This window comes from Pectinatus haikarae, assembly GCF_015732185.1.
Classification (GTDB): Bacteria; Bacillota; Negativicutes; order Selenomonadales; family Selenomonadaceae; genus Pectinatus; species Pectinatus haikarae.
In genome coordinates this window covers 230,687-288,357 of the sequence record NZ_WIQM01000008.1, presented here as the reverse complement: position 1 = coordinate 288,357, position 57,671 = coordinate 230,687, and the positions used below count along the sequence as shown (strand labels likewise).

Here is a 57,671-nt window from a genome sequence, read left to right as displayed (position 1 = left end):
ATCTACAACATTGCTTATTCGTTTCATCATATGCAAGATTATGTATATAAGCGCAATCTGCCTTCCAACAGACTAACATCTGCAAAAGCCCAGACCGTCACTTTACTGAAAACCGTCAATATACGGCATATTGTAACATAAAGACATATAATTTTCAAGTTTGCCATAAATATTTATTTAATATTCAGGATATAAATTCTCCCTGAAATGGACCTTAATTTTTTTGCACGTAATTACGATATATATTATGTATGATTAGCAATATTTTCATACAGTATGTTATTATATAGGAAGAAGGCAGGCTGCCGCCTTCTGTTCCATACGACAGCCTGTATACACACCAGCCGCACGGATGCGGATTTTCTGCTCTATATAGCAGCTTTGTCCTAATGCCACCATATCAAACAGCTGTGAAAATAGAGATGCACGCATATTTATAACAACTATTTTTATTGAAAGGAGAATGGCAATGAGCAGTATAAGCTCTCTGGACAGTCTGTCCGCTCTTTTGAATTCGTATACCACGCAAAAAGCATCATCATCCACTGCCTCAGCCTCATCGACCGCAGGTACTTCAGGCACCTCCTCAGCCGGCGGAAATGAAAGCACTCAGGATGACGAAACCGTAACTACTACGGAAAAATTAGCTGATGGTTCTATGCTCATAATAGTAACTCAGGGTGACAAGGTCATTTCTGAAACTAAAGTAAGTATCCAGAATTCAACGGCAAACAGCAAAAACAACAGTTCAGCCCCGACCAATCAGCTTGACAGATTCAACGATTCCTCTGCCAGCAGCAGTGCTTTAACAGGCAGTCTTTTTAGTTCCAGCATTTGATTGAAAAACAGGCATCTGCAATTTTCACATGCAGATGTCTGTTTTTTATCATATTCATATTTTGAACAAACTTTTCGTAAACAATTCTATTTTTTCTTTCATCTACATAATATGCCAGATAATTTACCATAGAAAGAAAATACAAATATATATTGATAAAATATATATTTATGTCATATACTAATATACAGGGATATAGCCTGCATAAAAATCCCCTCGAAAAATAATACATATATCGCTATATCCGCACAGAAGAAATATTGAATAAAGCATGCCGTTCGGGTTATGCTGTTTTCCCGGATATCTTTTATATCAGTATTTCCGCTAAATTTACGACAGCAAAATGTATTTTATATAGCTGATTAAAAAGGAGAGATATCATGAGTAATATTGATATGAAATGTGTAAACGCCATCCGTGTATTGTCTGCAGATGCCGTTCAAAAAGCTAATTCTGGTCATCCTGGTCTTCCGCTGGGGTCTGCTGCTATGGCTTATGAACTCTGGGCAAAACATATGAATCACAATGCTAAAAATCCAAAATGGTCCAACCGTGACCGTTTTATTCTCTCAGGGGGGCATGGCTCCGCACTTTTATACTCACTTTTACATCTGTTTTCTTATGGTTTGACTATTGAAGATTTGAAAAATTTCCGTCAGGATAATTCCCTTACACCGGGCCACCCTGAATACGGACATACAACCGGCGTTGAAGCCACTACCGGTCCGCTGGGAGCAGGTATGTCAATGGCAGTCGGCATGGCTATGGCAGAAGCTCATTTAGCTGCCACATTCAATAAACCGAAATTTCCTATAGTCGATCATTATACATTTGCCCTCGGCGGCGACGGCTGCATGATGGAAGGCATTTCTTCCGAAGCCTTTTCCCTTGCGGGCACGCTCGGTCTTGACAAGCTTATAATTTTATATGACAGCAACAAAATTTCCATTGAAGGCAGCACGGATATCGCTTTCACGGAAAATGTACAAAAACGCATGGAAGCTTTCGGTTTCCAGATCATCACCGTCGAAGACGGCAACGATCTGGCTGCTATAGGCGCCGCCATAGAAGCCGCCAAGGCAGATAAAGAACACCCGTCCTTCATTACCGTCAAAACACAAATCGGCTACGGCTGTCCTGCCAAACAAGGCAAAGCCAGTGCGCATGGCGAACCATTGGGTGAAGACAATGTAAAGGCTTTAAAAGAAAATCTGGGCTGGCCTTCTCAGGAAGCTTTTTCTGTCCCTGATGATGTTTATGAACATTATCGTGAATTATCTGCAAAAGGTGAAACTGCTGAGGAAAAATGGCAGAAACTTTTCAATGAATACACAGAAAATTTCCCTCAGGAAAAGCTTTTATGGGACAAATTTCATAAAGATGCTGACAGCGATGCTCTTCTTCATGATGAAGCTTTTTGGGCATATGAAAATAAGCCGCAGGCAACCAGAAACCTTTCCGGTATAATGATTAACCGCATTAAAGAAATCCTGCCGCAGCTCATCGGCGGCAGCGCGGATCTGGCGCCTTCCAATAAAACACATATGAATGGTGAAGCCAGCTTCAGCAAGGCAGATTACAGCGGCCGCAATCTCCATTTCGGCGTAAGAGAACTTGCCATGGCAGGTATAGAGAATGGTCTTGCTCTGCATGGTGGTCTGCGTCCATACGTAGGCACATTCTTTGTCTTCAGTGACTACATGAAACCGATGATGCGTCTGGCTGCCTTAATGAAACTGCCGACAACCTATGTTCTCACACACGACAGTATCGGCGTGGGCGAAGACGGTCCCACACATGAACCGGTGGAACAGCTTGCTATGCTCAGAGCCATGCCCAATATCAATATATTCCGCCCAGCCGACGCCACGGAAACCGCTGCCGGCTGGTATCTTGCCATCACCAGTAAATCAACGCCTACGGCACTCGTTCTGACTCGCCAAAATCTGCCGCAGCTTGCCGGCAGCAGCAAAGATGCTCTCAAAGGTGCTTACGTTGTTGCCCCGTCCACTAAAGAAGTGCCGGACGGGATCTTTATCGCCAGCGGATCAGAAGTTTCTCTGGCTGTGGAGGCTCAGGAAATGCTGGCAGCCGAAAATATTGATGTACGTGTTGTAAGCATGCCATGTATGGATCTTTTTGAACAGCAAAGCGATGAATATAAAGAAAGTATCCTGCCCAAAAATATTTGTGCGCGTGTGGCCGTCGAAGCCGCTGTCGATTTTGGCTGGGGACGTTATACAGGACTCAGCGGCACCACTGTTACTATGAAGGGTTTCGGTGCTTCTGCACCGGCAAATAAATTATTTGTCAAATTCGGTTTTACAAAGGAAAATGTAGCCGCTGCCATGAAAAAAGTATTAAAAAATCACTGATCATTTTCAAGGGTATGATATAACCATCATACCCTTGAATTTCAACCGAAAGCAGCACCGTGCATTATGAATGCACGGTGCTGCTTTTTATGGGTTGCTGCACACTTTTACCGACAATTCAATCTGCCTTTACATTTCACAGCAATGCATGTATTATAAGCTAAGTTGAATTTCCGCAAAAGGAGCTGCTTTGATATCATGATCAGCTATATCACCGTCATTACGCTTTATGCCCTGTTTCTCATCAGTATAGGCGCTTTTATGTCACGGCGGGTAAAAACTGCCGATGATTTTTTCGTCGGTGGACGAAAGCTCGGACCGCTGCTCCTGTTTATAACCTTAATTGCCCCCAATATTGGAGCCGGCTCCACTGTCGGCGTCGCCGGGCTCAGCTTCAAGGCAGGGCTTTCTGCCGTATGGTGGATCACCGCTTCTGCTGTCGGGACCTTCATATTGGCTTTTATAATAGGTCCGCACATATGGTCTTTGGCTAAAAAACATAATTTTTACACCTTGGGCGATTACTTTGAATACAGATACAATAAAAATTTCCGCGGTCTTATCTCATCTTTTATGCTTATCGGCACGGTCGCTATTTTTGCGGGACAGCTCATGGGCATAGCCTGGATACTTTCCGTTATTGCTGATATAGATAAAAACAGCGGCATCCTAATAGGCGCTGTTGTAATAGTTCTTTATTTTTGCACAGGCGGTCTGCTCTCGGCAGCGTATGTAAATATTGTAGAAGTGTGCGTCAAGCTGCTGGGTTTTTTTATTGCTGTTCCCTTCGTACTGAATTTTGCGGGAGGTCTGGATGGTCTGTATGCAAAAGCTGCCGCCCATCTTAGCAATTCAGCTGCTGCAACAGCTGACTATTTTAGTCTGGGCGGATTGGGAAGCAATACCATAATCGTTTTTTTTCTGATGCTTACCCCTTCATTCTTTTTGTCACCCGCACTGATAGGAAAAATATACGCGGCAAAAGATAAGAAAACTGTTTATTTAAGCACTTTTTTTTGCGGACTGGCAATGCTTGCTTTTGCTATCGTCCCCGTATTTCTTGGCATGGCTGCCTATGCGCTGTTCCCTGACCTGCCGCAGAGCGACTTGGCACTGCCTTATATAATGAAGGAGTGTATGCCCTTCTGGGCATCGGCCGTCGCTCTTGCTGCTATCTTCTCGGCAGAAATCAGCGCCGCAGATGCCGTACTATATATGATCACCGGATCTTTCAGCAAGGATTTATATAAATCCTTCATAAATCCCTCTGCCACAGATAAAAAACTTTTGCAGATGAGCCGCCTCGCCGCGGCGGCAGCAGGCCTGATCGGTATTTTTCTTGCCGGTATACTGCCCAATGTCATTTCTGCGCTGTCCATATTCTACTCTTTGATGTCAGTATCTCTCACTGCACCGCTGCTTTTTGGTCTGTTCTGCAAAAAAGCTTCTACTGCTGCCGCCTTCTTCTCCGCCGGCAGTGGTGTATTGATGACTATTGTCCTGCAATTCTACAACAGCGGAAAAGGATTCGGCATATTCAATGCCCAGTCCGCTTCGATCATTTTCAGTATACTCATTATGCTGCTTTTTATAAAATTTTTCCCAAAAAAGCAATTATAAAATGCACCATAATATTTATTTTTTTACTACATGCTTATTATTCAATATGCTATGTTTGTAACCATAAGATAAATATATTGCAAAACCAATTACACACCATACTATAAAACGTATCCATGTTTCAACCGGTAAATTATACATAAGATAACCGCAGGAAAGCACTGCTAAAGGACCGACAAGCCATACAGCGGGACATTTGAATGTTCTTGGCAGATCCGGTCTTCTTACACGCAGAACCATCACACCTGCAGCCGCAACAAAGAACGCAGATAATGTTCCTATGTTGGCCATTTCGGCAATCACTCCTATAGGCGCAAAACCTGCTATTGCGGAAACTACCACACAGCCTGCACCCGTAACGAGATAAGGGGTTTTATAGCGCGGGTGGATCTTGCATATGCCCGCCGGGATCATACCGTCTCTGCTCATGGCAAAAAAGATGCGTGCCTGCCCGTAAAGCAAGACCAGCAGTACGGTCGTGATACCGCATATAGCTCCGACACCTACCAGAGCAGACCCCATATTATAACCTATATAGCGCAGGGCATATGCTACAGGTTCCGGATTATTGAGTGACGAATAGGGAACCACACCTGTGAGGACCGCTGCAACGACCACATACAATATAGTGCACAATACCAAAGAGCCTATCATCCCTATAGGCAGATCACGGGCGGGATTTTTACATTCTTCCGCCGTGGTGGCGACCGCATCAAATCCAATATATGCAAAAAAAACTATAGCTGCGCCGCCCGCTACACCAGAAAAACCGAACGGCATAAAGGGCTGCCAATTAGTAACATCCACCTGTGGTCCCGCAAGAAACAAAAAAATAAATACGGCAATAAGCTTTATGCCCACCAAAATACGATTCAGCGTGGTGCTTTCCTTCGTTCCTCTGATTAAAAAGAAAGACAATAGCAACGTTATCAGTATAGCCGGTATATTTATAATACCGCCGTCTGCCGGAACATGCGTAAATGCAAAAGGCAGCTGAACACCGGCAGAATTGAAAAGCCCCGTGACATAGCCGGACCAGCCTGCCGCCACAGCACTTGAGGTGACAGTATATTCAAGCACAAGATTCCAGCCTACAATGAAAGCTATCAATTCACCGAGTGCCGCATAAGAATATGTGTATGCGCTGCCCGATGCCGGCACAATAGAAGCAAATTCGGCATAAGCGAGCCCTGCTATTCCGCAGGCAAATCCCGAAATAATAAAAGATAACACAACAGCAGGACCCGCATATTTTGCCGCAGCGACCCCGGTCAAAACAAAAATGCCCGTTCCTATGACCCCGCCTATCCCCAGCAAAACGAGATCCACCGCCGTAAGATTTTTAGCCATTCCCGACGCGAGAGCCTGTGCTCTCATTTGTTCAATGTCTTTTGTACGAAAAAATTTCATGGTACGTTCTCCTTATCTATTTCTGCGATTATATGTATAATTCCGCCTGTTATCTGCAAATAATGCAGCTCTTATTGTCGGAGAAAGTCTGCCTTCTGCGCAAAAGCTAAGGCCAGCGCCTAAAAGCGCTGGCCGATATAGCAGCTGAACGCACGCCTTACTTTACTCGGTGCCTATGCGCCCGCAGCTTTACAAATGTTTTAATGATAAAGTCAATTTGTATTATAGTTTATTTCTATAGAGTATGCAATATTAAAAAAATCTCTCTGTAATGACTTTTATGAAGTCCGCTTTTTTTGATATTCACATATATTTCAACGGTAAAAATATTATTCTCTGCTTGACAATAAAAGCTGTATCGGGTATCATAAGTTCCATAAGTTTTCACAAAGGAATACGGCAAAAGCGCTTTGAACAGACCTCTGTCACAGGTCTCTTCGGAGCGCTTTTTTTCTTTTTTTGTGGATGCTGGCTGTATTTATAATAAGGGCAATGATGCCCGCAAACAGGCTTATTATCCCTGTTTGCGGGTTTTTTTATGTCAAAAAGGAGAATGGTTTATGGAAATTAGCACAAAAGCAGCACTGCATGAAAAGAATGCAGAAACAGAAAATCTGTCCCGCGTTTTAAAACCTATCCATTTATGGGCTCTGGCAGTCGGTCTGGTTATTTCCGGCAATTACTTCGGCTGGAGCTACGGATTTGCGGAAGGCGGCGTAATGGGCCTTGCATTGGCACTCATTCCAGTAACAATTTTTTATGTAACATTCATATTGTCCTATTCTGAACTTGCCACGGCAATTCCTCATGCCGGAGGTCCCTCGGCATATGCACGCCGGGCACTCGGTAAATTTGGGGGATATTTGAACGGCATCAGCTGTCTTATAGAATTTGTCTTCGCTCCTCCGGCCATCGCGCTTGCAGTCGGCGGATATGTCCACTCCATTATTCCGGGTATCAACGTAATGGCCGCCACAGTGGTTGCTTTCTTATTTTTTATCTTCATCAATTATCTGGGAATGAAAGTTTCGGCAACTTTCGAGCTTACAGTGACTATTATCGCTCTTGTCGGCCTGGTCATTTATTGGATACTCGCTTTGCCGTATTTTGATCTTTCCCGTGTTATGGCTCAACCGTATTTTCCTAACGGAGCTCAAGGCGTAATGGCTGCCGTACCTTTTGCCATTTGGTTTTACCTGGCTATAGAAGGCGGCGCTATGAGCGCGGAAGAAATGGTTGACCCGCAGCATGATATCTCCAAAGGATTCTTAACAGGAATGGCAACGCTTCTTGTAATGGCCTTTCTTACTCTATTCATCACCGCAGGCATTACCGATACCAAACTGGTCGATAACGTCGATTTTCCTTTGCCGTTGGCTTTAAGTGCCGTTTTCGGTGAGGGTTCCTGGCCTGTTATTCTCATGAGCTGCATCGGTCTTTTTGGTCTTGTTGCCTCTCTGCATGGCATTATAATCGGCTATTCACGCCAGACTTATGCAATGGCCCGCACCGGTTATCTGCCAAAGTTTCTGGCAAAGCTTGACGATAAGCATCACACTCCCGTATGGGCACTTATTCTTCCCGGCATCGTCTGCCTGATTACAGCGCTTACCGGTCTTACAAATGTAGTTATTACAATAGCGGCCTTCGGTTCCGTTGTCATGTATATCATAAGTCTTGTCAGCCTGTTCGTGCTTCGTTCCAAAGAACCGGATCTAAAGCGTCCCTTTAGGGTTTCCTATCCAGTCATTCCCGTTATAAGCATGCTCATGGCAATTTTTTGCCTGATCAGTCTCTTTGTAGCTTCAAGTGATGTGATCCCCTATGTACTTGGTGTCTACGCAGTAGCGATCCTTTATTATTTCGTCTGGGGCAACAAACATATTCGTCCTTTTGAAGAAGAATTCGGTGTATTGGATGAGCTGGACAAATAATTTTCAGGGACTGCAGTCATCTGCAGTCCTTTTGGAATTTTAACTGAAGGTGACAATTCATGCAGGAATCATTGCTGAGCGTTGGCGTAGATCTCGGAACAACAACAACACAGATCATTTTCAGCCGCATCTATCTGGAAGACAAAGCTGTCACAGCCGTACCGGAAGTAAAAATCAGCAGAAAAGAAATAATTTATAAAAGCACCGTTTATTTCACACCTGTCCTATCCGATAACAGGATAGACCTGCCCGCACTAAAAAATCTTGTCGAAAAAGAATATTTAAAAGCGGGGATCAAAAAAAATGATTTGCAAACGGGTGCTGTTATTATCACCGGAGAAACTGCCCGCAAAGAAAATGCCTCGGCTGTTCTTCAATCTTTGTCTGATTTTGCCGGTGATTTTGTTGTTGCGACCGCCGGCCCTGATCTTGAATCTCTGTTGGCGGGCCTTGGTGCCGGAGCGGGAGAAAAATCAAAAAATCACGGTGAAGCCGTACTCAATTTTGATATCGGCGGCGGTACCACAAACGCGGCTCTTTTTATCGACGGAGAAGCCTCATCTACATTCGCGCTGGATATCGGCGGGCGGCTGCTCCGCCTACAAAAAGACGGCACAATAAATTATGTATCAGCAAAAATCAAGGACCTGCTGGTGGAACTTGGTCTGGAAGATAAAATACACCCCGGGGAAAAAGCGGATTTTGCTGATCTTCATCTTTTAACCAGAACATTTGCCAAAATACTATACAGGATCATCAAACAGCTGACACTGACACCTGCAGCAAAAAAGCTTTTTATCGGTCATGAATGCGGTCCGTTTGAACTGCCGCTGGCAATGATCTCCGGCGGAGTGGCCGAATATGTATACAGGGATTTTACGCCGCGCAATATAGAAGATGTTGCATTATTCGGCGATATAGGCCCTCTTTTGGGTTCGTCCGTCCGGGATTATTTTTCCGCTCACGGTATGCAGCTGCAGAAACCCAAGGAAAAAATCAGAGCTACCGTTATCGGAGCCGGCACTCATTCACTTTGCCTAAGCGGCAGCACCATATCGGCGGACGAATCGGTCCTGCCCATAAAAAATCTGCCCGTCATGCAGCTTTCCCTGGAACAATCAACAGCCGATATAGAAAAAAGCGGGAAAATATTGCAGCAGAAGCTCCGGCTTTTCCCTGATGATCTGCCGGCATTAGCCCTTGCCGGGACGGCAGCTCCTTCATATTCAGACGTAAAAACTTTAGCGCGAATGATAGCGGAAAATATACCTGTACAGTTAAATCAGCCTCTTGTCATTCTTCTGGAGGCCGATTTTGCAAAAGCACTGGGCCTTACACTCAAACGCTATCTTGCCGATACGCAGATAATATGTCTTGACCGCATCAAAGCGCACGACGGTGATTATATAGATATTGGCCGCAGTATTGGCAGTGCGGTGCCGGTAGTTGTGAAAACTCTAATTTTCACGGCATAGTTTAAATACACAGATATAAAGGTGAAAAAATGAAATTAAAAACACGTTTATTTGACCAGACATATTCCTTTCGTGATGTAAAGGATGTATTGGCAAAAGCAAATGAAGAAAAGTCCGGTGATATTTTAGCCGGAGTTGCCGCCCAAAGCACGGTAGAACGAGTTGCGGCAAAAGCTGTGCTGGCCGATATGACACTTGAAGACCTGCGCAACAATCCTGTCGTCCCCTATGAAACTGACGATGTAACAAGAGCCGATCAGGATGCCGTTGACGAAAAAGCTTTCGCGAAAATAAAAAGCCTTACGGCAGGCTCCTTCCGGGAATTTTTACTTTCAGCGGCACCTGAAGAAATAGCTGCTGTGCGCGGCGGTCTGACATCAGAAATAGTAGCTGCGGCAGCCAAGCTTATGAGCAATATGGATCTTGTCACGGCAGCCCATAAATTGCCCGTAACCGCTACCTGCAATACAACGATAGGACTGCCCGGCACCTTATCCTCCCGGCTGCAGCCCAATCATGCCACGGACGATATAAACGGAATCATGGCTTCTGTCATGGAGGGTGTCAGTTACGGCGTCGGTGATGCCGTTATAGGCCTCAATCCGGCCGTTGATTCCATAGAAAGCGTTTCGTCAATATTAAAAAATTTTAAATCCTTTATGGACCATTGGCAGCTGCCCACGCAAAACTGCGTTCTTGCCCATGTAACAACGCAAATGAAGGTCCTGGAACAAACGGATGCGCCGATGGATCTGATGTTCCAAAGCCTGGCTGGTTCAGAACTTGCCAGCAGAGCCTTCGGTATAGATGTAAGCCTGATGGATGAAGCTTATGCCATGATGAAAGAAAAGAAAAGTTCCCGCGGCAAAAATTTTATGTATTTCGAAACCGGGCAAGGTTCCGAATTGTCTTCAGACGGCAATCACGGTGCCGATCAATTGACAATGGAAGCACGCTGCTATGCCTTTGCCAAGCGGTACCATCCTTTTTTGGTAAATACTGTGGTGGGCTTCATCGGTCCAGAATATTTATACGACGGCAGACAAATGATCAGAGCCGGCCTTGAAGATCATTTCATGGGCAAACTCACCGGCATCCCCATGGGTGTCGATGTCTGTTACACGAATCATATGAAAGCAGATCAAAATGATTTGGAAAACCTTGCCATGATGCTGACACTTGCGGACTGCAACTACATTATGGGAATTCCTGCGGGTGATGACGTCATGCTCATGTATCAGACAACAAGCTATCATGACGTAGCCGCACTGCGCGACTTGAGCAGTAAAACACCGATAGCTGCCTTTGCGGCGCGCATGCAGGAGCTTGGTATTATGCAAAACGGACAGCTCACTGCCCAAGCCGGCGATCCTTCAATGTTTCAGGGATGGGAGAAATAAAATGGATGATATGGTAAAAGATATTTCAACACAGGAAATCAAAGATACCGTCTTGATAGATACACCGCAAAATCCGGCTTTCTGCCGGCAGCTGAAGAAAACTACCAATGCCCGTATCTGCATCGGCAGGGCAGGCAGCCGCTTTAAAACGGAAACACTGCTTAAATTCCGCGCCGATCACGCTATTGCCATGGATGCCGTATGGTCTGATGTAGACGAAGGACTTATTGACCGTCTGGGTTTTTTCAAAGTACAGACACAGGTCAATAATAAAGAAGAATATATCCGCCGTCCTGATCTGGGAAGGATTTTTTCTAAGGAAACAACAGAACAGATAAAGGCAAACTGCATCATGTCACCTGATGTACAGCTCATAGTCGCCGACGGTTTAAGCGGATATGCCATTGATGCCAATCTTGAAGATATTTTTGGTATTCTGACAGACGGTCTGACCGCAAAAGGATACAAAGTCGGCACGCCGATTTTTGTAAAATACAGCAGAGTCGCCACAATGGACAAAATCAGTGAAGCCTTAAATGCAAAGGTCACCATCCAGCTTATAGGCGAACGTCCGGGACTGGCCACCGGTGAAAGTATGAGCTGCTACATGGCATATGAATCAAGCTCAAAAAAACCGGAATCCCAAAGAACAGTGGTATCAAATATATACCGCAAAGGCATTCCTCCGGTTGAAGCAGGTGCTCAAATAATACACCTCACAGATGTACTCATGCGTGAGAAAAAAAGCGGCACAGAATTGAAACTTTGATACAGGAGGAGAACTAATCATGAACAGCAGCACAGAAGCAAAGAAAAAATTAGCTGAAATGGCAATACCGTCCGGCAGTCTCGGTCTGCTCGGCAGGCAGGCGGTAAAACTTTTTACTGCCTGGCAGTCTACGCCTGAACAGCTCCGTCCTCTGCATCTGATCTTTGCAGCCGACAATGGTATCATTGAAGAAGGCGTGGTAAGACAGTCACAGGATATCACTTATCGGCAGGCGCAGAACATGGCAGCGGGCAAAGCGGTGATAAGTGTTTTTTGTCAGACAAATAACATTCCCTACCAAGTAATAGACGTAGGCATAAATAATGATTTATCTGTAGGAATCAACAGAAAAACTGCCAAAGGAACCAAAAATTTTCTGAAAGAGCCTGCCATGACACGAGAAGAATATCAGCAGGCCTTTGCTTCCGGACAGGAAATGGTCAGCCGGGCAAAAGACTGCAATCTCATTTCCCTCGGTGAAATGGGCATCGGCAACACCACGACATCATCTGCCGTTCTTCATGGCTTGACTCAGATAGCCCCGGAATTTATCGTCGGCTGCGGAGCAAATGCTCAATATCCTGAAGTTATCAAAAGAAAACGGGAAGTCGTGGCAGCAGCCGGAAATATTTACGGCAGGCTTTTCACTGATCCGGCAGAAATAATCCGCTGTGTGGGCGGTTTTGATATTGCGGCTATGTGTGGCGCAATGCTCGCCTGTAAACAGAAAAACATACCTTTCGTTCTGGACGGATTTATCACAGCGGCAGCTTTTGCTTGTGCAGTACGCATGGACCCGAGTATTTCTGACTACGGATTTGCCTCACACATGTCAAGAGAGCCGGGTATGGCTTATGCTTTACATCTGGGCGGTATAGAAGAAGCAGAGGTTCCCATCAGAGCGGATCTTGCCCTCGGTGAAGGCAGCGGTGCCGTTTTGGCAGTAACTATGCTGCGTTCTGTGATCGCAGCTATCTGCCAGGTCCCCAAAATGTCCGAATTGACTGAGCCGCAGGACCTTTCCCATATCTCCAGGGAGGCATGACCTCCATCTTCGCTGCATAATCTTCATTTATCTTATCATCTTATCCAGAAATACAGAGAACATATATGGACTGTCATTATTTTCTATAGTGGCAGTCCATTTTTCTATTGACATGGAGTAAACTTCAAGTGCTAAAATAAATCAGTAGTGTTCATACTAATATATTATTGGAATATTGCTCTATTTCATCGGAATGCTGATCAAACGAATTGTCCGCTGCAAAAAGTATCCATGCTCTCCAATTCTTTTATCAGCTATTCTTCACAGCCATAATAAATGGCAATCAGACAATATAAGCGGAGGAATGATTATGAATGCAAAAAAACTTGGGTTTGGCTTTATGCGCCTGCCTTTGAAAGATCAAAACGAACCGGCCAGCTTCGATATGCCGCAAATAGAAAAAATGGTCGATATTTTTCTGTCCAAGGGTTTTACTTATTTTGACACCGCATGGATGTATCATGCCTTTCAAAGTGAGACTGCACTCCGTGAAGCTCTCGTCAAGCGCCACCCGCGCAGCAGTTTCACGCTGGCTACAAAACTGCCGACAATGATGCTGAAATCACCTGATGATCAGAAGCGTATCTTTGATGAGCAGCTGCAAAAGTGCGGTGTTGATTATTTTGATTATTATCTGCTGCACAATCTTGGTGTTGAAAATTATAAAACAGCTCAGAATTTTAATAGTTTTGATTTTATATCCGAAAAGAAAAGCAGCGGCAAAGTAAAAAATATAGGCTTTTCCTTCCATGACAGAGCTGTCCTTCTGGATGAAATTCTGACAGCTCATCCCGAGGTTGATTTTGTGCAGCTGCAAATAAATTATCTTGACTGGGAAAATGAAAGTATACAGTCACGGAAATGCTATGAAACAGCCAGAAAACACAATAAACCTATTGTCATCATGGAACCTGTAAAAGGCGGTATGCTGGCAAATATTCCGGAAAAAGCAGCAGCTTTATTTAAAGAATATCAGCCTGATATGTCTGCGCCCTCCTGGGCCGTCCGTTACGCCGCAAGCCAGGAAGGCGTTATGATGGTGCTTTCAGGTATGTCCAGTCTGGCTCAGCTGACAGATAATACAAACTATATGCAGGATTTTCAACCATTATCCAAGGAAGAATATACCATAATAGACAAGGCAGTCAGTATCATAAATGAATCCATAGCCATCCCCTGTACAGCCTGCCAGTATTGTGTAAAGGGATGTCCTAAAAACATTGCCATACCAAATTATTTTTCTTTGTACAATACAAAAAAACAACACTCCATGATGCCTCAGAAACCGGCAATGAGTATTGAAAATGTTTATTATAATAATTATGCAAAAACTTTTGGCAAGGCTTCCGACTGCATCAACTGCGGACAATGTGAAAAAATGTGCCCGCAGCATATTCAAATAATTGACTGGCTCAAAGAAGTCACTGATTTATTTGAAACACCGCAGACTGTCTGACAATTCTTCGAATACAGCAAACTCCAGCCACTCATCGGCTGGAGTTTTATATTTCAGATCAGCTGTTCATTTCCAAAAATTTCCCGTAATGCTCCAATATCATATGTGCGGTTTCTTCTATGGCACTATTCGACACATCTATTACCTGACACTTCAGCCGTCTCATAACAGCCTTTGCGTACTCCATTTCTTCCGCAATACAGGTCAGTTTTGCATAGCTGGCATCCGGCATAAGACCTATTGCCCTCAATCTTTCCATACGTATTTCATTAAGTTTCACAGGATCGGCAATAAGTCCTATTATTTTCTGTGCAGGAGTATCCAGCAATTCTTCCGGCGGTGCTATCCCCGGAATAAGCGGCACATTTGCCACCTTGAGTCCTTTATGTGCCAGATACATACTTAAGGGCGTTTTTGAAGTCCGTGACACACCTATCAGGACAACATCTGCTTTCAGCAAACCGGCAGGACTTTTACCGTCGTCATATTTCACGGCAAATTCAATAGCCTCAATCCGTTTGAAATAATCCCGATTCAGCATATGCGTCAGCCCCGGCTGATTTTTGGGCTGCATACCGGAAAGTTTCTGTACAGTCGCCAGCATCGGTCCCAGAATATCGACAAATACAACATTATATTCATCCGCCAATCTATTGAAAGCCTTCCGCAGATCAGGAGAAATCAAAGTATGGCAGACAAAGGCATTCCGTTTCGCCACTTCCCGCAAAGCACTTTCCAGCACGCCGGTCGAGTCCACATACGGAATGCGGATAATTTCGAAATTCCCTGAATCAAACTGGCTGGCAGTGGCCCTGACGACTGCTTCAGCCGTCTCTCCCAGAGATTCAGTTATTATATAAATAACCGGCAATTTCACTATGATGAATACCCCCTTTTGCCCTTAGCCAGATCCACTATCAATCGTGTCAAATTTGTTTTAGTAAGGCGTCCGACAATCTCATATGAGCGCTTTCCCTTTGGCAGGACCTTCACCACCGGTAAGGCATCTATCTCATTATCGATGATTTTTTGCGCCGCAGCCGCTACAGATTCATCCGGCTCGGTGACAATCAGCTTTGCCAGCGGCGTCATGACCATCTGCACCGGAATTTTTGCCAGATCGCCGCCCGATGACAGCGAGGCTTTAAGCAAATCCTTGCGGGATACCACCCCCGCCAGCAAGCCCTGTCCTTCAACCACAAACACGCTGCCTACATCTTCAAGAAACAGCGACACCACCGCATCATAAGCTGTCGACTCCTTTGGCAGCACCGCCGGTACAGATTGAATATCACGCACCCGGACAGAATCGAGGTCTTCTGTAAAAAATGACAGCAGGCTTTTGCCTGTATAAAAATACCCTACTTTGGAACGAGAACCCAATAATCCGCTCATGACCAGAACAGCCAGATCCGCTCGCAGAGCCGCCCGTGTGACATGCATCCGCTCTGCGATTTGTCCGCCCGTGACAGGACCGCCCTTCTGAACTATGTCGACAATTGCCTGCTGTCTTTCCGTCAGTGAAATAATTATCGCCCCCCTCAAACAGCATCTGCCTTGTTTCAAAAATTTCTCTCATATTATAATAGCATATTTAAGTCAATGGTTAAACCGCTGCCAACGCTTCATTTCATCCTGCCCAAACCAAGAGCGTTGTTCAAGATGATACGCTGCTCTATCTGTGCAACATTTTTTTTAGTGCAGCCGACCATATCCGGATTCACAGAAATAGAATCTATGCCGTTTTCAACCAAAAATTGCGTAAAATCAGCATATACACTGGGAGCCTGCCCGCATATCGATACTGTTTTTCCATCCTTATGCGCAGCCTCTATTAAATGCCGCACGGCCCTTTTCACCGCCGTATTTCTCTCATCAAATAAATGTGATATGGCATCATTGTCGCGATCGCATCCTAAAATGAGCATAGTAAGATCATTTGACCCGATCGAATATCCGTCGACAAATTGATTAAATTGGTCAGCCAGAATAATATTAGCCGGAATTTCTGCCATTAACCATACTTTAAAATCCGCGCTGCGCCGCAGTCCTCCATCCTTCATTATTTCTGTTACCCTGCGCGCTTCTTCCACCGAACGGCAAAAAGGTATCATCACATGCAGATTCTTTAAACCATATTCTTCGCGTACTTTTCTTATGGCCTTTATTTCCAGCCTGAATGCTTCTATATATTTAGGATCGTAGTAGCGTGAAGCTCCGCGCCAGCCCAACAATGCACTCGGTTCATGCGGTTCATACTTATCACCGCCTTTAAGCGCTCTGTATTCGCTGGATTTGAAATCACTGAACCGCAGTGTGACCGGACGCGGTGACATTGCCGCACATACTTTGCCAATACCCTCGGCTAGCTTGTCCACAGCTTCCTGTGCTCTGCCCTCGTCTATCATATGGAGCGGATGTTCATGTATATATGTTGTCCAAATAAATTCTTCGCGCATGAGGCCCACACCGTCACATGGCAGCGTCCCATATTTTTCCGCCAGCGCCGGATCCCCCAGATTCATGTAAATTTTTGTTCCCGTCACGGGGAAATTTTCCTGTCCATGGTTTGCCATTTCCTGCTTTTTTTCTTTTTCGTCTGCCGCAGCTGCCAGATTGCCCGCATATACCACTCCATGGGAAGCATCCACAGTGATCGTCATACCGTCTCTTATGACCGCGGTTCCCGCGCTTCCACAGCTTTTGGTTCCGACAATACACGGTATGCCCAGTTCTCTGCTCACAATAGAAGCATGACAGGTCATCCCTCCCGCATCCGTCACGATACCCTTCGCTTTTTTCATTACCGGCACCCAGTCCGGCGCCGTCATTTCTGTCACCAAAATTTCATCTATCTGAAAATCATCTATTTTTTCCGGATCATTTATCACTCTGGCTTTCCCCGCTACCATACCGGGACTTGCCGGCATTCCCTTCACCAGAACTTTTCCGGTTTCAGCAATCTTTACATTATTCTGCTTTATTTCCTTTTTGTTTGACCATACAGTTTCCGGACGCGCCTGCAATATCCATATCTTGTCATTTCTTTCATCTATGCCCCATTCTATATCCATGTAACAGCCGTAATGTTTTTCTATAGCCAATGCGTACTCTGCCAATTCGCGCAGCTGCTCCCGTGTCAAAACAGCCGTGTTTATCATATTCTCGGGAACTGCTTTTTCTTCGCATCCGCCTGTCTGCAGCCGGACAAATTTTACTTTTTTTTCATTGATTTTCCTGCCGTCCACAATCAATGTATTTTTATTTATCAGATAACTGTCCGGCGTGACAATCCCCTGCACTATGTACTCACCGAGTCCCCATGCCCCCTCGATCATTATATGTGTATCATCCCCTGTGATTACATTTACGGTGAACATCACCCCTGCGGCTTTGGAAAATACCATCATTTGAACAACAGCGCTCAGTGCCATATCAAGATGGTCAAAACCCTGTTTTGTACGATAATAAACGGCACGATCCGTATATGCAGATGCATAACATTCCTTTACTTTGCCGATCACATCTTCTGCGCCCTTTATATTCAGGTATGTTTCCTGCTGCCCGGCAAAGCTCGCATCCGGGAGATCTTCAGCCGTGGCACTGGACCGCACCGCCACATATGGAGAATGTTCCCTCATCTTTTTTCCCAGTTCATCATAGGACTTCCGTATAGCTTCCGATAATTTTCCCGGCATTTCAGCTTCAATGATTTCTCTGCGAATCTGTGCACTGACTCGTCGGAGCGTAAGACTGTTTTCCACATCCGTCAATTCTGTCAGTAATTCAGCTATTCTATTATTCAAGCCGCTTTTTTCCATGAAATATCTGTAAGCATCTGCCGTAGTTACAAAACCATATGGTACCGGAACTGCAGTCTTGGCTGTAAGTTCCCCCAATGATGCTGACTTCCCGCCGACAAGATCTGTATCCTGTCTGCCTATCTTTTCAAACCAGAGAATTAAATTTTTTTCCTTTTCCATCATTATCCCTCCATTTAGCATATGCTAATTAAATAAATATTTTTATATAGTATATACTAAATAGTAAAATAATAAAAGCTTTTTATTATTTTACTTCTGAAACTCAAAAAAACTGCCCCCGGCAATTGGCTTAAAAACCAATTGCCGGGGGCAGTTATACCATTAATATTCATTTCTCCAAAATATCATTTCTCAGGAATAAACCACAGACCATTATTGTTTTTATTAATATATTCCTTAAATTCATCGGAATGATAGGCCGCAACAATATCCTTGGCCCACTGAGCATCTTTATTTTTTTCATTGACTACCAGCTGCAAAAGCAAATGGTGTAAAATATCTTCTTTCAAAAGTGCCGTCGAAGGATCTATTTTCGCATTATATACGATTGAGCCGGTTATTACAATATAAGAAAAATCACCGCGTACCGCAGGAATATTCAACGATTTCATTTCCACAAATTCAAGATTATGCGGATTTTCCACAATATCCTGTTTTGTGACCGTCGTCAATTCTTTATTCGGATCGAGTTTTATCCAGCCTGCCTTTTGCAGCAGCGCATATGCACGTGCCGTATTTGATGCATCATTGGGCACCGCTATGCGATCTCCGTCAGCGATCTGATCAAGTGAGGTTTTTGAACCTGCATAAATCCCAGCCGGAACAGTCGGGATAGCTGTGAGAGCTACCAAATGACCGTTTTGTTTTTCGTTAAAGTTTTCCATATATGCGGTATGCTGTTCCACGTTGAAATCAACTTCACCCTCATTAAGGGCCACATCAGCCTGCAGCAGATCAGACATATCCTTACCTGTTATTTTATAGCCTTTTTTCTCCAAAATCGGCTTAATTCCCTGTTCAAACAACTCTGAATACGGCCCCTGTGATTTGCTGTATACCAATTCCTTTTTATTGTTATCTGACGCAGTATCACCGCCGCAGCCCGCAAACAAAACTCCACCGACGATCAGTGCCAGCAGTGCCGTACCCATTTTTTTCAATTTCATATGCTTTATCCTTCTTTCTATAAAATATAATTATTAATGTCCCCGTACCTTAGCGGAAAAATAATTTCCGACAGACTGTATCACCTGCACAAAAACAATCAGCACGATAACAGTAAAAAGCATAAGAGGAAAATTCAAACGTTCATAACCATACGTAAGGGCCAGATCGCCCACACCCCCGGCTCCTATCGCTCCTGCCATAGCTGTTGCCCCTATCAGGCCAATAGTGCCTGTCGTAACAGATAAAATCAGGGACCCGCGTGCCTCGGGTAAAATAAAATACCATACTATTTCAAAATGAGATGCGCCCATAGCCTGTGCGGCCTCTATGATACCCTTGTTTACCTCCAGTATCGAATTTTCAAATAGTCTTGTAAGATAGGGAGCTATAAAAATTACCAATGGCACCAGTGCTGCGGTAGTTCCCACACGAGTGCCGACGATCATTTTTGTCAGAGGTAAAATAAATACCATCAGAATAATAAAGGGCACACTGCGTATAATATTCACACCGGTATTCACCAGATTATAAACAACTGTATTTTTTAATATTCCACTCGGATTTGTCAACACCAATATAACTGATAAAACAATCGCTATAAAAGTTCCTATTGCCAGAGATATAAATACCATATATAATGTCTGTTCTGCAGCCAACAATATTTGTGAATAAGGCACACCCAGATCAATCATAATTTTACCTCCTGCCATTGTATATTATGCTCACTGATATATGTTGTTATTTTATCGATTTCTGTGTCGTCGCCTATTATCTGAAGTATGAAAATGCCCACTACTGCCTTTTGCAGTTCATTGACCGATGCAAAAAGCATATTCGTTTCGGCAGCAAAATGCCGATTGATAAAATAGAGCACATTTTCATCGACATTATCTCCGAGAAAGCGCATTTTAATAATTTTATAATGCCTTATATCCTGTTTGAGCTTTTCCATAACACTATCCGGTATTTTATCAGGCATTACCGTACTGATAAACCGCTTTGTTATCCCCTGTTCCGGTTTGCTGAATACCGATAAAACAGAGCCGCTTTCTACCACATTTCCCTGCTCCATCACAGCCACCTGATTACAAATGCGCTGAATGACATTTATCTCGTGTGTTACTATCAAAATAGTAATATTGAGTTCTCGATTGATTTTTTCCAGCAGCCGAAGAATAGAATCTGTTGTTTCGGGATCAAGTGCGCTTGTCGCTTCGTCACATAATAAAATAGAAGGATCTGTAGACAAAGCGCGCGCTATGCCGACACGCTGTTTCTGCCCTCCGGACAGCTGTGCGGGATAAGCATTCTTCTTATCTGACAGTTCAACAAATTCCAGCAGCCGGGAAACTCGCTTTTCTATATCTGCCTTGCTCATACGTTTCAATACCAACGGAATCGCAATATTATCATAGACCGTTTTTGATTCCAAAAGATTAAATTGCTGAAATATCATACCTATATCTTTGCGTACTTTGCGCAGCTCATTGAAAGACAGCTTATTTATATCGCTTCCGTTTATCTCCACGATTCCTTCCGTCGGTGTCTCCAAAGCATTGACCATTCGGAGCAGCGTGGATTTTCCTGCACCGCTGAAGCCGATAACGCCAAATATATCGCCGTCATGTATGTCAAGTGATACATGACGCAAAGCATTTATTTCCTGCTTTTTTACCATAAAAGTTTTACTGATATCAATAAATTTTATCATAATCGGCACCTCCGGTCTCCATTATTTTTTAATTTTTCCCAATGAATCGGCAGCCATGCCTGCCATATATTCAGCAGCCGGAAAAATTGCTGCAGGATCGACCTGAAAATGCGGATTATGGTTTGAATACGACTCTCCTGTCCCTATCTGCACAAAAACTCCCTTAATTTTTTCCTGATAGAAAGCAAAATCTTCTCCTCCCAGAGAATATGGAGAATCCTTTACATCCAAACCAATTTTTTGTGCCTGTTCTTTTGCAAAGGCAGCCCATTCTCCATCATTATTCGTTGCCGGCGGACCGTCATGCCAGATGACTTCAGCTTTTGCTCCATACGCCTTTGCCGTATTTTCGGCCATCTCATATATTCTTTGGCGCACCAGCTGACGATCTTCCGGCCTCAAGGTGCGTGCCGTTCCTTCCAAATATGCCGTTTCCGGAATAACATTCCATGTATTGCCACTCTGAAAATGAGTGATACTGATAAGATCGGCCGCAAACGGGTCCACATTACGACTGACCACCGTTTGGATCGACGATACAAATGCCGACGCTGCCACTATAGGATCAATGCCGTTCTGCGGATGAGCGGCATGTGTACCTTTCCCCTTAAAATTGATCTCAAAATGATCTACAGCTGCGGTAACGGCACCTTCCCTAATTCCCACACTGCCAACAGAAAACAGCGGAGAACTGTGCAGTCCGAAAATAGCCTGCACATCATCCAGCACTCCTGTGCGCAAAACATCCAGCGCCCCTCCCGGAGCCTCTTCTGCCGGTTGAAATATGATGCGGACCGTACCTTTTAAATCACTTTCGTTTTGTTTTAATTTATATGCCGCCCCTAAAATTACGGCAATATGAAAATCATGCCCGCAGGCATGCATTTTCCCGTTAGTTTCTGACTTATATACCAGCTCTGTCTTTTCCTGTATAGGCAGAGCATCAATATCGCAGCGAACAGCTACCACCGGCTGGTCTCCGGAACCGATTTGCGCCACCACGCCTGTATTCAATGGCAGATCCAGAATCTGTATACCTTCGTTCTGCAGATCCTGTCTTATTCTTTTTGTTGTATTAATTTCCTCATAGGATAATTCGGGATGCCTGTGAAACCAATAAAATTCCTCACATATTTTCTTTTCTATAGACTTATCATCTATCATACCGCTCAACCTGCCCTTTTCACATATACTCTTTCTACAATAAAAAAACTGAGCCGCCAAAAAACATTTTCCAATGGCCCTGCATTATTTACAAATACCGCAAGATGTTTTTTACAGCCCAGTCTTCATTTTTTATGATCAACTGTCTTTCTTTATTAGATATTATATTACCCGAATAAATTTTGTCTGTCAATAGCCGACAGCTAAGACACATAAGGCTTCTGCATTACCATCCATTCAATATTCTTCTGCCCGATTCACTTTTTCTTTCTGAAAATCATAAAGAATATAATTCCCGTCAAAACAATAACAGCCGCTGTGAATTGATACATTCCACTGTAATCTATATATTTTACCAGCAGTCCGAGAAAGAACGAACCCAAACCGACACTTACATCCAAGGCGAAAAAATAAGTAGCTGTAGCTACTCCCGCTCTTTCCAAGGGGACACTCTGTACAGCCATCGTTTGAAAAGAAGGCCCCAGTGCCCCAAATCCCGCACCGATCACAACAGCACTGACTATCAGGCCAAATGTCGTATGCGTAAAGCTTAAATAAATGAGTCCGCAGAAAAATAAAATAAGCCCCGGATAAATGATCCAATTTTCGCTGAATCTGTCGAAAATTTTGCCGACGATCGGTCTTGTCAAAACTATCACCAACGCAAATGTTGCAAAGAAAAGACTGGAATATTCCACCATATTAAGTGATTTTAAATACAGCGGAATAAATACCAAAAGACCTGAATATGCAAAAAAGACCATCCCGCTCACAAAGGCTATCGAAAAAACTTTTGGTTCCAAAAAATCTGATATGGATAATGTCTTATTTTTCTTTTTAGAAGGCAGGATTACATGCTCCGGCAGTTTTCTGTATATACCTGTAAAAAATACTAAAACTCCTAACAAAAATATATAAAAGAAAAATAATGTATACCCAAAACGCGATAAAAATAACAATCCCATAAAAGGACCAATGACCATTGCCAGATTAGAAAATACAGCAAAATAGCCTATACCTTCCCCCTTACGGCTGTCCGGCAGCACCAATGCCGCAACAGTTGCAACTGATGTCGTACCGACAGCAAATGCTATCCCATGAAAAAATCGCAATCCCAATAAAAAGTTTATATTATTTATAAAATAGTACAGCATATTTATTACAAAAAAAGCTCCCAGAAAAAATAATAATATTTTCCTTTTGTTACAGGAATCTACCAATTTCCCTGCCAAAGGACGTGAAACTATCGCTCCGACCTGAAAGAACGTCATCGCCAAGCCCGCTTGAAAAACATTTCCTGAAAATTGATTAATTACCAGGATGGGCAAAACTGTGACCAATGAATAATGTGTCATATATTGAAACAAGCTGCTGAAGCTCATCCCCAAAAACTCCTGTGTCCACAACCGTTGCTGCATAAAGTTTACACCCCATATATAAATTCTCCGCCAGATCCGGAATACATCATTTTATTAATGTACTCTTTTTATGAAAACTGAATATATTATAGCACAAATTTTTAAAATTAGAGCTGCCCACATCTTTTTCGCTGGCGATTTTGATCTGTCAGGAATAAATAAAGTAAATAAATATTTACTTTATTTATTCCTGATGTTATAATATCAGATAATTAGTAAGTAAAAACTTACTAATTATCTGATAGAAGCATCGATTATGATCAGTATCTCACTCCTTCTGTACTGATTATGATCGATGCACTTACATCGCTGTCATCGCCAGCATGATCACTATTCTGATGTTTCCCCCAACTAACATCCTGACTAAAAGCGACCATATACTGGCGAGATAACATATTCATGGGTCCTGTCATATAACAGGACTCATTTTATATTTTTCATCATTTTTTCATAAAAATAACACATATGATTAAACGAACCCTGCTACAATAAAATCAATAATTGGTAAATAATTATTTACAGATAAGGAGTGGCTATCATGATAAAATTCAATCTAAAAAGATTATCCGTTTTCATAATCAGTGCAGTCATGTTTACCGGTATAGCAGGAGGCGCCGTCGCAAATGCCTCTCCGCAAGATCACTATCCGCAGAATCGAATACAGCAATTGTCTCCTCATAACCAAAAACCGGCACCGCATAAAAAATACCACAAAGCAAAACATCATAAACAACATCATGAAAAACACGATCGCAAAACACAGCACTATCGCTGATACCGTAAGTAAAAAGCACTGCCGTTATGAACCTGCTCCCGCGCAAGTTTGATTAAAACCTAACCTTGCGGGATCACTTCATTATTTACGGCAGTGCTTTTTGTTGTTGTCATTTTATGAGCACATGAAGATTATTTAATGGATTCCATATATTTAAGATAACTTTCCTTGGTCATAAGCGGTTTATTATTTGCAAGAATTTCTTCCAGTTCGGCCGCATTATCATAAAGAAGATCAATGATCGTCATAGCCATTGCCTTCGGTGATTTAGCATATGCGGTATCCTTGTCAAATAAATCATATTGTGCACTATGCAGCGCACCATGTACACAACCGACCCATGAATGGAGCACAGGCATAAGGTGCGATACATCCCCCATATCTGTACTGCCCGCAGAATGTTCCCCATCGTAAATATCTGCCGGTGCAAAAAATTCTTCACTGTTATTTCGCAAAAGAGCACTCATCTGCTTATTATTAAACAATGGCAGATACCCCGGCATATCTTTAATTATGCATTCGGCGCCGACAGCATCAGCGCCGGCTTTCAGCGCACGATTCACTCTTATATTGCTTTCCTTCAAAGCATTCACATTAGCAGCTCTGACATAGCTTTCCATCTGAACATAATCCGGGACCACGTTGACCAGATCACCGCCGCTGTTTATTATAGGATGAAATCGCACGCAATCAGCTTCTTTGAACGTTTCCCGCAAGGCGTTGACGCCCATTATGCCCAGCATGGCGGCATTCAGCGCATTAATGCCCTCCGAAGGTGAAAACGCCGCATGAGCGGCTTTGCCCTTATATTCGATAATTTTAGCTATAAAGCCATTACTGCTGCCTGCCACTTGTATTTCACCGTTTATTTTCTCAGTAGGATTCACATGCATCTGCATAGCCGCATCAATATCATCAAAACCGCCCTGAGCAATTATTTCTTCTTTGCCTCCGAGGTATTTTATTTTCCCCTTTTGCCGAAGTGTACTACGATATTCTATCTCTATGCATTCCTCAGCCGGTACAGCAAACACGACTAAATCGCCGTCAAGATGCCGCATGACATCAGTATCCTTAAAAGCCATGGCAACGGCAGCCAAATTTGCTATCTGCACATTATGTCCGCAGCAATGCATAGCGCCGGTTTCTTCATCCGCATCAGGATGATTGCGGCATACAAGCGCATCCAGTTCACCAAGCATAGCAACAGTGCGTTTTGAATTTCTGCCTTTTATACGCCCCTTTACTCCGGTCATACCCCATCCTGCAGTATAATCTATGCCTAATTCGTCAAAAACTGCCTGCACCTTGGCAGACGTCTTATGCTCTTTATAACCGAGTTCCGGGTTACTATAAATATCATTGCTCAGAGCAACGATATCGTTGTACCGTTTATCGATAGCGGCACAAACCATTGCCTTCAATTCATCTTTAGTCATTGATCTGCATCTCCCAGTTTATATCAATTTCAAAATATGCCTTCTAAATGCAGCATGATTTCCGCCATCAATGTCGCACAAATAAATGATCCCGCTGATACGGCCAGACATATCGGTACTATGCGCCAAGATAATTTTTTAAATCCTTCTATTTCCTTGCCGAGCGCAAGCCCTGCATATGCCAATATAGGCGTGGTTGTGGCCAAAAAGTTTATATCCTTTGTTCTTGCCACTATCCAATCGGCTCCCGGTACTCCCGGGATGGATAAAACCACGGCAAGCGCCGACACCCAGAAAACAATAGGCAATTTATTCAAAACAGGCAGCTTGGCAAGAAAGATACCGGCAGCGGCTATGACTGCAAGCAATAATGCTCCCACCAAATCTCTCTGAACACTCCCGCCGTATCCCACTATGTTGGAAACAAGTACAAGAACTGCTGTAGTTATTAATATAAAAATTATATCAGGCCATGTATCTTTCATTTGTTCAGCTCTCCTTATTTAACACTTTTATTTCCGGTTATAAATTCATACACCTTGATCGTTACGGGCAAAGAAATAAACAGCGCAAAATAAACACCGATAACGGATGTCATAAGATTGGCTGCGCCCGCATACGCCTGTATTTTTTCGGCCTCGGCCGGAAATGAAGCCACGATTGAGCCTGTTGCAGCAGCCATCATACTGGCACTGCCTATCCCAGCTCCCATAGCTAAGGCATAAGGATGGAATATACCCAATTTTGCTATAATGCCTGCCAGCACAGATATCCAAAGCGCACCAAACAGTGTGCCACAGATATACATTCCCATGACACCGCGTCCTTCCGGTGAAAAAATACCAAATTTTTCGGCAATAATAGCAACATTAGGTTCTCTGTCGATTGAATAACATGCACCGATTGCTTCGCGTTTCATTTTCAATAAAAGTGCTACAGGCAGCCCAAACAGCAGCGTCCCGAAAAAATGACCGAATTCCTGCATAATAAGTGCCAACCCTGAATTCAAAAGCATATGAAGATTGGGTCCTATGCCAAGCCCTATTTTTACCATAAGCACCAGCATGGCGATCGGCATGAACTGACCGGCTCTCTCCATATTGGCAACTGACAATATTTTAAATTTCGGTACACTTATGACTCCACCTAAGGCCAACGCATAAAATAACGGCAGAAAAACTACCAACCCAAACTTCTGTATACCGATCCTTTCCGCAACAATAACAAGAAGCAGGGCAAACAGATGAATTTTCCAATTTTTGACTAAATCCATAATTGACTCCCTCCGCAATGTATAATAATATTAATTATACATTATAAAAAATAATATAATTTCTATCCGGATATAAAAAATGACACTTATCCTTAAAGATAAGCGCCCTTGCCTAACCCAACGAGCTATATTATAAAAGGCTTCCGCTGCTATTGTCAAGTATACATTGTTTTTCGTTTTTCTCTCAGTAAAAGACAGTAAAAAGAGTTTATACTAAAATATAATATGCCTTTAAAACGCATAAAAGCATGTGCATTCTGAATGTCCTCCAAAAAAGTCCTGCTGTATAAGGAATTTTTCTTTTATACAGCAAGACTTCTACATAAAATATTACAAGAAAGATGTATACATCTATATTTTATTTATTCTAAAATCATCATTTTATGTGCAATATTTTTTTAGCATTTTATTCAACTATAACGGAAAGGCCATCCGGGATCACGGTTATCCTGGCATCTTCTCCTTGTAATTCAAAAGCCCTTGCCAAAGCCTGCTCAAAGTTTTCGGCTGTTTCCATATGCAAATTATGTGCTATTTCCGGATCAATAAGATCAGAAACAAGTATCACATGATGATGTACCAAGATTCTTGCCAAAATTTGTGAGGTCCATTGCTCCGGTACAGTTTCTTGACGCGGAGTAGCCAGTGACTGGCGCAAAAACGCTTCCAGTGTTTCTGCATCGGCAATATTTTTATAAAAGCCTATACCGCCATGCCCATCGGCACAGCCAGCGACCATTATTATTACACCGCCCTCCTTGTTAGTAGCCTCGGCAGCCGTCATTCCTTTCACTGCCTGATATATATTCTGATCAAGAGGATACCCGCCATTGGTGGATACAGCTATATCGCACGGACATTTGGGTACTCTTGCCAAATCCTGCAAAAATTCGCAGCCCTGCAAATGCGCTTTATCACAATCACCCGCAAAAGACGCTATTATCTTTTTATCTTCATCCAATACCACATTCACTATAAATCTAAGATTAGCAGCCCGGGCTGCATAAATCATATCTTCATGTATGGGATTGTTCTCCAAATTTCCTGTGCGTGCCTTTTCCGAAGCTATAAATTCACCGCAATGATTCGCCATAATAGTTTTATAAGAAGCTATCCCCGGCAATACAGACTTTCGTCCTCCGGAAAAGCCTGCGAAGAAATGGGATTCTATAAAGCCCTCTGCAATAAGCAGATCCGCTTGTGCCGCAATCTTGTTTATAATACACGGCCCGCCGGACGGCAATGTCCCTATTGCCGTCATGGCGGCATCATCATCTGACACATGCATCACGATATTCTCATTGTCCACTATATCGCTTCCATATTTATCGATCAGTTCTTCGTTTGTGGACGCACGATGAAAACCCGTGGCCACCAAAATAGTTATCTGAGCTTCCGGTGCGGCGCTGCGTATACGCCGCAGCAATATCGGCATAATTATTTTTGATGGAACAGGTCTGGTATGATCTGAGCTTATGATGACAATATTCTTTTTCCCTTTGGCCAAATCCTCAAGACCTGCCGATCCAATAGGGCTATCCAGCGATTGTTCCACAATTTCATTTTCCGGCAGTGCAGCATGAAAATCAGCAGCTTTAGAAGAAAGCACCCCTGCCAGATTGACTTTTTTTATACTGGCATTTATAACCGTTTTGTCATAAGGAAGCTTTACGTTTACATACTCTTCCATCACAAACCATCTCCTATTTTGTGTACTTTACACTCGTTAGTATAAATCTACATTTTTACTATGTAAAGAAAAAATAAAAAGGCAGCTGCGCCCAAACTGCACAGCTGCCTTTTCCCACCTCTTTACCAGTTGATTAATTTAATCCAGACTTTATTATCTTACTAAAAAAAGAACATTCAGCAATGCGTCATACTTATTATCAAACTTCAGGAGCGGTTTGAGATCATCAGCAGCAATCATCGGCGTATCCTTCACAAATTTTACAGGATGCGCCAGAGACACGGTATTGTTATTGACTACCGCATCACTGCTGTCAAGCTGTAAGGAAATAACGTCTTTTTTATAGGAAATAGCTATAGCACTATTTCTCAGATCCATATCCCCGCCTATAAAATCAATAAAGCTGTTCAAAGGCAGATACCAAATATTATCTATCTGCTGCGGAGACACAGGAATAAGCGGTGTCTGCAAAAGATTGCCCCATATCGCCAGACGCGTATAATTTGCCTTCCCCGGCAAAACTGTACACGGTGTATCTGTCTTCCTATTCTTGTCTATGGTATAAACATCTATGCAGCTGCCGCTTTGTGTATATGCGGATACCACCAATTGGGCTCCCTTCACTGACATAACGACATAATTAGGTTCTGCCTGAGGATCAAAAAAGAACGCATCCCATATTTTTTGTGAAAGATCTGTATAATATTTATTTCCGCTGCGGCCGGTAACAAGATACACTGTTCCCTTATCCGGACTGCTGACAAATTCATCATTGTAAATCGGATATGTCCTGGAATAGCCATGGTCGTGCCCGTTCACTACCATATCGACATGATGCTTATCTATGATCGGTGTAAACGCTCTTTTTACATTCTCATTGGAGCGTTCCGCTTTATTATAATAAGGTGTCTTATGGAAAAATACCATTTTCCACAGCTGTTTTGATGAAGTCAAATCCCGGTCAAGCCAATCTGCTTCTTTCTGCAGCATATTTTCAATATATGTTCCTTCTTCATTTTCCTGACTGTCGAGCACTGCAAAATGAACATTGCCATAATCAAAGGAATAAACCTGCCCTTTCAATTCTTCCGGTCCGTTTAACGGCAGATGGATCTGTTTCTTAAAATACACCGGCAGCGTGGAATGATTTTCCTTTGGTACATCATAGGTTTCATGATTCCCTGCAACGGCCATACCCGGAATTTTTTCGAGAACATTTTCAGCCGCGCTATACCATTTCTTCCAATGGGAAAAATCCTGCCCTACTTCCACAAGATCACCGATATTCATGAAAAATGCCGCATCTGTATTTGCCGCATACGCATTTTCTATTGTTTTTTTCCACGGTCCATATTCAGGATTTGCCGGTAATCCACTTTGTGAATCACCGAACACAAGAAACTTGAATTCCGACCTATTGTCAGCTTCAGTCAAAAAAGACTGAGGCTGGCTCCAATTAGAGTCATATCCTACTCTATATGTATACTCTGTACCTGGTTTAAGCTTTTGCGCAGTAGCATAGTGCAGTTTCACATAGTCCTCATTGGTATCAAATTCTTCCGTATTTCCCTGCACGGAAACTGCGGCTTTCCAGCCGTCTTTCTTATAATTATTCGTATCAGTATATTGTAATATGCCTTTATCCGCAGTCACAGATGTAGTCCATGCAAGAGTCTGCGTCGTGCGGGGATCAAGCGTCCATGTAAGCATCGTATGTACAGGCTGTCTGGAAAATGCATCGGCAGCAAAAACTTTAGTAAGATTGATAGGCATACTGGCCACTGCCAGAGCCGCCCCACAGCTTTGCAAAAAAAAGCGGCGGCTTATGCCATGATTTCTTTCCGCAAACAGATCCAAAACACTTTTTTCTTCTTTCACCGAAAATCCCCTCCAATGGAAATAATGTTTTATTTTTATTTTAAAGGACTAAAAAATATATGCTGTTAAGTATTTATTAAATCTATGTTATTTTTTTAAAACATAAACAAAGACCGCCCATTTATCCACATATTCACCTTTTACGTTCATATTTTGTTCTTTTTTGCTCATACTTATTCTTGCTAAAAATTTTATTACTATATAGAATAATAATATCCATAAAATTCTACAAAAAATAGGGAACCGATGATCAATACAGCTGTCACAACAGTACCATATTTTTCTTTTGCCCGCAAATTTTTTGCGGGCAGAACATATTGGGACAGCTGTTTGGTTAAATGGTTCCGTGAAAAGGGGTATATTCATGAAAGTTTTACTGATTAACGGAAGTCCTCATAAGGAAGGGTGCACCTATACTGCGCTGAATGAAGTCGCCGGTCAGCTCAAGGCAGAAGACATTGAAACAGAAATTCTTCATATAGGCAATCAACCTGTACATGGATGCATAGCTTGTGGAAAATGTACTGCTCTGAAGAGATGTATTTTTGAGGATGACCCGGCAAACACTATCCTTGCAAAAATGAAAACCGCCGACGGAATCGTCATCGGCTCACCTGTATATTATGCTGCTCCGAACGGTGCTTTATGTGCACTGCTTGACCGTATATTTTTTTCCGGGGGAGAAGCTATAGCGGGAAAACCCGCCGCTGCCATCGTGAGCTGCCGCCGTGGCGGTGCAAGTTCCGCATTTGATCGGCTCAATAAATATTTCACTATCAACCAAATGCCTGTGGCAACATCGCAATATTGGAATTCCGTCCACGGATTTTCACCTGCCGATGTAAAAAAAGATCTTGAGGGACTACAGACGATGCGTATTCTTGGGCATAATATGTCATGGCTGCTGAAAAACACAGAAAATTCTTTTTCACCTCTGCCGGAAGAACGTATCATGACAAATTTTATAGACTAATATAAATAAAATTCACTTGATATAATAATAAGAGAATATTGAAATTCGATCATCAGAATTATATAATAACAATAGTAATTGAGATTCTTTTTCAAAAAGCCGATATTTTCTCTTTTTCTTATACAAAAATCGAACGAAAGTGGTGATACAATGAAACTATTTGACCAATTCAAAGTTAAAAATATGACTTTAAAAAATCGTATTGTCATGCCGCCAATGTGTATGTATTCTGCGGCAGCTGACGGCAAGGCCACCGATTTTCACCTCATGCACTATGCATCGAGAGCTATTGGCGGCACCGGACTGATAATCGTCGAGGCAACAGGAGTCAGCCCAATAGGGCGCATTTCAGATAATGATCTTGGCATTTGGAACGATGACCAAATCTCCGGCTTGAAAAAAGTAGTTGATGCGTGTCACGCTCAGGGAGCAAAAATTGCTATCCAGATAAGCCATGCCGGCCGAAAAAGCCAGTCTGCATGCGGGCAGCCTTTGGCTCCCAGTGCCTTAGCCTTCAGCAATGAATACCAGCAGCCCGCTGAGCTTACAAAAATCCAATTAGCTGATATTGCTGACAGTTTCCGCAAGGCCGCCTCCCGCGCTGATAAAGCCGGTTTTGACGGCATTGAGATTCATGCGGCACACGGCTATCTGCTTCATGAATTTCTGTCACCGCTTACGAATAAACGCACTGACGAATACGGAGGCTGCCTGGAAAACCGTGTCCGGATGCTGCGGGAAGTTCTGGAAAATATCCACAGTGTCTGGCCCGAAAAAAAGCCCATATGGCTGAGAGTGTCCGCTTCCGATTATAATAAAAACGGTATCAATGGAAATATGATGATCGACATTCTGCATTCCGTAAAAGAGCTCATTGATCTGGTTCATGTCAGTTCAGGCGGTCTGCTTCCCGATCCTGTGGCCTCCTATCCGGGTTATCAGCTTCCATTGGCAAAAGTAATAAAAGAACACTGCCAAATTCCTGTAATGGCTGTCGGTCTTTTAAACGATCCGGAGATAGCTGAAGCGGCTCTGCACAACGATAATATTGATCTTATTGCTTTCGGCAGGAAGCTTCTGCGCGACCCTTACTTTGCCCTTCAGGCTGCATTGAAATATAATATAGCTGGTTATCTGCCGCAAGCTTATGAACGGGCGTATCATCGCTGATCGTCATATTTTCTGCACATATATTAAAATCTATGGAAAGAGGGGAACATAATGAAATTAGTCTTGATAAGACATGGTGAAAGTGAATGGAATCAAAAAAATCTTTTTACGGGCTGGACAGATGTTGAACTCACTGAAAAGGGCCGCAAAGAAGCTAAAACGGCAGGTGTTTGGCTGAAAGAGAAGGGATTTGACTTTGATGTATGCTATACATCATATCTTAAAAGAGCCATCCACACTCTTGATCTTGTGCTGAGCGAACTTGACAGAACATGGCTGCCCGTCATCAAAACCTGGAAACTTAATGAACGTCATTACGGTGCTTTACAAGGATTGAACAAATCTGAAACAGCCGCAAAATACGGCGAAGATCAAGTAAAAATATGGCGCCGTTCTTTTGATGTGCGTCCGCCTCTCCTGACGGAAACCGACGAAAGAAATCCGGCAGTACTTTCAGCCTACAGGGACGTTGATAAAAACGAACTTCCCTTTGGTGAGAGCCTAAAAGATACCATTGCAAGAGTAGTTCCCTATTACCAGGAAAATATCCTTCGCGATATGAAAGACGGCAAAAAAGTCGTCGTCGCCGCGCACGGTAATTCCCTCAGAGCGCTGGTAAAACTTCTGGACGATCTTTCCGCTGAAGAAATAGTAGGTGTCAACATCCCTACAGGTGTTCCTTTAGTTTATGAATTTGATAAGAGCTGGAAAATTAAAGATAAATACTATCTGGGTGATGAAGCCACTGTCCAATCAAAAATCAACAGTGTAGCTGCACAGGGTAAAGCTTGATTTTATCCTGATTGCCAAATACTAAAGCCGGAACCGCTATATTGCGGTTCCGGCTTTAGTATTTCAAAATGGAAGTTCATGAAATTCAATATTGAAAAATACAAATAATAACATAAATTATGTAAATTATATAATTATTAAATTTTATCCCAATATAGTTGATATTATACCGATCATGTAAAATAAATTTACAAAATAAGACTGCAGTCTTATTAAAAAGGATGGTCGATAAAACATTTGTCAGCATCAGTCTGACAAATATATTACACATTATTAGTATTTTCATTAATGTCTATCATGCAATAATTGATAAATACACTAAGGAGGATTACTTTTACTATGGTTTTACAAAATTCTGAAAAAAGCTCTGCCGTTAAGCCAACTAAGGCCAGATATGTTGTCGCTTTGCTCATGGTGAGCGTTATTGCTATAAATTATCTGGATAGAACTGTCATGTCTGCGGCCGCCCCCGCCATGATGAAAGATTTAAATATAGGTCCCTCAGAAATGGGATATATCATGTCCATGTTTTTTTTCAGCTATGCCCTTTGTCAAATTCCTTCCGGCTGGTTAGCTGATAAACTTGGTCAAAAAATGTGTCTGGCCATTGCCGTTCTCTGGTGGTCAGTCGCAACCGCCTTAACAGCAGGAGCTCGCAGTGTCAGTCATCTGATAAGTGCCAGACTTTTCATGGGTATGGGTGAATCCGGAGTATATCCCTGCAATGCCGGAATATGTGCAAAGTGGTTTCCTGACAATGAGCGTGGGAAAGTAGCCGCACTGTTCGACAGCGGTAGCAAGTTTGGCACTGCTTTCACTATGCCGTTCGTCACATGGATGGTCGTCACATATGGCTGGCAGCTGCCTTTCATTATAAGCGGCAGTATAGGACTTGTATGGATCATTGCATGGCTTGCTTACTACAATGACCCCGAACGAAGTAAGTTCATAAATTCTGTAGAATTAAACTACATTCGCAGTCATCAGGCTAAAAAGGAAGGAATAGATACTATCCAGCCTATGAAATGGTACCAATTGCTGAAATATAGAAATGTACGCGCAATGTGCTTGGGATTTTTCTGCTTAAACTATGCCATATACTTTTTTGTTACATGGTTTCCAACATATCTGGTACATGACCGTGGTCTGCAAATGACCACAATGGGTTGGCTGGCAATGCTGCCCCCTCTTTCTGGTGTTTTAGTGCAATGGTTCGGCGGTTGGTTCACTGATCATACCTATAAAACCACTGGTAATTTAACACGTGCACGGAAAATAAACCTTGTTGCCGGAATGTTCATCGCTACATCTGTGGCATTTGCAGGTTTGATCGAGTCGACGGCCGCAATAATGGCATTATTGTGTTTTTCTTACGCAGGTTTAGCATTCGCAGGAGCTGCATTATGGTCTTTACCCGGAGATGTCGCACCAAGAAACATGACGTCCGTTTTAGGAGGCATTCAAAATTGTGCTGGTAATATTGGTGGTATATTAGGACCTATAATTACCGGTTATATCATAACTTCCGCAGGAAATTTCATACCAGCTCTAGTACTTTCAGGCATAGCGTGCCTCATTGGTGCTTTATCATACGGTTTGGGAATGAAAGAGCTTAAACCAATAAAGGTTTCATAAAATAATAGCAGACTGTATTGCTTCATAAAAATAATACAGCCTGCTATTATTGAATTATTCAGTCAATATAAATATATTATCCAAATCTGCACATACTAAAACAGCCCTACTCAACCTCAGCCAATTGTCCGCTTTTTTCAAGTTCAGCTTTCGTTTCGGCTTCCAATTCCTCTCGCGTGCGATAGTCCTGTTTTACAGTCTTCGCATAATGAAGCCAGCTGCGTATCGACTCTACCATAACCACTGCAACAAGAATAAGCATAATAACACTTATTCCTACCAAAAGCCATTTATCGCCAGGTATATAATTGGTAAAAATATTCAAATAATCGGCATAACAAGTAATAAAACCTATAAATAAGCACGGTATCATAGTTACCCATGCGTAACGCCCCCGACCCGTACGATAAATATATGACGTTCCTATTGCCAAAGTAATAGTGCCCAACAGTTGATTGGAAACACCAAACAGCGGCCATATTTCTCCTATATTTCCCTGCAGCACCAGATATCCCCAGCACAGGCTGATCATAGCACTGCAAAAAATAATGCCCGGCCACCATTCAGTATCACCGAACGGTTTATACACTCTGCCCATCAATTCCTGCAAGAGATAACGACCTACACGAGAACCGGCATCTATTAATGTCAAAATGAACAAAGCTTCAAACATTATGCAAAAATGATACCAAAAACCCATAAATTGATCCATAAAAGGAATCTTGGAAAAAACATCCGCCATTCCTACCGCAAGCGATACCGCACCGCCCGGTCTATGCATAAGATTTTCACCGACCAGATTTGACAGCATCGGCAGATCCTGTACATTAAGTCCAAGTGCGTTGAAAGCCTGCTGTGTGGAATTTATTGCAAAATAATCAGATGGATGCAGACTCGTAGCAGCAATAAGGGCCATCATAGAAATAAACGCTTCCGTAAGCATAGCGCCGTAACCTATTGGCAGGATCTGGCGTTCATTAACTATCATTTTTGGTGTAGTGCCCGTAGATATCAGACTATGAAATCCGGATAATGCACCACAGGCGATAGTAATAAAAACAAAAGGTATTACTGACCCTTTTATTACAGGTCCGCCTCCCCAGAGAAATTGCGAAGTGGCAGGCATGCGTATTTCGGGCGCAACGATAAGTATACCTAAAGCCAAAGCCGCTATAGTGCCTATTTTCATATAAGTGCTAAGATAATCCCGCGGTGCCAATAAAAGCCATACAGGAAGAACAGACGCAAAAAAACCATAAACAGCTATCGCTATTTCTATCTGAACTACACTGAACGTAAAATACGGAGCCAATACAGCTGAATCTCTCACATACGGACCTACTCCCACAGCCAGCAGTATAAGTCCGACACCAATCACAGTAGCTTCCCGAATTTTACCAGGACGCAGGTATCTGAGATAAAGACCGATAAAAATTGCAATAGGAATAGTTGCTCCCACGGTAAATGCTCCCCATGGACTGTTGAACAAAGAATTGGCTACCACCACAGCCATACCGGCTTCAGTTATGATAAGAAGAAATAAGGTCGCCCAAAGGGCACTTGTCCCCGCCAGATTGCTGATCTCAGCTTTTGCTATCTCTGCTATGGATTTGCCGTCATGGCGTATAGAAGCCAAAAGTATAACCATATCATGTACAGCACCGGCTAGCACTGAACCAAATAAAATCCACAACGTTCCCGGCAAATAACCGAACTGTGCAGCGATAACCGGTCCTACCAATGGTCCCGCTCCGGCAATAGCTGCAAAATGATGACCAAATACCACCCATTTATTTGTTGGTACATAGTCATGCCCATCCTCAAGCCGAATAGACGGCGGTGTCTTGAATTCATTCAGTGTCAGCACCTTGGCTGCAATGAATGCTCCATAGAAACGATATGCTAAAATAAGAAAACAAGCCGTAATAATGACAAGATAGACTCCATTCATGGTAATATCTCCCCCTTCTTATTTTATATAATTTAGCACAAACATTCTAAATTGTCTATAATAATTTAAATATTTTGCAGTTTATTTTATAATAATTAAAATTTATTATTGAGGTTATAATTTGACAATTTAGAAATAAAAAAAGCTTTTTCCTTAATTTCGGCGAATTATACTGTTTATATATAAGGAAGATACCAGGGGGAATTTGATATGATAACATGTATTTTTTTAGATACAGTAGATAAATTGACCGAGGACTTAATACGGCTTGCCGTACCTGAAAATGCACAACTTTTCTTTCTAAATGATCTGAATGAAAAAGAACGTTCTACATATCTGGAAAAAGCAGATGCTCTTTTAACCGCTACATATATTGTCGACAAAGCCTTGATGAAACAATGTAAAAATTTAAAAATAGTTCAAAAAACTGGTGTGGGAACAGATAATATTGATAAATCGGCCGCGGTGGCTTTAGGTATCAAGGTAGATAATGTTCCGGGCGGCAATGCTGACGGAGTAGCCGAACTTACAATGGGACTTATCCTGGCAATTTATCGAAATATCATACCGCTTGCAGCAATGGCCCGTCAAAAAAAATGGGCTATGTGGGCATATCGCGGTTCATCCTTTGAAATACGCGGCAAAACACATGGTATCATCGGCTTCGGGCATATAGGAAAAAGGACAGCACAGCTTTCCAAAGCTTTCGGTTCAAAGCTGCTCTACTATAACAGAACAAGACAAACAGAAGCTGTTGAATATGAATACGGCATTAAATATGAACCACTGGATATTTTACTGCAAAAATCGGATATCATCAGCATCCATCTCCCCTTCTCACCACAGACCAAAAATCTTATAGATGAAGATCACCTCGGGCTTATCAAGGATACTGCCGTAATAATCAACGTCGGCCGTGGCGGAATTATAAATGAAGATGCCCTTTACCGGGAAATGAAAAACGGCCGTTTCTTAGGTGCCGGCATCGATGTCTGGGAAAAAGAACCATTCGATTCACAGAATCAGCTTGTAACCTTGCCGAATGTTATCGCCACCCCGCACGTTGGCGCGGGCACTTTGGATACAATGCGCTCTATTTATAAAATGTGTTTTGAAAAAATTATGACTGCGTGTATTCCCAGACATTGAAGCTTCGGCAGTAAAATTATTTTTTCCGGTTAAACCGGCCGACTGTATTATTAACTAAAAATTGTAATTTACCTTTAACCAGAAACTTCTTCCCGGTTCATTGACCCGTACAGTAGCAGGCATATCAAGTGTAGATATATCCACACCGCCGCGGCTCACAAATTCCGCATAATTTTTATTGAGCAGGTTGTCCACACCCGCAGCTATAGTCCAATTTTTATTTGGTTTATAAGAAGCGTTCAAAGACAAAATTCCAAAACCACCGGAAGGGCCTATATCTGTACCAATTTCATTTCCTTCTCCCACAGAATACTGTTTCTGTGCAGCTACCAGCCGCCATAGTATTCCTGCTTCCCATTTATCATCAATATTTGATTTAAGGCTGAATGTCGCTTCAAAAGGTGCAATTTGGGGAAGAGGTCTGTCATTCGTTTTATTGCGCCCTTGTGTATATGCCAGCGCAGCACCTGCCGTCCATCTTTCAGATAACTTATATGTATAATCGGCCTCTCCGCCGTATAATACTGCATCAATATTCTTTACTGCATTTCCTTCATTTGTCACTAAAATAAAATCATCTACATTTGAATAAAAAAGTGATACATTTGCATTTATTTTTCCTTTATGATAAAGCCAGCCTGTATCCAGCTGAGTGTTTTTTTCTGGCGATGCCGACATCCCTCCTGTTTTTCTCCGTTCCCACCAATCTGCCGGACGTTCCGCATGACCTATCCCTACATATGACGTCACCGGCATGCGCACAGAATCATGCTCATATCGAAGAAAAGCTGCATATGTCCTGTCATGATCTTCTCTTCCCGGATATTTTGCATACTTAACAGCCAGATCATCAAAACGTATACCGCTCAGTATCCGGCTGTTATCATCAATATAAGTTTTATAATCAGCAAAAATTCCATAATTTGTAAATGTCATATCCGGTGACAATGGTTTGGCGGAATAATCTTTCACACCCATAATCATATTTCCTGAATGTTCATTCTTTTGATAATCCATACCTAAAACAGCTGAAGAATTTTTCGCCAACGCCAGATCAAATGATATTCTTCCGCTCGTAGTGGTCCTTTTCACTTCCATTGAACTTGCCATAGTGCCGGCTTTTAAAGGACGCAGCGTATAATTATCCATAATGTGATCAATTGTGCTTCTGGAAGCATTGACCTTTATATTTTGCAGAACACTGCCAATATTTCTTTTCTCAAACCGCAAATTATAACTGTCTCTGTCAAATTGTGTTCCGTCAACATTGCGATCTGCGTAGGCAGCCCTTCCCGAACTTGTATCAATAGAAAATTCCAGCAACGTATCTTTATCCGGTGTGAAGCCTATTATTCCTGTTGTACTGTCCCTCTTATATGCAGAATGAATATAATTGCCATTGCCATCTTTATAATCGCCTGCCTTATTTCTCGTCCTGATTATACGTACATAGCCCTTTTCATCACCTTGCGTAACATCCAGCAATTGATCTCTTCGATTATCACTGCCAAAAAGAAGGCTTGTATTAAGTCTTGTTCCCGGTTTTGTAAAAGGCTCTGTATCCCTTTCGAACATTATTGAACCTGCTATGCTGCTGCCGTATTCTACACTTTCCGGACCTTTCAATACAGTTATTTTACTGAAGGTTTCAGGAAAAACATAGGTAGTAGTAGGATCCATTCTACTCGGACAGCCGCCTAAAATATAACCTCCGTTCATCACTATATTCAGCCGGCTGCCTCCTAAGCCTCGAAAGATAGGATCACCACCTGTCCCCCCTTTTCTCACCATCGAAAATCCCGGAATATTTTTCAAATAACCGGCCCCATCGGCAGCTGGCACCGGCTGACGCGGATGTCTCGGATCTGTTTCTACTTTTAATGGTTCCTTCATTTTCGGTGCAGTTACCACAACTTCATCGAAAACAAAAGTTTGGCTGTCGTCTTCCTCCGTTTTTGCATCGTCAGTGTTATCCGCTGCAAAAACCGTGGGAGAAGCTGCAAAAAAAAAGGCCATAACATATGGACCAATCTGTCTAAAGCACCTTTTCAAAACTATATTCCTCCATATACAATAAATTTTATATGATAACAATATTCATTATCACCCATATCATTATATATGAATGCTGAAAATTTTGTCAATATTTTTTGTATTATTCATAATTAATTGTAATTGTTGCCAGTCAAGTTTCCTGTATAATCGCAAGAAATCTGATTAATACAAAAGATACTTTGTCATTATTCATTCTGTTTTATGTCAGTCATCCTGCGTCCACCGGACTTCATCTGTCCATTCTTGATCATATAGAAAAAGGGGAGATAGGCACAGCTGCCAATATAGGTAATTTTCTTTTGAATACAAAACCTTTTTTGAAATGAAAAACAAATAAATACAAAAAACAGTGAGCATGAAAGATATCCGATCTTAAGGTAAAGAAAGGAAAATTTTCCATGCTCACTGTTTTTTATAGATTATTCATTCCGAAGATGTATTTATCAAAAATCTCCGTCAATCGGCATATCCACAATCACTTTGATATTAACGAATTCATGAATGCCCAGATCGATCAATTCATGTCCATAACCGGAATTTTTCACACCGCCGAAAGGTATATCGGCTCTGACACTAGTGGGATGATTTATATACATCATGCCGGTATCGATTTGCTTAGCCACACGCTGAGCACGTACAGGATCTTTTGTAAACACTGATCCGCCAAGACCAAACGGAGAATCGTTTGCCATCTTAACAGCAGCGGCTTCATCAGCCACACGATAAATCTGGCTCACAGGCCCAAACATTTCCGTATAATAAGCCGGATTTTTCGGAGCAATATCTTCTAAAATAGTAGGTTGATAAAAAGCACCTTTTTCAGGAACCGGCTGACCTGCCACAGTTGCCTTGGCGCCTCCGGCAACAGCCGTGCTCACTTGTTTCTTCAAAAGCTCCAAAGCTTCAAAAGAAGACAAAGGTGCAAGCGTGGTTGACGGATCAAGCGGATCTCCCGCTTTAAGAGCCGCAACTCCTGCTCTGTATTTTTCCATAAATTCATCATAAATTGAATCGACTAATATAATTCTTTTCGAAGAAACGCACACTTGCCCCGCATTCCAATGACGTCCGAACACCGCCCATTTTGCAGCTTTATCGATATCGGCATCATCCAGAACAATAAAAGCATCTGAACCGCCCAGCTCAAGAGTACTCTTTTTCAAATATTTGGCAGCAGTTGAAGCTACAGCCGCACCGGCAGGTTCACTTCCAGTCAATGCCACTCCACGCACCCGCGGATCAGATAGGATCAATTCACTATGATTATGTGCAGCATATAGATTTATAAAAGCCCCTTTAGGCAAACCAGCTTCTATAAATAATTTTTCAAAAGTAGCCGCCGCCTGCGGCACATTAGACGCATGTTTCAACAGCAGAGTATTCCCCGCCATCAGCTGCGGTGCCGATATCCGCACTATCTGATAATACGGGAAATTCCAAGGTTCTACTATATAAAGTACACCCAATGGTTGATATACAAGTTTTGCAGCATCTGCCGGCAGCCCTTCGACAGGTATACTGCGTGGCTGAAGCTGAGCGGCTCCATTTTTAGCATAATATTCCAAAATTTTAGCGCTCAATTCAACTTCTGCTTCTGCCTCTGCAATTAATTTTCCCATTTCGAGTGTGAGAATTTTTGCATATTCAGTATGCCTTTTTCGTAGAATTTCAGCTGCCTTCAATAAAACAGCAGCTCTTTCTTCATAACTGGTGTTTTTCCAGCCTTTAAACGCATCATCAGCTAGCCCTATAGCCGCTTTGACCTCATCATCTTTCGCCGTCGGAAAAGATTTGACCACTTCACCCGTATACGGATTGGTTGTTGCATATGCCATACAAAAATCCCCCTTTAATTTTTAATTACTTGTTATTATCTAATTACTTTTTATTACTAAATTTAGTATATAACCTCTATGTTAATTTGTCAACAAGCACACTTCGTAAAAAAACAGACGGACTCACCAATGTATTAGGGTGCCCGTCTGCTTTCATTATATGTTTCTGATTCTTAAATAATATTGTACAGCCTTATTTACTTGCTGCCGCAGTTATATTTTTTTTAATATAGTCTATGTCTTCTGCTATTCCTTCAGAATCCATCGCGCATTGTTTACCATATTCAACAACAATATCAGCATTTGGTGTATATTTCTTATAGCAGTTTATAAAATCCGCAAAATCAAGTGTTCCATGAAATATTCTGTCATGCTTATCTTCATATCCGTCATTATTATGCACATGATAGGCAATAATCTTATCTGCCAATCTCTCTATAATATATTTTATATTCCAGCCGTTGGCATGAGCATGCCCGATATCAAGCAATATTTTCTCCGGTACCCTTTCAGCCATTTCAATAAATTCATCCTGATCGAATAACATGTTTTTATGAGCCAATATGCCGGCATTTTCTACGACTATTTTCGCTTTGAATTTTACCGCCTCTCGCCGCAATTTTGCCAGATTTTTCTCACTTACAGTGATTAATTCCTGTTTTTGGCCTATATCTATTCTGCAGTTGTTGTGATGGTAGACAATATGCCGGGCCTTAAGTTCCCGAGAAAGTTCAAATGTCTTTTTGAAGTATACCATCGCTCTTGCATATTCCTCCGTTCCCTCAGCCCGGCTGTGTTCTGTCCCATAATAAGGCCCATGCAGAGTTATCGGATGCTTTTTAAATTCATCATAATACATATTCAGCATCTTGCAGAATATTTCACTCTGCCATTCTGGAAAGAGTTCTATGCCTATCGGCAGCGACATCTTTTTCAAGAGCGCAAATATATTCTGCAGCTGCTGCGGTTCATACAGATTGGTACTGATATATATTGCCATGATACACCTCTGGATAGCCTATATTTTTTTTATTTTTGCTGTCAAAGATATGCAGTTTATCACTATCTGCCGCAAAATATATATTGCTGCCCGGTTTAAAATCTGATGCTTCAGTGACCGCCACGACTTCGCTGCCTTCCGTTTCAAAATAAATTCCGCGGCGGCTGCCATATTCCTCTACATATTTGACCACGCCGGCAAAAGTATCTCTGTGTTTTTCTCTGTACAGCAAAATATGTTCCGGTCTGATGCCGAAATAAAATTCACGGCAATTTTTTTCACCTATATAGGCGCTCCAAGCTTCAGACAGCTTTATGCTTTGCTTTCCCAACTGTAAGAAGTGATCTGAATACGAACCTTTAAAAATATTCATGCCAGGTGAACCTATAAATTTTGCCGTAAAAATATTTGCCGGTCTGTTGTAAACATTATTAGGTGTATCTATCACCTGCAGGCGTCCTTTGTCCAGAATTGCTACACGATCACCGATCGTCATCGCTTCCACCTGATCATGCGTTACATATACAAAAGTTTGTTTATATGCCTGATGAATTTTTACCAATTCTTTCCTCGCATGTACTCTAAGCTGTGCATCAAGATTTGACAGCGGTTCATCCAGCAAAAGCAGTTCACTGCGTTTTACGACAGCTCTTGCCAGAGCCACTCGCTGACGCTGACCGCCTGATAAATCCTTTGGTTTTCTGTTTTCCAATCCGTCCAATTCCAATTTTCCCAAGGCTGCCGTGAGTCTGGCATGTATTTCCGCCTGCGGCAGTTTTTGAATTTTTAGCCCGTAAATTATATTTTCTGTCACTGTCATGTGCGGATAAAGTGCATAATTTTGAAACACCATGCTCAAATTGCGTTTTCCGCTGACTATATCATTTACACGCTGCCCATTCATATATAAATTACCGGATGTGATATCCTCCAATCCCGCAATCATTCTTAATGTTGTTGATTTGCCGCAGCCTGAAGCACCTAAAAGAATCAATCGTTCACCACTATGAACAGTAAAATTAAGATTCTCTATTATTGTATTTTTTCCGTATTTTTTGCATACATTTTCAAATACTATTTCCTTCATAACTACTTTCCTTTCTCATCACCCCTTCACACCTGAAGAAGTGAACGTACTAATAATATATTTTTGAAAAATGAGATATAAACCCAAAGGTATGATCATCGTAACGACCGAAACCGCCATTGCCACACAAAAATCTGTGCCTCCTTCGGAGCTGATAAACAGCTGCAGTGCAAGCGGCAGTGTATAATTTGCAGTATCTTTTAGTATCAGCACCGGCCACACATATTCATTCCACGAATTTATAAAAAACATTATACCAGTGGAAATAACGGCCGGTTTTGCCAGCGGTAGGACAATGCCGAACATTATATGAAAAATTCCCGCTTGTTCCAATCTGGCAGCCTCTATAAAGGACAGCGGGATACTTCTCATTGCCTGTCGGATAAGGAATATACCCGTAGCATCACTTAATTGCGGCAGAATTACACCAATTATATTATTTCTCAGACCGATCTGTGAAATAATAAGATAATTTGGTATCATAGTCATGGTAAAAGGAATAAATATAGTACTTATCAATATGATGTACAATAAGTTTTTACCTTTAAAATTAAAATAGACAAAAGCATAAGCCGCCATAACACTTGTAACGATTTTAAATACTGTCACAGCAAAAGCCACGATAACAGTGTTCAGCGTTATCTGATTCAGCGGCAATTCCTGAAAGATACGCAAATAGTTTGCCATTGTCGGATTATGCGGTATAAGTCCCAAAACATTTCCATAAGCCTCACTGAGCTCCTTAAAGGATGTAGAAATTGCAAAAACAATTGGCATCAGGGAAACAAATAAAGCAATACAGAGCAGCACATGCCATTTCAGGCTGCTGTCAATTTTCATAATAGATCCCCTTTTCCACATATCGGAATTCAATGACCAATAAAATTACAAATAGAACCATTGCGGCAATGGACATCGCAGAAGCATATCCGGTATGGTATAATAAAAATCCTTCCTGATAAATATCATATATAACATTGGAACTTGCATTGTCCGGACCGCCTTGAGTAACTACTTTTATAGGTGTGAACACATATTGAAGACCCTGGACGATCGTCATTATAAAAATATATACACCGGTGGCACTGCTCATCGGCAATACTATATCAAAAAATATTTTATACAAGGGAATATTATCTATTTTTGCTGCTTCTATAATCTCCTGAGGCACGCCAGTAACTCCGCCGAATATAACAATGAAATTGTAGCCAAAAATCTTCCACGTAGTTATTATACTAAGCACAACAATAACCAAACCTTGAGTCTTGCTCCATATGGGAATATTTATCCCCATAAATTCTGCGGCTACAGCCGCCGGTCCAGATACAGGATTTAATATCCATAAATATAATATTGAACCGACTACCAGAGAAATGACACTGGGCAAAAAAAACGCACCTTTATAAAAACCGCGGCCCTTCTTTACTACAAAGGATAAAATAAATGCCAATATATATGGCGCTGCACAATTTAATATAAGTAAAATCAAAATATACACTACCGTATTTTTTATTACTAAAGGCATCAGAGGATCACTGAATAACGCTTTATAGTTATCCAGCCCGACAAATACTTTTAGCGGTTTTATCATATTCCAATCAAAAAAACTCAAATATGCCGTATAAAAAAGCGGATAAAACATAAATATAGCAAATACCAAAAGGGCAGGCAGTATGAGCATATAAGCTATCATTGTATTTTGTGTTATAAGATTTTTTTTATTTTTCATTACACGCACACTTTTGTTTTCCTTTAATTTCCATTGAAGCTTAAAACAGTAAAAAACGATAGTCTTAGATAAATTTTCTAAGCCATACCGTTTTTACCGTAATCTTTTTTTATAAATACGTGCACTGTCTCATCATTTTAACAGATTATTGATCTGCTCCTGCGTCTGAGTCAATGCTTCACGGGCAGATATACTGCCGCTGAGAATTTTATCTCTGGTATCAAGAAGAAGCTGTTCGGCCTGAAGGCCTGCATCTCCCGGGAAAGATGCCCAGGGAACTACACTATCCATCTGTGAAGTTGCGGCTTTCATCATTTTATTTTCCTCTAGAAAACTCTTAAGTCCGTTCTCTGCATCTGCCACATCTTTACGCGGAGGCACATACCCTGTTCCCTTTGTCCATGCTGCCATAGACTCGACACTGTAGAGATATTTTACAAATTCCCAAGCCGCTTTCTGCTGTTTTTCATCCTGTGCCGTTATGGCCAGAAAACATCCTCCAGCCGGCAACTTTTTGGGTTTGCCTTCCCATGCCGGTGAACTGACTGCGGCCACGTCAAACTTTGCCCCTTTTTGAACATTGGCTCTTTGAGCAATAGTAGTGTATAGCATCGCCACATCACCGTTGACAAATGCCTGTACTCCCTGATCCCAAGAAATATGCAATGCAGATTTTGTTTTAATTACCATGTCCGCATATGCCTGATATGCTTTTATTCCATCTTCGGACGCAAAACTTGCTTTACCGTCAGTTATCATTCTGGCACCGTTGCTTTCTAGGAGAGCCTGCTGTGCCCAGTTATCTGCCGGTTCCTGCATATAAAACCCATATTTTCCTGTTTGTTTTTTTACTGTATCAGAAAATTTTATTAACTCTTCCCAAGTTTTCGGTCCATTCTCATCAAGCCCCGCCTGCCGGAGCAAGTCCCTGTTAATATATAACACCGGTGTACTGAGAGAATAGGGAATACCGACCTGATCACCCTTACTATTTTTTGCCAAATCCAAAACATTGGGTAAAAAATTGTCCTGCAAAAAATTCTTATCATCCGAAAAATCTTTGTCAATGATCTTTTGCGGCGCACTGTATGTAAAATTATTTGAAAAGTAATCTAAAAATGCCCATCCGACCTGTACTACAGCCGGCGATTTTCCTGCGGCCGCTTCAGCCTGCAAATTTTGCATAAGCCCTTTATACATATCAGGGTTGTATCGGGCGACAACTTCCACATCCTTGCTTTGCGCATTAAATTTATCAACAAGTTCCTGTACAGTTTTCCCACCCTGTGTCTCTGCATTTACATGCCAGTATTCTATTTTTACCTTATCTCCCTGAGCAGATTGTTCTGATCCCGCATTATCGTTCCCACATCCCGTCAATAACGACGCAGTCATCAGTGCCGCAGCTACTGCTTTGAGAATATTTTTTTTCATGCTTATTTTAACCTCCTCGTGTATGAATGAAGTATAACATCAAATAATATTTTTATCGTTACATTTATGTAAACCTTGAGTAAAATAAAATTCCCCTTTATAAGACAATTATCAGACATTGTCTTATAAAGGGGAATTCTACAGCTTTTTGCAGATTAAAGGACACTTTCTATTATATATTCTTTATTCTATCCACTTCACCACATCTTCTGTTTTTCTGCGTGTCTTAGAATGCGGTTCTGCCATCCTATAACCGAATCCTGCCATTACAGACACTCCAAAATGAGCTTTGTCCATTACACCCTCAGCCGATAATATTTGATCTACTTCTTTTTGATCAAACCCCTCAATAGGACACGAATCTATCCCCAATGCTGCCGCAGCAGTCAGCATATCAGCCAATGCTATATATGTCTGCTTGGACGCCCAGTCAAAAATTGCTCTTTCACTCTCGAGCAAATTAAAATCTTTTCTCTGAAAATTTTCAAAAGCACTCAATCTTTGCTCAATTACAGCTTCCGGTAAATTCTGCACGTTTTTCATGATGTCTTTTATATAAGCAGCATCATAGACTGTATCTATTTTTTTTCTTGCCAGTAAAATAACAAAATGACTTGCCCCCTTGAAACTGTTCTGTGCACCCCATGCCGCATTCCACAGCTTATCCTTAAGCTGTCTGTTCTCAACTACAAGAAATGACCATGGTTCAAAACCAAAGGAGCTAGGCGATAATCTTCCCGCTTCTAAGATTACAGCAAAATCCTCTCCCGAAACCTTTCTTCCCTTGTCAAAATGCTTGCAAGCATGGCGAAAATTAAATGTGTCTAAAATAAACTGTCTGTCACAAAATTGCATCACAACTACCTTCTTTCCTCAGCCGTCTTAATAGCATAGCAAAACCTATCCTTCAGCCTCATCAAAAGTATATCAAATGCAGCAAATAATCGGAAGTACGCAAAATTTTTATAGATAATATATAAAACTTTACCAAAGTATATTTTTTATACTTGCTATTGGCTTCCTTCAACTAGTATACTTATCTTATCTTCAATAAATCTTTTCTTTTCAAAAGGGGGCTTTAGAATGAACGATACCCAAGATACTTCTATGTGTGTCTATGAACCATGCCCTGTAGAAACTACTTTGAATATTGTCAGCGGCAAATGGAAAGGGCTTATTCTTTATCGACTTTTAAGCGGAAAAAAACGTTTCACCGAACTGCGGCGTCTGCTTAAAACAATAACTCACAGATCGCTGACACTGCAACTGCGTGAATTAGAACAGGACCAAATCATAAAACGAACCGTTTTTCCTGAAGTACCTCCGCATGTTGAATATGAACTTACAGAACTTGGTTTATCCATGAAGCCCATAATTCAAGCCATATACGATTGGGGCAGTTCTTATCAATTATATATGAAGAAACAATGACTACTATCAAACAATGCCTGACCATCTAATTTATTGTAATCCTGCTAGGAGGCGCTTTATGAAAGACATCTTAAAATTCCTGAAGACTAACAAGATTTTTTATCTGGCAACAACCTGCGACAATATCCCTCACATAAGACCTTTGGGGTTTGTCATGGAGTACAATGGCAAGCTGACCTTCTGCACTTCCAACCAAAATGACATGTACAAACAGCTGGTGCTCAATCCTAATTTAGAAATATGCTGTGTCGACATAGACTATAATCTTCTGCGTATTAATGGTACAGCTGTTTTCTGCACCACAGAAGATTCCCAGAAAGAAGCCCTACAAACTATGCCTTCACTTGGTAATTTATACTCTGTCGGCGATGGCATATTCGAAATATTCCATATCGAAAATGTCCACGCTGTATTGCAAACAATATCAGGTGAAAAAACAATATTGCAATAAAAAGTGGCTCCTGCCTTAAATTGGCAGAAGCCACTTTCAGCAAAACCAGCCCAAAATAATATCATTTCTCACACGAAAATCCGTTTTCTTTGTGCCCATGATACTCATACTGATGCAATTACACCTTATCCTGCCTGTCACTCATGCCTCTTGATACTGCTGCCTTTCTGTTCAAAGGCCATTATATTTTAAACGAACTGACAGCTCCCTGCAGTTCCTGTGCCATCTGAGCCAGCGTACGGCTGGCATCAGCAATTTCATTCATCGAAGCAGTCTGCTCCTCTGTGGCGGCAGAAACCGTTTCAGCTTCAGCGGATACACTGCGGCTCATACTGTCGATTTTTTCCACGGTCGCAGCTATGTCTTCTGTCCCTTTTGCCAGGCTGCCGACTATCTGTTCCATACTTTCTGACCGTTCAGCTATCTGTTCCACCATGCCCACGATATCACCAAATGTATTTCCTGCATTATCAACTACCGATGACCCCTCCTTCACTTGATCTACACCTGTTTGCATAACAGTAACCGCATTCTGCGTTTCATTCTGTATAGAACTTATCAATTCTGCAATTTCGCTGGCAGCCATTTGCGATTGTTCAGCCAACTTTCTGACCTCTTCGGCAACAACAGCAAACCCCTTACCGTGTTCTCCCGCTCTGGCTGCTTCTATGGCAGCATTCAATGCCAGCAGATTGGTCTGTCCCGCTATGCTGCCTATTGTATCGACAATAGCACCTATTTTCTCTGACCTTTTACCTAATCCGCCTATAACCTCAGCGGATTTGCTGACAGACCTCTCCATATCTTCCATTTTTGAAACAGCTGCCGATACTTCCTTATTTCCTCTCCCGGCAGCTTCGCTTGCCAGTTTTATCTTCTGTCCCGATTCTTCTATCGCACTCATAAAATTCTGCATATGACTGGAAAGATCACTCGTATTTTTTCCCGCACCATCTACTGCAGAAAATTGATCATTGCACAAATGTGCCACATTTACCATCGAATCGGCAACTTGATTGCTTGCCGTAGCCGATTGTTCGGCGCTTGACGTCAACTCTTGCGCGGATGCTGCCAAATATTCAGCAGATTCAGCGATTTTTTTCAATAACGTCTTAACATTATTATGCAAAGATTGCAGAGAACGCCCCATTATTCCTATTTCATCCTTGCGTTCCAATATTTTTCCTTCAACGGTTGAGCTGAAATCTCCTGTTGCCAAAATATTCATCTTTTCAGTAACAAATTCTATCGGATCAGCCAGTATTTTCCCCACATATATAGCTATGCCAATCAGTATTATTTGCAATACTGCCATATATATTACAATTCTGATGATACTGTCCTGAAGGATTTGTTTTTCAGCTGCTTCTTTTTGAGCTACCCTGGCATCAATATAATCAATCCAGCCTCCTGTTCCCAAGACCCATTTATATGGGTCAAAGGCAATAGAATAATTGCGTTTTGGCAAAGGTATCGTTTCATTCGGTTTTGCAAACATAAGATCTGTATACCCTCCATCGGCTTTACGGCCATTCTCTATTATTTCTTTTATATAATATTTTCCGTTGGGATCAACTGAGTCAATACGTGATTGGCCCTCTATATCTCTTCCCATGAGGACAACGTTTACTCCATCATATGTATCTATCCAAAAATATCCTCTGCCATCATCATACCGCAATTGCCTTACCAAAGAGGCCGCCTGTACTTTCGCCTGTGCCTCTGTGATCATACCTGACTGTTGCTTGCTATACACATCCTTAATAAGACTCATGGCTATTTCTGTCTGCAGTTTAAGTTCACGATCTACATTTTCGACCAGTGTTTGCCTATAATCGGCGATTTGATTTTCACTGTTTCTGATCATATTATAAATAAAAAAACCACCGACGCAAAGTATTGTTCCTATTGAAACTGCAACTATAGTAAAAATCAATCTGACTTTAATAGAATATAAATTTTTCATATGCCAAAGCCCCTTTTCTTGCGCAACTGCTTAGTATAGTATAGCCTTATATATATTATTCTATATAATCTGATTTTTACCTTTATTACGTTATTTTTTTAATAAAAAATACTGTATAGGGAAAAATATATCAGATCATTAATTTGATACACTTTCCCCTATACAGTATTTACCTGCTTATAAAAGCCTGTTAAAATTATCCCAATAGTTTTTCGATATCTGCTTCCATTTGTTTCGGTGTAGTAGTGGGTTCAGCCCGTTTTACGACATTGCCCTCTTTATCCACAAGAAATTTCGTAAAATTCCACTTCACAGAATCACCCTTCATAAATTCCGGGAAATTCGTGTTTATGGCATTTTGCAATTTTGCAGCATTAGGATGAGCTTCATCAAATCCCTTAAAGGCTGCCTGTTCTGTTAAATATTTAAAAAGAGGCTGTGCAGTTTCTCCGCGAACATCTCCTTTTTCAAATATAGGAAATGTTACACCGTAATTTACCTTGCAGAATTGTTCTATTTCTGCAGCATTTCCCGGCTCCTGCGCTGCAAACTGATTACTTGGAAAGGCCAATATTTCAAAACCCTTATCCTTGTATTTTAAGTACACCTGCTGTAATTCTTCATATTGAGGCGTAAATCCGCACTTGCTTGCCGTATTGACAATAATAAGGACTTTTCCCTTATAATCCGCAAGTGATTTTTCTTTCCCATGATTAGTTTTTACCTTGAAATCATAAATAGCCATCATTTACCCTCCTTGCACAATATAAATTCAACAAGATTTATTTAATTAAAAAATTTTAACTCTTTCACTTACATCTATTTTTTCGATAGGTCCCGGAACCTGCAATGGTTCTCCAAAAGGCATCTGCGCAATTAATTTCCAGCTTGGCGGTACATTAAAAAGCTTCTTTACCTGATCATCAATCAAAGGATTATAATGCTGCAGATTAACACCAAGTCCCATATTATTGAGTACTGTCCAAATAGCAAATTGCAGCATTCCATTCGCCTGCTGAGCCCATACCGGGAAATTATCCGCATAAGCAGCGTATTGCTTTTGCATCGATTCGACAGTAAGCGTTTCATCAAAATATAAAACTGTGCCATATGCTGCGGCAAAACCGTTTATTTTTTCTTCAGTGGCAGCAAAATTCTTTTCCGGTACAATTTTTTGCAAAATATCCTTTGTGATCTGCCATATTTTATCATGATTACTGCCAAAGGCCACTACAACCCTGGCTGACTGCATATTAAATGCTGAAGGAACATCCTTCACTAATTGTTCTATTTCTGCAACTATCTGCTTTGACGAGACATTAACGTTCTTTCCCAGTGCATAATTTGTACGGCGTTTGCTTACTGCTTCCTGAAACTGACCCATTGCCAACAACTCCCTTTTCTTATTAAAATTATTATATTTTCTGCATGAAAAATATTCTCAACTAATTATTATTATATTACTGCGTTATAAAAATTTCAATAGTTTTTAGTATTTTTTTGTAATTAATTTTTAAAAAAATATATACTAACTAAAAGAAACAATAGGTATTGTCAGCATACTAGGCCAATCACAGATTAATTCTTAGCTACAGCCATACATTTTAGCCCTTCACCGATAAACACATCTTGATATAGAGAAGAGGATCCTCTACCAGAGAATCCCCTCATCTTCACACAAAGTTCTTAAAAATCTTTTTTCCATAAACCATGTAAATTGCAATATTCATAGACTGTTCCGTTCTGTGCCCCACAGAACTCGGCTTTAGGTTCTTCACCCGGCTTTAAAAACTGGATGCGCACACGTGAATCCGTAGCAAGAGCTATCCACTGAATATAATGTTCCTCCTGCATAGGATGCAGCACTGAACCAACAGCGACTTCTATCTTATCATCTTTCTTGGTAACTGCAGGTACATGCTTTTCCTGTGCCGCATCAGTAGTATTGGCCTCAAGCTTGGTCATAGGCTGACCGCAGCAGGACAATGTACCACCGCCGTTATTTATAAGTGCCACTATATTTCCGCATCTTTCACAACGATAAAAAACTACCTTTTCCATTCTAAATTATACCTCCAATATAATATATTATAGGCTGCCTGCCGACCGCCGTTTACCCGTTTTATTCAAAGATCACTATTGCCTGAGGTCTTTTTATTCTCAACAGCATTGTTTCAAGAATACGGAATTTATGATTTAATTCTGTTTGTTCAAGATATGCCGTTTTAAGATCCTGGCCGATCACCAAATCCATATTTCTGCTGTCCGCGCAAACAAGAACTGCCTTTCCCTTTCCCAGTACAGGTGTTGAATATATTCTCTTGTCAAGAAGTTTTTTCACTCTGTCTATTTCCAGTAAACCAGTTCCCGGCTGCAATCTTTGCATCTGCAAATAAAGATCTGGACTGATTGCCAGCGAATAAGCACCGTATATACCTTTTTCAACCAGTAGATTTATCGCCGCCGCTATATCCGTAAAAGCATTTTCGCCAACAGTCCAGTCATTTTTTTTGATTTTATTTGAGCCGGCAACATTAAACAACCCGTCTATCTTAAAGTCTGCATTGCCAAAAAATACTAACCGATCCTCTTTCAATGCACAATCTTCCGCTGCATTAACGGCCTTTGATAAATCAGCAGGATATCCGGCATGAGCGGCACTTTCCAAATCTCTCGCTGATAAAAGAAAGTCTTCATATAATGTGGGAATTTCCAAAAATTTGCGCCCGGAGGTCATCATAAACCCATTTTTGGAAACTTCTTCTAATTTATCAGCATCATCAACAGTAATACTGGTGACACCTATGCCCAAAGGTCCATATAATGGAATGAACCTGCGTCCATGCAATACATTGCCCGCTGTTTTTACAACTGTTTTATCAATTTGTTCCCAAAATTCGTCAGTAAATGGTGCTGCGTCTCTAGATAAATAATCCATACAAAACATCCCTCCTGTTATTTTTACAACCATTAAAACAAATCTATGAATCACCGATTATGTTATTTATTTGATAAGACTTCCTACGGTAGCCTCAGGATCAGTTTTTTTCAAAACACTTTCCTTTTTTTCATTTTCCAGTTCTTCGAGCAATTCTTTAACTTCGGCTTCTCCAGAAGCAAAATGCTCAGCCTCTTCAGGGTCAAGAATACGAAGCAGCGCCATCAATTCTCCGACATGAGCTTTTTCTTCATCACGTATATCAGCTATAACTTTTTTAGCCACTTCATTATCTGTTGCCTGCACATGTGCATCATAAAGGTAAATTGCCTCAAGTTCTCCTGAAATATCCAGCCGTACTGCCTGTATCAATTCTCCCTTTGTTAATTTACGATCAACATTGCCCTGAAACGGATTTGCAAAATCTGCCATCTAATTTGTCCCCCTTTTAATAAAACTTGCCTTTTATTGCTATAATGTCGAATAAACATATCAGGCAGCAGTTAATTCCGCCGCTTGATCTACAAACATGATCTCTGTTTATTCGATACTATTTTAATCAGTCGGCACATAAAATAAGTGCACTGATATTTTTCTAAAAGACAAGAATTCTATCTTAATATCTATTAGGATTTATTCTCTAATTCACACAAAAATCCTTTTTATTAATATATATATGTCTAAAATATTTCTTTCAATTCTTATCATTTACGATTTCTATTGAAAATAAGCTCATGCATAAATTTTGCAGATGTAACCGTGTTGCATTTATTTGAGCGTCATAGCATCATTTAGATTTTTAACCGCAATGTTCAATTGATTTTCCAATAGTTTTAATCGATTTGCAATTTCTATTTCATTTTTCTGTCTGTATATAATTTCATCAGTACGAACGCGCAAAAGTATTTCTTCCAACTCATTTTTATTTTTCTCCACATCAGAAAACAGCTTTAAAATAGGAAAGCCTCCTTTTAATCTATTCATAAATGAAAATTTTTCTTCATGAATGGATAATAACTTTAGTCTATATTTATAGCTTTATATTAAATAAAATCATTTATTTTGTCAAGATTTGTTCTTAATTACTATGTAATATTTGTAATTATATTTATCAAAAACAAAAGACGGCCATTATGAATAATATTCACAGCAGCCGTCCCTTGTCTCTAAAATATAACACCTGAATTTTTTATTGCCTGATCAAGTGCAATATATCATTTTTCATACATATATTCATCGGTCATCGGCAGATCGTTATTTATTCCCTTGCTCAACAAATACTGCACAACGTCTATATTGCCCGTCCTAAAAGCAGATGCGCAGCCGGAAAGATAAAGTCCCCACATTCTTTTAAATTGTTCATCATATTTAGCCGGCAATGTATCCTTGCATGCAAGAAAATTTTTATACCACTCGTCAAGTGTACGTGCATAATGACGGCGTAAACTTTCCATATGAAGTAAATAAAAATTAAAATCGGGGAATAGATTTACTGTTTCACGCACAGTCGGTATATATCCTCCCGGAAAAATATATCGCTTTATCCATCCATTAGTCGGTGCCTCAGTATAACCCATTATCGAATGAAGCAGAAATAGTCCTCCAGTTTTCAGTAACGTATTCACCTTATGCAGATAAAGAGGTAGAAACTCCTTCCCGACATGTTCAAACATCCCTATACTTACGATTTTATCAAATTGATATTTTTCAATATCAAGGTCCATATAGTTAAGCAGTAAAACCCTTACCTTATCTTCAAGACCAAGTTTTTTTATTCTTTCTGTGGCCCCGGCATATTGCTCCTCACTTAATGTTATGCCTACTGCATTGACTCCATATTGCTGTGCCGCTCTTATTATGAGCCAGCCCCACCCGCAGCCTATATCAAGGAGAGTCTCATCCTTTTTCAGCAACAATTTTTGCAAAGAATGATCTATTTTGTGAAGCTGTGCTTCATCTAATGTATCCGTTTCATGTTTAAAATATGCACACGAATATGACATTGTCTTATCGAGCCACTTCGCATAAAAATCATTGCCCAAGTCATAATGACTGTGAATGTTTTGCTTTTCCTGTTCCTCAATTCCAGAAAACATTTTTCTCTTTAATTCATCAAGTGCATATTTTTTTACATCACCGTTTTGATTTTTGAACATGACCGCTATAACATCATCTAGAGAGCCTTCAAAATCTATACTGCCATCCATGTAAGCCTGTCCGAGAGTCAGCACAAGATCCGTATTCATATCTTTGATATCTGTTAATGTCGGTTCACGATGAAAAATTATTTTAAATTTTGGGGTCTCTTCTCCATAATTTTTTTCTTCTCCATCCCAAAATTGTACAGAAAAACCACCCTTATTCCATAATTTTAATGCAGTTTTTAATGCAGCCTTTTTCAACATAAGATCGCCTCACGAATTATTTTTCATTTTTTCACAACCAGTCCATGCAATTAAGCAGCCTGCCTGTTGATGCCCATAAATTTGCTGACAGCTTCTCCTGCACAGTATAACTTGCCGACTTTATATTCTTCTGTTTCACGTAAATAAACTCCTAAGCTCAAATGAATTCACTTTCATCCACACTTAGAAGTCAATGTTGAACAATATTTGCCCGCAGCGGCAAACTATCTCTGAAAAGACGAAAAATATAATACATTACTAAAAACAAATCTGCTACTTTTTCAGTCTAACACTATTTCTTTTCCATTACAAGTATATACAGCCATCAAATATTTTTGTAATCATTGTAATATTTTTTATATCATTCATATACTTTTTCCATGGATAACAGCTTTATATTTAGACATTTTCTAATAGGCTCATCACTGAAATATATTTTTTTCTCTGCTGTTGCACATTGGCAAATCATCACTGCTAAACTATGCATCAATGCCAATCAATTCAATTGGTTTTATGAATATTTTTATAAAAAAACCTAAAACTGCTGTAAATCAGTTTTAGGTTTACCTTAGTTAAATTATGATTGCGAAATTGCCTTATTCAGAGCTTCATTTTCTTCATCGGAAAGCTTATATGAAGAATGACCCTTATCTACAGGTTTCATATATGTGGTCGAACTATTGCGGCTAAATATACCGGACAGTATAATTCCCGAATTTTTCCTGTCCAAAAGGGCGACTGCATAACTCAAATCGCCACCGACATCCTCGAAGGCAGCAAACCGTACCACTCCGACTTTTTGGATCACATTCTGCAAAATATCACGAATTTTTTTATTTTCCATCTCTATTTCGGTATTTTGCTGCATTACCTTTTCCACTTTTGAAATATGTTCCAACAGCATATTTTCTAAATCTTTTGAATCGACACCCTGCATCATCTCTTTATAGCGTTTTTTCATATTTCCCAGCTTTACCATCAAAATTACTGTGATTATATAAGCTATCAA

The 57,671-nt window shown here is 41.3% G+C and carries 51 protein-coding genes (1 of these 51 cut by a window edge); 18 read left to right on the top strand and 33 right to left on the bottom strand.

Annotation, left to right across the window (positions count from 1 at the left end; all coding sequences use genetic code 11):
• Window positions 1-282: 282 nt before the first annotated feature.
• Window positions 283-432 carry a hypothetical protein gene (locus tag I6758_RS05565; protein ID WP_196604207.1) on the bottom strand — a complete coding sequence of 50 codons (150 nt, stop codon included), beginning with the start codon at window positions 430-432 and terminating at the stop codon, window positions 283-285.
• A gap of 37 nt (window positions 433-469) precedes the next feature.
• Here I6758_RS05565 and I6758_RS05560 point away from each other — a divergent pair, with 37 nt between their 5' ends.
• The 3 genes from I6758_RS05560 to I6758_RS05550 all read left to right on the top strand — a co-directional run bounded on the left by I6758_RS05560 (window position 470) and on the right by I6758_RS05550 (window position 4,833).
• Window positions 470-838: a hypothetical protein gene (locus I6758_RS05560; protein WP_196604206.1), complete on the top strand. Its 369-nt coding sequence runs from the start codon at window positions 470-472 to the stop codon at window positions 836-838.
• Window positions 839-1,218: 380 nt separating this feature from the next.
• A complete protein-coding gene (tkt, locus tag I6758_RS05555) occupies window positions 1,219-3,213 on the top strand; it encodes a transketolase (RefSeq protein ID WP_196604205.1) in 1,995 nt (664 codons plus the stop codon).
• Between the two features lie 198 nt (window positions 3,214-3,411).
• Entirely contained in the window at window positions 3,412-4,833 is a 1,422-nt protein-coding gene (locus I6758_RS05550) for a sodium:solute symporter family protein (RefSeq protein WP_196604204.1), read from the top strand.
• Between the two features lie 15 nt (window positions 4,834-4,848).
• Here I6758_RS05550 and I6758_RS05545 read toward each other — a convergent pair whose 3' ends face one another.
• Window positions 4,849-6,243, bottom strand: a complete 1,395-nt coding sequence (locus I6758_RS05545; RefSeq protein ID WP_196604203.1) for an amino acid permease — start codon at window positions 6,241-6,243, stop codon at window positions 4,849-4,851.
• 560 nt (window positions 6,244-6,803) lie between these two features.
• Here I6758_RS05545 and eat point away from each other — a divergent pair.
• From eat to I6758_RS05515, 6 genes are all read left to right on the top strand, one after another.
• Window positions 6,804-8,177 carry an ethanolamine permease gene (gene eat, locus I6758_RS05540; RefSeq protein ID WP_196604202.1) on the top strand — a complete coding sequence of 458 codons (1,374 nt, stop codon included), beginning with the start codon at window positions 6,804-6,806 and terminating at the stop codon, window positions 8,175-8,177.
• A 59-nt stretch (window positions 8,178-8,236) separates the two neighbouring features.
• Entirely contained in the window at window positions 8,237-9,652 is a 1,416-nt protein-coding gene (locus tag I6758_RS05535; protein WP_196604201.1) for an ethanolamine ammonia-lyase reactivating factor EutA, read from the top strand.
• 29 nt (window positions 9,653-9,681) lie between these two features.
• Window positions 9,682-11,052: an ethanolamine ammonia-lyase subunit EutB gene (locus I6758_RS05530; protein ID WP_196604200.1), complete on the top strand. Its 1,371-nt coding sequence runs from the start codon at window positions 9,682-9,684 to the stop codon at window positions 11,050-11,052.
• A gap of 1 nt (window position 11,053) precedes the next feature.
• Window positions 11,054-11,821 carry an ethanolamine ammonia-lyase subunit EutC gene (gene eutC, locus I6758_RS05525; RefSeq protein ID WP_196604199.1) on the top strand — a complete coding sequence of 256 codons (768 nt, stop codon included), beginning with the start codon at window positions 11,054-11,056 and terminating at the stop codon, window positions 11,819-11,821.
• A 19-nt stretch (window positions 11,822-11,840) separates the two neighbouring features.
• Window positions 11,841-12,866, top strand: a complete 1,026-nt coding sequence (locus I6758_RS05520; protein WP_196604198.1) for a nicotinate-nucleotide--dimethylbenzimidazole phosphoribosyltransferase — start codon at window positions 11,841-11,843, stop codon at window positions 12,864-12,866.
• Between the two features lie 310 nt (window positions 12,867-13,176).
• A complete protein-coding gene (locus I6758_RS05515) occupies window positions 13,177-14,322 on the top strand; it encodes an aldo/keto reductase (protein WP_196604197.1) in 1,146 nt (381 codons plus the stop codon).
• A 58-nt stretch (window positions 14,323-14,380) separates the two neighbouring features.
• On the opposite strand, the gene I6758_RS05510 is transcribed toward I6758_RS05515, so the two are convergent.
• The 8 genes from I6758_RS05510 to I6758_RS05475 all read right to left on the bottom strand — a co-directional run bounded on the left by I6758_RS05510 (window position 14,381) and on the right by I6758_RS05475 (window position 23,606).
• Window positions 14,381-15,199 (bottom strand): pyruvate, water dikinase regulatory protein, encoded by an 819-nt coding sequence (locus I6758_RS05510; RefSeq protein ID WP_196604196.1) that lies wholly within the window; start codon window positions 15,197-15,199, stop codon window positions 14,381-14,383.
• A complete protein-coding gene (locus tag I6758_RS05505) occupies window positions 15,199-15,888 on the bottom strand; it encodes a CBS domain-containing protein (RefSeq protein ID WP_231038529.1) in 690 nt (229 codons plus the stop codon). The genes I6758_RS05510 and I6758_RS05505 overlap by 1 nt, the downstream gene beginning before the upstream one ends.
• A gap of 59 nt (window positions 15,889-15,947) precedes the next feature.
• Window positions 15,948-18,305 carry a phosphoenolpyruvate synthase gene (gene ppsA, locus I6758_RS05500; RefSeq protein ID WP_196604195.1) on the bottom strand — a complete coding sequence of 786 codons (2,358 nt, stop codon included), beginning with the start codon at window positions 18,303-18,305 and terminating at the stop codon, window positions 15,948-15,950.
• Window positions 18,306-18,490: 185 nt separating this feature from the next.
• Window positions 18,491-19,312 (bottom strand): MetQ/NlpA family ABC transporter substrate-binding protein, encoded by an 822-nt coding sequence (locus I6758_RS05495; protein ID WP_196604194.1) that lies wholly within the window; start codon window positions 19,310-19,312, stop codon window positions 18,491-18,493.
• Between the two features lie 33 nt (window positions 19,313-19,345).
• Window positions 19,346-20,005, bottom strand: a complete 660-nt coding sequence (locus tag I6758_RS05490; RefSeq protein WP_196604193.1) for a methionine ABC transporter permease — start codon at window positions 20,003-20,005, stop codon at window positions 19,346-19,348.
• Window positions 20,002-21,024, bottom strand: coding sequence for a methionine ABC transporter ATP-binding protein (locus I6758_RS05485; protein WP_196604192.1), 1,023 nt, complete (start codon window positions 21,022-21,024; stop codon window positions 20,002-20,004). The genes I6758_RS05490 and I6758_RS05485 overlap by 4 nt, the downstream gene beginning before the upstream one ends.
• 21 nt (window positions 21,025-21,045) lie before the next feature.
• Window positions 21,046-22,188, bottom strand: a complete 1,143-nt coding sequence (locus I6758_RS05480; RefSeq protein WP_196604191.1) for an amidohydrolase — start codon at window positions 22,186-22,188, stop codon at window positions 21,046-21,048.
• Window positions 22,189-22,445: 257 nt separating this feature from the next.
• Window positions 22,446-23,606: an MFS transporter gene (locus I6758_RS05475; protein WP_196604190.1), complete on the bottom strand. Its 1,161-nt coding sequence runs from the start codon at window positions 23,604-23,606 to the stop codon at window positions 22,446-22,448.
• 538 nt (window positions 23,607-24,144) lie between these two features.
• On the opposite strand from I6758_RS05475, the gene I6758_RS05470 reads away from it, so the two are divergent.
• Complete coding sequence (locus I6758_RS05470) at window positions 24,145-24,381, top strand: hypothetical protein (protein ID WP_196604189.1); 237 nt, start codon at window positions 24,145-24,147, stop codon at window positions 24,379-24,381.
• A 131-nt stretch (window positions 24,382-24,512) separates the two neighbouring features.
• Here I6758_RS05470 and I6758_RS05465 read toward each other — a convergent pair whose 3' ends face one another.
• From I6758_RS05465 to I6758_RS05445, 5 genes are all read right to left on the bottom strand, one after another.
• Window positions 24,513-25,820 (bottom strand): amidohydrolase, encoded by a 1,308-nt coding sequence (locus I6758_RS05465; RefSeq protein WP_196604188.1) that lies wholly within the window; start codon window positions 25,818-25,820, stop codon window positions 24,513-24,515.
• A gap of 29 nt (window positions 25,821-25,849) precedes the next feature.
• Complete coding sequence (locus I6758_RS05460) at window positions 25,850-26,305, bottom strand: hypothetical protein (protein ID WP_196604187.1); 456 nt, start codon at window positions 26,303-26,305, stop codon at window positions 25,850-25,852.
• A gap of 14 nt (window positions 26,306-26,319) precedes the next feature.
• Window positions 26,320-27,093, bottom strand: a complete 774-nt coding sequence (locus tag I6758_RS05455; protein WP_196604186.1) for a DUF3100 domain-containing protein — start codon at window positions 27,091-27,093, stop codon at window positions 26,320-26,322.
• A 406-nt stretch (window positions 27,094-27,499) separates the two neighbouring features.
• Complete coding sequence (larA, locus tag I6758_RS05450) at window positions 27,500-28,783, bottom strand: nickel-dependent lactate racemase (protein WP_196604185.1); 1,284 nt, start codon at window positions 28,781-28,783, stop codon at window positions 27,500-27,502.
• 153 nt (window positions 28,784-28,936) lie between these two features.
• Window positions 28,937-30,661: a metallophosphoesterase gene (locus I6758_RS05445; protein ID WP_196604184.1), complete on the bottom strand. Its 1,725-nt coding sequence runs from the start codon at window positions 30,659-30,661 to the stop codon at window positions 28,937-28,939.
• 364 nt (window positions 30,662-31,025) lie between these two features.
• Here I6758_RS05445 and I6758_RS05440 point away from each other — a divergent pair, with 364 nt between their 5' ends.
• The 4 genes from I6758_RS05440 (at window position 31,026) to I6758_RS05425 (ending at window position 35,231) form a co-directional block, all read left to right on the top strand.
• On the top strand, window positions 31,026-31,634 hold the full coding sequence (locus I6758_RS05440; protein WP_196604183.1) for a flavodoxin family protein: 609 nt from the start codon (window positions 31,026-31,028) through the stop codon (window positions 31,632-31,634).
• A 150-nt stretch (window positions 31,635-31,784) separates the two neighbouring features.
• On the top strand, window positions 31,785-32,804 hold the full coding sequence (gene namA / locus I6758_RS05435; RefSeq protein WP_196604182.1) for an NADPH dehydrogenase NamA: 1,020 nt from the start codon (window positions 31,785-31,787) through the stop codon (window positions 32,802-32,804).
• A gap of 51 nt (window positions 32,805-32,855) precedes the next feature.
• Complete coding sequence (gene gpmA / locus I6758_RS05430; protein ID WP_196604181.1) at window positions 32,856-33,596, top strand: 2,3-diphosphoglycerate-dependent phosphoglycerate mutase; 741 nt, start codon at window positions 32,856-32,858, stop codon at window positions 33,594-33,596.
• A 339-nt stretch (window positions 33,597-33,935) separates the two neighbouring features.
• On the top strand, window positions 33,936-35,231 hold the full coding sequence (locus tag I6758_RS05425) for an MFS transporter (protein WP_196604180.1): 1,296 nt from the start codon (window positions 33,936-33,938) through the stop codon (window positions 35,229-35,231).
• Window positions 35,232-35,337: 106 nt separating this feature from the next.
• Here I6758_RS05425 and I6758_RS05420 read toward each other — a convergent pair whose 3' ends face one another.
• Window positions 35,338-37,182 (bottom strand): carbon starvation CstA family protein, encoded by a 1,845-nt coding sequence (locus I6758_RS05420; RefSeq protein WP_196604179.1) that lies wholly within the window; start codon window positions 37,180-37,182, stop codon window positions 35,338-35,340.
• Between the two features lie 210 nt (window positions 37,183-37,392).
• Between I6758_RS05420 and I6758_RS05415 the strand changes: the two genes are divergently transcribed.
• Window positions 37,393-38,331 (top strand): 2-hydroxyacid dehydrogenase, encoded by a 939-nt coding sequence (locus I6758_RS05415; RefSeq protein WP_196604178.1) that lies wholly within the window; start codon window positions 37,393-37,395, stop codon window positions 38,329-38,331.
• 54 nt (window positions 38,332-38,385) lie between these two features.
• Here the strand turns inward: I6758_RS05415 and I6758_RS05410 are convergent, their stop codons facing one another.
• Window positions 38,386-40,383 (bottom strand): TonB-dependent copper receptor, encoded by a 1,998-nt coding sequence (locus I6758_RS05410; RefSeq protein ID WP_196604177.1) that lies wholly within the window; start codon window positions 40,381-40,383, stop codon window positions 38,386-38,388.
• Window positions 40,384-40,565: 182 nt separating this feature from the next.
• On the opposite strand from I6758_RS05410, the gene I6758_RS05405 reads away from it, so the two are divergent.
• Window positions 40,566-40,712: a hypothetical protein gene (locus tag I6758_RS05405; RefSeq protein WP_196604176.1), complete on the top strand. Its 147-nt coding sequence runs from the start codon at window positions 40,566-40,568 to the stop codon at window positions 40,710-40,712.
• A gap of 117 nt (window positions 40,713-40,829) precedes the next feature.
• Here the strand turns inward: I6758_RS05405 and I6758_RS05400 are convergent, their stop codons facing one another.
• The 7 genes from I6758_RS05400 to I6758_RS05370 form a co-directional block, all read right to left on the bottom strand.
• Entirely contained in the window at window positions 40,830-42,221 is a 1,392-nt protein-coding gene (locus I6758_RS05400) for an NAD-dependent succinate-semialdehyde dehydrogenase (RefSeq protein ID WP_196604175.1), read from the bottom strand.
• 193 nt (window positions 42,222-42,414) lie between these two features.
• Window positions 42,415-43,221 carry a sugar phosphate isomerase/epimerase family protein gene (locus tag I6758_RS05395; RefSeq protein ID WP_196604174.1) on the bottom strand — a complete coding sequence of 269 codons (807 nt, stop codon included), beginning with the start codon at window positions 43,219-43,221 and terminating at the stop codon, window positions 42,415-42,417.
• Complete coding sequence (locus I6758_RS05390) at window positions 43,190-44,308, bottom strand: ABC transporter ATP-binding protein (protein WP_196604173.1); 1,119 nt, start codon at window positions 44,306-44,308, stop codon at window positions 43,190-43,192. The genes I6758_RS05395 and I6758_RS05390 overlap by 32 nt, the downstream gene beginning before the upstream one ends.
• A gap of 18 nt (window positions 44,309-44,326) precedes the next feature.
• Window positions 44,327-45,148 (bottom strand): carbohydrate ABC transporter permease, encoded by an 822-nt coding sequence (locus tag I6758_RS05385; RefSeq protein WP_196604172.1) that lies wholly within the window; start codon window positions 45,146-45,148, stop codon window positions 44,327-44,329.
• Window positions 45,138-46,037 (bottom strand): carbohydrate ABC transporter permease, encoded by a 900-nt coding sequence (locus tag I6758_RS05380; RefSeq protein WP_196604171.1) that lies wholly within the window; start codon window positions 46,035-46,037, stop codon window positions 45,138-45,140. The genes I6758_RS05385 and I6758_RS05380 overlap by 11 nt, the downstream gene beginning before the upstream one ends.
• Window positions 46,038-46,169: 132 nt before the next feature.
• Window positions 46,170-47,471, bottom strand: coding sequence for an ABC transporter substrate-binding protein (locus I6758_RS05375; protein WP_231038528.1), 1,302 nt, complete (start codon window positions 47,469-47,471; stop codon window positions 46,170-46,172).
• Window positions 47,472-47,654: 183 nt separating this feature from the next.
• On the bottom strand, window positions 47,655-48,326 hold the full coding sequence (locus tag I6758_RS05370) for an NAD(P)H-dependent oxidoreductase (RefSeq protein WP_196604481.1): 672 nt from the start codon (window positions 48,324-48,326) through the stop codon (window positions 47,655-47,657).
• Between the two features lie 228 nt (window positions 48,327-48,554).
• Here I6758_RS05370 and I6758_RS05365 point away from each other — a divergent pair, with 228 nt between their 5' ends.
• Window positions 48,555-48,902, top strand: a complete 348-nt coding sequence (locus I6758_RS05365) for a winged helix-turn-helix transcriptional regulator (RefSeq protein WP_307223375.1) — start codon at window positions 48,555-48,557, stop codon at window positions 48,900-48,902.
• Between the two features lie 58 nt (window positions 48,903-48,960).
• Window positions 48,961-49,353, top strand: a complete 393-nt coding sequence (locus I6758_RS05360; RefSeq protein WP_196604170.1) for a pyridoxamine 5'-phosphate oxidase family protein — start codon at window positions 48,961-48,963, stop codon at window positions 49,351-49,353.
• Window positions 49,354-49,534: 181 nt separating this feature from the next.
• Here I6758_RS05360 and I6758_RS05355 read toward each other — a convergent pair whose 3' ends face one another.
• From I6758_RS05355 to I6758_RS05315, 9 genes are all read right to left on the bottom strand, one after another.
• Window positions 49,535-51,319 (bottom strand): methyl-accepting chemotaxis protein, encoded by a 1,785-nt coding sequence (locus I6758_RS05355; protein WP_196604169.1) that lies wholly within the window; start codon window positions 51,317-51,319, stop codon window positions 49,535-49,537.
• Between the two features lie 196 nt (window positions 51,320-51,515).
• On the bottom strand, window positions 51,516-52,064 hold the full coding sequence (locus tag I6758_RS05350; protein WP_196604168.1) for a glutathione peroxidase: 549 nt from the start codon (window positions 52,062-52,064) through the stop codon (window positions 51,516-51,518).
• 45 nt (window positions 52,065-52,109) lie between these two features.
• A complete protein-coding gene (locus tag I6758_RS05345; RefSeq protein ID WP_196604167.1) occupies window positions 52,110-52,703 on the bottom strand; it encodes a nitroreductase family protein in 594 nt (197 codons plus the stop codon).
• Between the two features lie 302 nt (window positions 52,704-53,005).
• On the bottom strand, window positions 53,006-53,380 hold the full coding sequence (locus I6758_RS05340) for a desulfoferrodoxin (RefSeq protein WP_196604166.1): 375 nt from the start codon (window positions 53,378-53,380) through the stop codon (window positions 53,006-53,008).
• Between the two features lie 61 nt (window positions 53,381-53,441).
• Window positions 53,442-54,257: a family 1 encapsulin nanocompartment shell protein gene (locus I6758_RS05335; protein WP_196604165.1), complete on the bottom strand. Its 816-nt coding sequence runs from the start codon at window positions 54,255-54,257 to the stop codon at window positions 53,442-53,444.
• Between the two features lie 66 nt (window positions 54,258-54,323).
• Window positions 54,324-54,689: a demethoxyubiquinone hydroxylase family protein gene (locus tag I6758_RS05330; RefSeq protein WP_196604164.1), complete on the bottom strand. Its 366-nt coding sequence runs from the start codon at window positions 54,687-54,689 to the stop codon at window positions 54,324-54,326.
• A 336-nt stretch (window positions 54,690-55,025) separates the two neighbouring features.
• Window positions 55,026-55,241 (bottom strand): hypothetical protein, encoded by a 216-nt coding sequence (locus I6758_RS05325; protein ID WP_196604163.1) that lies wholly within the window; start codon window positions 55,239-55,241, stop codon window positions 55,026-55,028.
• Window positions 55,242-55,471: 230 nt separating this feature from the next.
• Window positions 55,472-56,662 carry an SAM-dependent methyltransferase gene (locus tag I6758_RS05320; RefSeq protein ID WP_196604162.1) on the bottom strand — a complete coding sequence of 397 codons (1,191 nt, stop codon included), beginning with the start codon at window positions 56,660-56,662 and terminating at the stop codon, window positions 55,472-55,474.
• Window positions 56,663-57,239: 577 nt separating this feature from the next.
• A protein-coding gene (locus I6758_RS05315; RefSeq protein ID WP_231038527.1) for a DUF4446 family protein crosses the window boundary here: on the bottom strand, window positions 57,240-57,671 show its 3' portion. Its footprint extends 72 nt past the window's final position; the window shows 432 of its 504 coding nt (coding positions 73-504); its start codon lies off the right edge, out of view; it ends in the stop codon at window positions 57,240-57,242.

What these genes read in the sequence shown, in the direction of transcription:
- I6758_RS05530 (WP_196604200.1), top strand. Translation starts at nt 9,682, where the DNA reads ATGAAATTAAAAACACGTTTATTTGACCAGACATATTCCTTTCGTGAT.
- I6758_RS05345 (WP_196604167.1), bottom strand. Translation starts at nt 52,703, where the DNA reads ATGGGTCAGTTTCAGGAAGCAGTAAGCAAACGCCGTACAAATTATGCA.
- I6758_RS05320 (WP_196604162.1), bottom strand. Translation starts at nt 56,662, where the DNA reads ATGTTGAAAAAGGCTGCATTAAAAACTGCATTAAAATTATGGAATAAG.
- I6758_RS05365 (WP_307223375.1), top strand. Translation starts at nt 48,555, where the DNA reads ATGAACGATACCCAAGATACTTCTATGTGTGTCTATGAACCATGCCCT.
- namA (WP_196604182.1), top strand. Translation starts at nt 31,785, where the DNA reads ATGAAACTATTTGACCAATTCAAAGTTAAAAATATGACTTTAAAAAAT.
- gpmA (WP_196604181.1), top strand. Translation starts at nt 32,856, where the DNA reads ATGAAATTAGTCTTGATAAGACATGGTGAAAGTGAATGGAATCAAAAA.
- I6758_RS05330 (WP_196604164.1), bottom strand. Translation starts at nt 54,689, where the DNA reads ATGGCAGATTTTGCAAATCCGTTTCAGGGCAATGTTGATCGTAAATTA.
- I6758_RS05560 (WP_196604206.1), top strand. Translation starts at nt 470, where the DNA reads ATGAGCAGTATAAGCTCTCTGGACAGTCTGTCCGCTCTTTTGAATTCG.
- larA (WP_196604185.1), bottom strand. Translation starts at nt 28,783, where the DNA reads ATGGAAGAGTATGTAAACGTAAAGCTTCCTTATGACAAAACGGTTATA.
- I6758_RS05470 (WP_196604189.1), top strand. Translation starts at nt 24,145, where the DNA reads ATGATAAAATTCAATCTAAAAAGATTATCCGTTTTCATAATCAGTGCA.
- I6758_RS05340 (WP_196604166.1), bottom strand. Translation starts at nt 53,380, where the DNA reads ATGGAAAAGGTAGTTTTTTATCGTTGTGAAAGATGCGGAAATATAGTG.
- I6758_RS05335 (WP_196604165.1), bottom strand. Translation starts at nt 54,257, where the DNA reads ATGGATTATTTATCTAGAGACGCAGCACCATTTACTGACGAATTTTGG.
- I6758_RS05420 (WP_196604179.1), bottom strand. Translation starts at nt 37,182, where the DNA reads ATGAATGGAGTCTATCTTGTCATTATTACGGCTTGTTTTCTTATTTTA.
- I6758_RS05375 (WP_231038528.1), bottom strand. Translation starts at nt 47,471, where the DNA reads ATGAAAAAAAATATTCTCAAAGCAGTAGCTGCGGCACTGATGACTGCG.
- eat (WP_196604202.1), top strand. Translation starts at nt 6,804, where the DNA reads ATGGAAATTAGCACAAAAGCAGCACTGCATGAAAAGAATGCAGAAACA.
- I6758_RS05425 (WP_196604180.1), top strand. Translation starts at nt 33,936, where the DNA reads ATGGTTTTACAAAATTCTGAAAAAAGCTCTGCCGTTAAGCCAACTAAG.
- I6758_RS05515 (WP_196604197.1), top strand. Translation starts at nt 13,177, where the DNA reads ATGAATGCAAAAAAACTTGGGTTTGGCTTTATGCGCCTGCCTTTGAAA.
- I6758_RS05395 (WP_196604174.1), bottom strand. Translation starts at nt 43,221, where the DNA reads ATGGCAATATATATCAGTACCAATCTGTATGAACCGCAGCAGCTGCAG.
- I6758_RS05535 (WP_196604201.1), top strand. Translation starts at nt 8,237, where the DNA reads ATGCAGGAATCATTGCTGAGCGTTGGCGTAGATCTCGGAACAACAACA.
- I6758_RS05455 (WP_196604186.1), bottom strand. Translation starts at nt 27,093, where the DNA reads ATGGATTTAGTCAAAAATTGGAAAATTCATCTGTTTGCCCTGCTTCTT.
- I6758_RS05485 (WP_196604192.1), bottom strand. Translation starts at nt 21,024, where the DNA reads ATGATAAAATTTATTGATATCAGTAAAACTTTTATGGTAAAAAAGCAG.
- I6758_RS05385 (WP_196604172.1), bottom strand. Translation starts at nt 45,148, where the DNA reads ATGAAAATTGACAGCAGCCTGAAATGGCATGTGCTGCTCTGTATTGCT.
- I6758_RS05400 (WP_196604175.1), bottom strand. Translation starts at nt 42,221, where the DNA reads ATGGCATATGCAACAACCAATCCGTATACGGGTGAAGTGGTCAAATCT.
- I6758_RS05370 (WP_196604481.1), bottom strand. Translation starts at nt 48,326, where the DNA reads ATGCAATTTTGTGACAGACAGTTTATTTTAGACACATTTAATTTTCGC.
- I6758_RS05360 (WP_196604170.1), top strand. Translation starts at nt 48,961, where the DNA reads ATGAAAGACATCTTAAAATTCCTGAAGACTAACAAGATTTTTTATCTG.
- I6758_RS05390 (WP_196604173.1), bottom strand. Translation starts at nt 44,308, where the DNA reads ATGAAGGAAATAGTATTTGAAAATGTATGCAAAAAATACGGAAAAAAT.
- I6758_RS05465 (WP_196604188.1), bottom strand. Translation starts at nt 25,820, where the DNA reads ATGACTAAAGATGAATTGAAGGCAATGGTTTGTGCCGCTATCGATAAA.
- I6758_RS05380 (WP_196604171.1), bottom strand. Translation starts at nt 46,037, where the DNA reads ATGAAAAATAAAAAAAATCTTATAACACAAAATACAATGATAGCTTAT.
- I6758_RS05550 (WP_196604204.1), top strand. Translation starts at nt 3,412, where the DNA reads ATGATCAGCTATATCACCGTCATTACGCTTTATGCCCTGTTTCTCATC.
- I6758_RS05545 (WP_196604203.1), bottom strand. Translation starts at nt 6,243, where the DNA reads ATGAAATTTTTTCGTACAAAAGACATTGAACAAATGAGAGCACAGGCT.
- ppsA (WP_196604195.1), bottom strand. Translation starts at nt 18,305, where the DNA reads ATGGAAAAGGAAAAAAATTTAATTCTCTGGTTTGAAAAGATAGGCAGA.
- I6758_RS05495 (WP_196604194.1), bottom strand. Translation starts at nt 19,312, where the DNA reads ATGAAATTGAAAAAAATGGGTACGGCACTGCTGGCACTGATCGTCGGT.
- I6758_RS05325 (WP_196604163.1), bottom strand. Translation starts at nt 55,241, where the DNA reads ATGAATAGATTAAAAGGAGGCTTTCCTATTTTAAAGCTGTTTTCTGAT.
- I6758_RS05565 (WP_196604207.1), bottom strand. Translation starts at nt 432, where the DNA reads ATGCGTGCATCTCTATTTTCACAGCTGTTTGATATGGTGGCATTAGGA.
- I6758_RS05475 (WP_196604190.1), bottom strand. Translation starts at nt 23,606, where the DNA reads ATGCAGCAACGGTTGTGGACACAGGAGTTTTTGGGGATGAGCTTCAGC.
- eutC (WP_196604199.1), top strand. Translation starts at nt 11,054, where the DNA reads ATGGATGATATGGTAAAAGATATTTCAACACAGGAAATCAAAGATACC.
- I6758_RS05490 (WP_196604193.1), bottom strand. Translation starts at nt 20,005, where the DNA reads ATGATTGATCTGGGTGTGCCTTATTCACAAATATTGTTGGCTGCAGAA.
- I6758_RS05460 (WP_196604187.1), bottom strand. Translation starts at nt 26,305, where the DNA reads ATGAAAGATACATGGCCTGATATAATTTTTATATTAATAACTACAGCA.
- I6758_RS05440 (WP_196604183.1), top strand. Translation starts at nt 31,026, where the DNA reads ATGAAAGTTTTACTGATTAACGGAAGTCCTCATAAGGAAGGGTGCACC.
- I6758_RS05520 (WP_196604198.1), top strand. Translation starts at nt 11,841, where the DNA reads ATGAACAGCAGCACAGAAGCAAAGAAAAAATTAGCTGAAATGGCAATA.
- I6758_RS05480 (WP_196604191.1), bottom strand. Translation starts at nt 22,188, where the DNA reads ATGATAGATGATAAGTCTATAGAAAAGAAAATATGTGAGGAATTTTAT.
- I6758_RS05355 (WP_196604169.1), bottom strand. Translation starts at nt 51,319, where the DNA reads ATGAAAAATTTATATTCTATTAAAGTCAGATTGATTTTTACTATAGTT.
- I6758_RS05350 (WP_196604168.1), bottom strand. Translation starts at nt 52,064, where the DNA reads ATGGCTATTTATGATTTCAAGGTAAAAACTAATCATGGGAAAGAAAAA.
- tkt (WP_196604205.1), top strand. Translation starts at nt 1,219, where the DNA reads ATGAGTAATATTGATATGAAATGTGTAAACGCCATCCGTGTATTGTCT.
- I6758_RS05415 (WP_196604178.1), top strand. Translation starts at nt 37,393, where the DNA reads ATGATAACATGTATTTTTTTAGATACAGTAGATAAATTGACCGAGGAC.